General features: G+C 65.3%; 44 protein-coding genes (1 of these 44 only partly in view). 14 read left to right on the forward strand and 30 right to left on the reverse strand.

Features of this window, described 5'->3' with window-relative positions:
- The 4 genes from XF30_RS27215 to XF30_RS27230 all read left to right on the forward strand — a co-directional run.
- Positions 1–1,301, forward strand: the 3' portion of a protein-coding gene (locus XF30_RS27215) for a transglycosylase domain-containing protein (RefSeq protein ID WP_036005842.1). 988 nt of this gene lie to the left of the window's left edge; only the last 1,301 of its 2,289 coding nucleotides appear in the window; its start codon lies beyond the left edge, outside the window; it ends in the stop codon at positions 1,299–1,301.
- Positions 1,302–1,311: 10 nt separating this feature from the next.
- Entirely contained in the window at positions 1,312–1,890 is a 579-nt protein-coding gene (locus XF30_RS27220; RefSeq protein ID WP_109144374.1) for a DUF1214 domain-containing protein, read from the forward strand.
- A complete protein-coding gene (locus tag XF30_RS27225) occupies positions 1,887–2,471 on the forward strand; it encodes a DUF1254 domain-containing protein (RefSeq protein WP_036005846.1) in 585 nt (194 codons plus the stop codon). Before XF30_RS27220 ends, XF30_RS27225 begins: the two co-directional genes overlap by 4 nt.
- Positions 2,472–2,691: 220 nt before the next feature.
- The gene (locus XF30_RS27230; protein WP_109144375.1) at positions 2,692–3,474 is read left to right on the forward strand and encodes a sulfite exporter TauE/SafE family protein; all 783 of its coding nucleotides are present in this window, start codon (positions 2,692–2,694) and stop codon (positions 3,472–3,474) included.
- 168 nt (positions 3,475–3,642) lie between these two features.
- On the opposite strand, the gene XF30_RS27235 is transcribed toward XF30_RS27230, so the two are convergent.
- Genes XF30_RS27235 through XF30_RS27255 form a run of 5 tightly spaced genes read right to left on the reverse strand, consistent with a single transcriptional unit; the run spans position 3,643 to position 8,051 of the window.
- Positions 3,643–4,401: an amino acid ABC transporter ATP-binding protein gene (locus tag XF30_RS27235; RefSeq protein WP_109144376.1), complete on the reverse strand. Its 759-nt coding sequence runs from the start codon at positions 4,399–4,401 to the stop codon at positions 3,643–3,645.
- Positions 4,402–4,438: 37 nt separating this feature from the next.
- Positions 4,439–5,134, reverse strand: a complete 696-nt coding sequence (locus XF30_RS27240) for an amino acid ABC transporter permease (protein WP_109144377.1) — start codon at positions 5,132–5,134, stop codon at positions 4,439–4,441.
- On the reverse strand, positions 5,131–5,925 hold the full coding sequence (locus XF30_RS27245) for an amino acid ABC transporter permease (protein ID WP_109144378.1): 795 nt from the start codon (positions 5,923–5,925) through the stop codon (positions 5,131–5,133). Before XF30_RS27245 ends, XF30_RS27240 begins: the two co-directional genes overlap by 4 nt.
- Positions 5,926–5,974: 49 nt before the next feature.
- Entirely contained in the window at positions 5,975–6,868 is an 894-nt protein-coding gene (locus tag XF30_RS27250) for an amino acid ABC transporter substrate-binding protein (protein ID WP_109144379.1), read from the reverse strand.
- A gap of 22 nt (positions 6,869–6,890) precedes the next feature.
- The gene (locus XF30_RS27255) at positions 6,891–8,051 is read right to left on the reverse strand and encodes an aminotransferase class V-fold PLP-dependent enzyme (protein ID WP_109145870.1); all 1,161 of its coding nucleotides are present in this window, start codon (positions 8,049–8,051) and stop codon (positions 6,891–6,893) included.
- A gap of 169 nt (positions 8,052–8,220) precedes the next feature.
- Between XF30_RS27255 and XF30_RS27260 the strand changes: the two genes are divergently transcribed.
- On the forward strand, positions 8,221–9,021 hold the full coding sequence (locus XF30_RS27260; protein ID WP_036005860.1) for an IclR family transcriptional regulator: 801 nt from the start codon (positions 8,221–8,223) through the stop codon (positions 9,019–9,021).
- 66 nt (positions 9,022–9,087) lie between these two features.
- Here XF30_RS27260 and XF30_RS27265 read toward each other — a convergent pair whose 3' ends face one another.
- Positions 9,088–9,282: a hypothetical protein gene (locus XF30_RS27265; RefSeq protein ID WP_225111727.1), complete on the reverse strand. Its 195-nt coding sequence runs from the start codon at positions 9,280–9,282 to the stop codon at positions 9,088–9,090.
- Between the two features lie 164 nt (positions 9,283–9,446).
- Entirely contained in the window at positions 9,447–10,331 is an 885-nt protein-coding gene (locus XF30_RS27270) for a DUF1259 domain-containing protein (RefSeq protein ID WP_036023215.1), read from the reverse strand.
- Between the two features lie 447 nt (positions 10,332–10,778).
- Between XF30_RS27270 and XF30_RS27280 the strand changes: the two genes are divergently transcribed.
- Positions 10,779–11,858 carry a Cj0069 family protein gene (locus tag XF30_RS27280; RefSeq protein ID WP_109144381.1) on the forward strand — a complete coding sequence of 360 codons (1,080 nt, stop codon included), beginning with the start codon at positions 10,779–10,781 and terminating at the stop codon, positions 11,856–11,858.
- 87 nt (positions 11,859–11,945) lie between these two features.
- Here XF30_RS27280 and XF30_RS27285 read toward each other — a convergent pair whose 3' ends face one another.
- From XF30_RS27285 to XF30_RS27295, 3 genes are read right to left on the reverse strand one after another with little or no spacing between them, the layout of a single operon-like run.
- Positions 11,946–12,956 carry a transketolase family protein gene (locus XF30_RS27285; RefSeq protein WP_192893268.1) on the reverse strand — a complete coding sequence of 337 codons (1,011 nt, stop codon included), beginning with the start codon at positions 12,954–12,956 and terminating at the stop codon, positions 11,946–11,948.
- Positions 12,953–13,798: a transketolase gene (locus XF30_RS27290; RefSeq protein WP_109144383.1), complete on the reverse strand. Its 846-nt coding sequence runs from the start codon at positions 13,796–13,798 to the stop codon at positions 12,953–12,955. Before XF30_RS27290 ends, XF30_RS27285 begins: the two co-directional genes overlap by 4 nt.
- Before the next feature lie 17 nt (positions 13,799–13,815).
- The gene (locus XF30_RS27295; protein ID WP_109144384.1) at positions 13,816–14,577 is read right to left on the reverse strand and encodes an SDR family NAD(P)-dependent oxidoreductase; all 762 of its coding nucleotides are present in this window, start codon (positions 14,575–14,577) and stop codon (positions 13,816–13,818) included.
- Between the two features lie 131 nt (positions 14,578–14,708).
- On the opposite strand from XF30_RS27295, the gene XF30_RS27300 reads away from it, so the two are divergent.
- The gene (locus XF30_RS27300) at positions 14,709–15,596 is read left to right on the forward strand and encodes a LysR substrate-binding domain-containing protein (RefSeq protein WP_109145871.1); all 888 of its coding nucleotides are present in this window, start codon (positions 14,709–14,711) and stop codon (positions 15,594–15,596) included.
- A 152-nt stretch (positions 15,597–15,748) separates the two neighbouring features.
- Complete coding sequence (locus tag XF30_RS27305) at positions 15,749–16,156, forward strand: GFA family protein (RefSeq protein WP_109144385.1); 408 nt, start codon at positions 15,749–15,751, stop codon at positions 16,154–16,156.
- A 309-nt stretch (positions 16,157–16,465) separates the two neighbouring features.
- Here XF30_RS27305 and XF30_RS27310 read toward each other — a convergent pair whose 3' ends face one another.
- From XF30_RS27310 to XF30_RS27350, 9 genes are all read right to left on the reverse strand, one after another.
- Complete coding sequence (locus tag XF30_RS27310; protein WP_109144386.1) at positions 16,466–16,945, reverse strand: DUF411 domain-containing protein; 480 nt, start codon at positions 16,943–16,945, stop codon at positions 16,466–16,468.
- 61 nt (positions 16,946–17,006) lie between these two features.
- Positions 17,007–20,198 carry an efflux RND transporter permease subunit gene (locus XF30_RS27315; RefSeq protein ID WP_109144387.1) on the reverse strand — a complete coding sequence of 1,064 codons (3,192 nt, stop codon included), beginning with the start codon at positions 20,196–20,198 and terminating at the stop codon, positions 17,007–17,009.
- Positions 20,195–21,616 (reverse strand): efflux RND transporter periplasmic adaptor subunit, encoded by a 1,422-nt coding sequence (locus XF30_RS27320; RefSeq protein ID WP_109144388.1) that lies wholly within the window; start codon positions 21,614–21,616, stop codon positions 20,195–20,197. Before XF30_RS27320 ends, XF30_RS27315 begins: the two co-directional genes overlap by 4 nt.
- A gap of 80 nt (positions 21,617–21,696) precedes the next feature.
- Complete coding sequence (locus tag XF30_RS27325) at positions 21,697–22,089, reverse strand: FixH family protein (protein WP_109144389.1); 393 nt, start codon at positions 22,087–22,089, stop codon at positions 21,697–21,699.
- Between the two features lie 93 nt (positions 22,090–22,182).
- A complete protein-coding gene (locus tag XF30_RS27330) occupies positions 22,183–22,644 on the reverse strand; it encodes a hypothetical protein (RefSeq protein ID WP_306469147.1) in 462 nt (153 codons plus the stop codon).
- Between the two features lie 53 nt (positions 22,645–22,697).
- Positions 22,698–23,885, reverse strand: coding sequence for an MFS transporter (locus tag XF30_RS27335; RefSeq protein ID WP_109144390.1), 1,188 nt, complete (start codon positions 23,883–23,885; stop codon positions 22,698–22,700).
- Between the two features lie 60 nt (positions 23,886–23,945).
- Positions 23,946–25,118 (reverse strand): MFS transporter, encoded by a 1,173-nt coding sequence (locus XF30_RS27340; RefSeq protein ID WP_192893269.1) that lies wholly within the window; start codon positions 25,116–25,118, stop codon positions 23,946–23,948.
- Positions 25,115–26,476, reverse strand: a complete 1,362-nt coding sequence (locus XF30_RS27345) for an NAD(P)-binding domain-containing protein (RefSeq protein ID WP_109144392.1) — start codon at positions 26,474–26,476, stop codon at positions 25,115–25,117. Before XF30_RS27345 ends, XF30_RS27340 begins: the two co-directional genes overlap by 4 nt.
- Positions 26,477–26,524: 48 nt before the next feature.
- Complete coding sequence (locus XF30_RS27350; protein ID WP_109145872.1) at positions 26,525–26,842, reverse strand: ArsR/SmtB family transcription factor; 318 nt, start codon at positions 26,840–26,842, stop codon at positions 26,525–26,527.
- Positions 26,843–26,972: 130 nt separating this feature from the next.
- On the opposite strand from XF30_RS27350, the gene XF30_RS27355 reads away from it, so the two are divergent.
- The 3 genes from XF30_RS27355 to arsC are packed head-to-tail and all read left to right on the forward strand — an operon-like array spanning position 26,973 to position 28,431.
- The gene (locus tag XF30_RS27355) at positions 26,973–27,332 is read left to right on the forward strand and encodes an ArsR/SmtB family transcription factor (protein ID WP_036005887.1); all 360 of its coding nucleotides are present in this window, start codon (positions 26,973–26,975) and stop codon (positions 27,330–27,332) included.
- On the forward strand, positions 27,332–28,033 hold the full coding sequence (locus XF30_RS27360; protein WP_036005890.1) for an aquaporin: 702 nt from the start codon (positions 27,332–27,334) through the stop codon (positions 28,031–28,033). Before XF30_RS27355 ends, XF30_RS27360 begins: the two co-directional genes overlap by 1 nt.
- Positions 28,030–28,431, forward strand: a complete 402-nt coding sequence (gene arsC, locus XF30_RS27365) for an arsenate reductase (glutaredoxin) (RefSeq protein WP_036005892.1) — start codon at positions 28,030–28,032, stop codon at positions 28,429–28,431. The genes XF30_RS27360 and arsC overlap by 4 nt, the downstream gene beginning before the upstream one ends.
- Before the next feature lie 35 nt (positions 28,432–28,466).
- Here the strand turns inward: arsC and XF30_RS27370 are convergent, their stop codons facing one another.
- From XF30_RS27370 to XF30_RS27395, 6 genes are all read right to left on the reverse strand, one after another.
- The gene (locus XF30_RS27370) at positions 28,467–29,231 is read right to left on the reverse strand and encodes a hypothetical protein (protein ID WP_109144393.1); all 765 of its coding nucleotides are present in this window, start codon (positions 29,229–29,231) and stop codon (positions 28,467–28,469) included.
- Between the two features lie 2 nt (positions 29,232–29,233).
- Entirely contained in the window at positions 29,234–29,443 is a 210-nt protein-coding gene (locus tag XF30_RS27375; RefSeq protein ID WP_036005954.1) for a hypothetical protein, read from the reverse strand.
- An 8-nt stretch (positions 29,444–29,451) separates the two neighbouring features.
- On the reverse strand, positions 29,452–29,895 hold the full coding sequence (locus tag XF30_RS27380) for a hypothetical protein (RefSeq protein ID WP_057027189.1): 444 nt from the start codon (positions 29,893–29,895) through the stop codon (positions 29,452–29,454).
- A 24-nt stretch (positions 29,896–29,919) separates the two neighbouring features.
- Positions 29,920–33,336: a CHAT domain-containing protein gene (locus tag XF30_RS27385; protein WP_109144394.1), complete on the reverse strand. Its 3,417-nt coding sequence runs from the start codon at positions 33,334–33,336 to the stop codon at positions 29,920–29,922.
- Between the two features lie 213 nt (positions 33,337–33,549).
- Entirely contained in the window at positions 33,550–34,311 is a 762-nt protein-coding gene (locus XF30_RS27390; RefSeq protein ID WP_036023191.1) for a hypothetical protein, read from the reverse strand.
- Between the two features lie 16 nt (positions 34,312–34,327).
- Entirely contained in the window at positions 34,328–34,516 is a 189-nt protein-coding gene (locus tag XF30_RS27395; protein ID WP_036005903.1) for a hypothetical protein, read from the reverse strand.
- Positions 34,517–34,771: 255 nt separating this feature from the next.
- On the opposite strand from XF30_RS27395, the gene XF30_RS27400 reads away from it, so the two are divergent.
- Positions 34,772–35,746, forward strand: coding sequence for a DUF2336 domain-containing protein (locus tag XF30_RS27400; RefSeq protein ID WP_036005905.1), 975 nt, complete (start codon positions 34,772–34,774; stop codon positions 35,744–35,746).
- Between the two features lie 84 nt (positions 35,747–35,830).
- On the opposite strand, the gene XF30_RS27405 is transcribed toward XF30_RS27400, so the two are convergent.
- The 4 genes from XF30_RS27405 to XF30_RS27420 form a co-directional block, all read right to left on the reverse strand.
- Complete coding sequence (locus XF30_RS27405; RefSeq protein WP_036005907.1) at positions 35,831–36,175, reverse strand: DUF1491 family protein; 345 nt, start codon at positions 36,173–36,175, stop codon at positions 35,831–35,833.
- Between the two features lie 46 nt (positions 36,176–36,221).
- Positions 36,222–36,434, reverse strand: a complete 213-nt coding sequence (locus tag XF30_RS27410) for a hypothetical protein (protein WP_024339804.1) — start codon at positions 36,432–36,434, stop codon at positions 36,222–36,224.
- Positions 36,435–36,581: 147 nt separating this feature from the next.
- A complete protein-coding gene (locus tag XF30_RS27415; protein ID WP_036005910.1) occupies positions 36,582–37,286 on the reverse strand; it encodes a peptidoglycan-binding domain-containing protein in 705 nt (234 codons plus the stop codon).
- The gene (locus XF30_RS27420; RefSeq protein ID WP_057027184.1) at positions 37,279–39,144 is read right to left on the reverse strand and encodes a sensor histidine kinase; all 1,866 of its coding nucleotides are present in this window, start codon (positions 39,142–39,144) and stop codon (positions 37,279–37,281) included. The genes XF30_RS27415 and XF30_RS27420 overlap by 8 nt, the downstream gene beginning before the upstream one ends.
- 412 nt (positions 39,145–39,556) lie before the next feature.
- On the opposite strand from XF30_RS27420, the gene XF30_RS27425 reads away from it, so the two are divergent.
- Together XF30_RS27425 and XF30_RS27430 are read left to right on the forward strand one after the other, a co-directional pair.
- Positions 39,557–40,015 carry a DUF5330 domain-containing protein gene (locus XF30_RS27425; RefSeq protein WP_109144396.1) on the forward strand — a complete coding sequence of 153 codons (459 nt, stop codon included), beginning with the start codon at positions 39,557–39,559 and terminating at the stop codon, positions 40,013–40,015.
- Between the two features lie 69 nt (positions 40,016–40,084).
- Complete coding sequence (locus XF30_RS27430) at positions 40,085–40,513, forward strand: SufE family protein (protein ID WP_057027182.1); 429 nt, start codon at positions 40,085–40,087, stop codon at positions 40,511–40,513.
- Positions 40,514–40,618: 105 nt separating this feature from the next.
- Here the strand turns inward: XF30_RS27430 and XF30_RS27435 are convergent, their stop codons facing one another.
- Positions 40,619–41,035 (reverse strand): Ros/MucR family transcriptional regulator, encoded by a 417-nt coding sequence (locus XF30_RS27435; RefSeq protein WP_036005917.1) that lies wholly within the window; start codon positions 41,033–41,035, stop codon positions 40,619–40,621.
- Positions 41,036–41,251: the final 216 nt, after the last annotated feature.

Genomic DNA, 41,251 nt, shown 5'->3' on the forward strand with positions numbered 1-41,251 from the left:
TCCCGAAGTCCTACACCGAGCGCGTCTTCGTGGTGCGCACCGCGATCGATGCCAACGTGCAGAAGGCGGCCGAAGACGCTGTCGAGAACCAGCTGCGCCAGTTCGGCCGCGACTATCACGCGACGCAGGCCGCGACCGTCGTCGCCGATCTCGACGGCGGCATCCGCGCGATGGTCGGCGGCCGCGACTACGGCGCCAGCCAGTTCAACCGCGCCACCGACGCCTATCGCCAGCCCGGCTCCTCGTTCAAGCCCTACGTCTACACCACCGCGCTGCTGAACGGCTACACGCCCAACTCGATCGTGGTCGACGGCCCGGTCTGCATCGGCAATTGGTGCCCGCAGAATTATGGCCATTCCTATTCCGGCTCGGTGACGCTGACGCAGGCGATCACCCGTTCGATCAACGTCGTGCCGGTGAAGCTGTCGATCGAGATCGGCCGGAAGAACGAGCCCAAGACGCAGAACCCCGCCAAGGTCGGCCGCGCCAAGATCGTCGAGGTCGCGCGCCGCTTCGGCATCAAGGCGCCGCTGCCCGACACGCCGTCGCTGCCGATCGGCTCGGACGAGGTCAACGTGCTCGAGCACGCTGTCGCATACGCGACCTTCCCCAATCGCGGCAAGGCGGTGACGCCGCATGCGGTGCTGGAAGTGCGCACCGGCGCGGGCGACCTGGTCTGGCGCTGGGACCGCGACGGCCCGAAGCCGCGGCAGGCGATCCCGGCTTCCGTCGCCGCCGACATGTCCGGCATGATGAGCCACGTCGTCAGCGAAGGCACCGCACGGCGCGCCGCGCTGGACGGCATTCCGACCGCGGGCAAGACCGGCACGACCAATGCCTATCGCGACGCCTGGTTCGTCGGCTTCACCGGCAATTTCACTTGCGCGGTGTGGTACGGCAACGACGATTACTCGCCGACCAACCGCATGACCGGCGGCTCGCTGCCGGCGCAGACCTGGCACGACATCATGCTCGTGGCGCATCAGGGCGTGGAGGTCCGGGAGATTCCCGGCATCGGCATGGGCCAGAAGCTGCCGCCGCAGCATGTGAGCAACGCGCAGGCCAACGCAGCGCCGAAGGTGCTGGAGACCAAGCCCGGTCCGCCGCCGGTGCTGACCAAGCGCGGCGCGGACATCCTGGTGCGGGTCGAGAAGCTGCTGGATGATGCGGCAAAGGCCGCGAACAAATCGACGGCGAATGACAGCAAGCCGGCCAGGCCGTCCTCGTCGACGAGCGCGCTCGCCTTCCCGCAGAACTATGCGGAAGACAACGCCAACACCTCTGCCCCGCGCAAGAACTGATCGAAAGCAAGTGCGGCTGATCCTGACCACATTGACGGCGCTTCTTCTCGCGACGGTCGTCGGCGTCGGCGCGACGTGGATGACCACGACGCGCGGCACCGAGATCGGCGCGCTGACCATCGGCCCCTGGACCGCACGGCCGCGCACCGGCACCGCCGACGTCGATCCCTATTCGCGCGCCACCATCGTCCGCAACGGTGAGCTGCCGATCGGCACCGGCGACGGTGTCGCCTTCACCGCCACCACCGACGACAGGAAGAAGGCGCTCGACGGCCGCTGCGACGTGGTCGTCTCCGGCGTGACGCCGCCGGCGCGGTTCTGGACGCTGACGCTCTACGACCGCAAGGGCTATCTCGTCGCCAATTCGCTGCAGCGCTACGGCTTCACCAGCCAGGAGATCGTGCGCTCCTCCGACGGCTCGTTCGAGATCCGGATCGCCTCGCGCTCGCGCGCCGGCAATTGGCTGCCGACCGGCGGCATCGAGCGCTACGCCTTGATGCTGCGTCTCTACGACACGCCGGTCGGCGTTGGAACGCGCACCCAGCGCGATGCGCCGATGCCGAGCATCACCACGGTGGGCTGCTCATGATCCGGCTCGTCTTCACCGTCGTCGCCGGCGTGGTGCTGGGCCTCGTGGTCCATCTCGTCAGCGTGCTGGCGCTGCCGCGGATTGCCACACAGGATGCCTATTCGCGGCTGACGCCGATGACCAGGGTGAACGCCGTCACCCAGCTTCCCCTCGCCGATCCCAACAATTCGCCGATGCCGTTCATGGATCCGGCCTTCGCGCTGGCGATCTGTCGTTATGATCTGTCTGGCGGGCCGATCAAGCTCACCGTGCCGGTGAGCCAGGCCTACACCTCGGTGTCGTTCTACACCCGCAACGAGATCGCCTATTACGCCATCAACGACCGCTCCGCGGGGCGCAAGGTGATCGAGCTCGACCTGATGACGGAAGCGCAGCATAGCGAGCTGCCGGAGGACGAAGAGGTCACCGCGGCCGACCGACTGATCATCGATTCCCCGACCACGACCGGCCTGATCCTGATGAAGGCGCTCGCGCCCGAGCCCGGCTTGATGCAGCAGGCGCAAGGCTCGCTCCAGGCTGCGACCTGCGCCCCGCAGACCGAGCCACCGGCCAAGGCCGAGGCACCGCGCAGCCGGCGGTGAGCGCGGCCGCCAACAAAAAGTGCGAAAACAACCCCATGCACAGTAGCTGGGCGTTGAAATCATTACGCTCTTCCGCCGACCGCAACGATACCGCCGGGGACGCCTGCGTACCTTTGACTCGTCGGGCAAAACAGGGGCATACTGGCATCATCGAGAGTTGATCACACCCGCACGGAGCCGTCCGTCGCGGGTGTTGTCTTTGGCGCATCTTTCCGTGTCCATGCGAAACAATCCTGCCGCGTTCGGCTCGGGCACAATCATCGGCACTCTGGGCGGCTTGATCGGTCTCGGCGGTGCAGAATTTCGGCTGCCCCTGCTCATCAGCCTGTTCGGATTTCGCGGCCTCGAGGCCGTGATTCTGAACAAGGCGACGAGCCTGATCGTGGTGGCGAGCGCACTGCCGTTTCGCGCACGCGCCGTTCCGTTCGCGGAGATACATGCCCATTGGCCGATCATCCTGAACCTGCTGGCGGGCAGCCTCGTCGGCGCCTATGCGGGGGCATCCTGGGCGACGCGTCTGGAGTCCGGGACGCTCTACAGGATCATTGCCGTCCTGCTGCTCCTGATCGCCGGCATGCTTCTGTTCGCATATGGCAACGAGGCGGCAACCCCACCGGCGCTGACAGGCGTGAGCCTGATCGTCGCGGGCATAGCAGCGGGCTTTGCGATCGGGATCGTGGCATCGTTGCTCGGCGTTGCCGGAGGGGAATTCCTGATCCCCACCCTGATCTTGTTGTTCGGCGCGGACGTGAAGCTGGCGGGCAGCCTCTCGCTCGCGGTGAGCCTGCCGACCATGCTGGTGGGATTTGCGCGCTATAGTCGCGACCAGAGCTTTTCGGTGCTCCGCGCGAATTGGCAGTTCATGCTTGCAATGGCCATCGGGTCGGTCGTCGGGACATTCATAGGCGGCCTGCTTCTCGGCGTCGTCCCGAATTCGATTCTTCTGCCGGGATTGGCCGTGATCCTGGTCATTTCGGCGGTGAGAATCTGGCGGCATGAGTAGGCTGGTTCGAAACAATGCCGCAACCGGCGATGCGCCCTCGATCGGTTCGCAGATCGAGACGGATCGCTAGAGCATGATCCGGAAAAGTGTGAAGCGGTTTTCCGAAAAGATCATGCTTCAAACAATAACCTAAAGCGCGATGACGATTCATCCTAATCGCATCGCGCTTTAATGGATGATCTGGCCGAGGAAATCCCTCGCCCGCTCCGTCCTCGGCGCGCGGAAGAAGGTTTCGGGATCGGCTTCCTCGACGATCGAGCCGCGATCCATGAACACCACCCGGTCCGCGATCTCGCGGGCAAAGCCCATCTCGTGCGTGACGCAGACCATGGTCATGCCGTCTTTCGCGAGCTCCACCATGGTGTCGAGCACCTCCTTGACCATCTCCGGGTCGAGCGCCGAGGTCGGCTCGTCGAACAGCATGATCTTCGGCTGCATGCACAGCGCCCGCGCGATGGCGACGCGCTGTTGCTGGCCGCCGGAGAGCTGCCCCGGATATTTGTTCGCCTGGTCGTGAATGCGCACCTTGCGGAGCAGACTGATCGCGCGCTCATGCGCATCAGTGCGGGACAGGCCCCGCACCTTCATCGGCGCCAGCATGCAGTTCTCGACGACGGAGAGGTGCGGAAACAGGTTGAAGCTTTGGAACACCATGCCGACCTCGCGACGTATGCCGTTGACGTCGGTCATCCGGTCCGACAGCTCGATGCCGTCGACGACGATGCGCCCCGCATCGTGCTTTTCGATGTGGTTGATGCAGCGGATCAAGGTCGACTTGCCCGAGCCGGAGGGCCCGCACAGCACGATCTTCTCGCCGACCGCGACCGTGAGATTGACGTCGTTCAGGGCCGTGAAATGGCCGAACCGCTTCACCAAATTTTCAACGGTGACGATGGACGCCCGATTCCCCTCAGCGAACTCAAGCATTTTTCCTCTCCAAAGACTGGGATGACCGTGCGCAGCGCTAGCGGCGTAGTCCCGCGATCGCATATCGCTTGCGCAAGGACGCCACGCATTGCGATGCCGCCGAACTGATCGCGAGGTAGACCACCGCAATGACCAGATACATCTCGACCAGACGGCCATTGAGCTGCGCCAGCTTCGAGGCTGCGCCAAGCAGATCGGTGAGCGAGAGCACGTAGACCAGCGAGGTATCCTGGAACAGGATGATGGTCTGGCTCAGGACGATCGGGCTGGCGACGCGGAGCACCTGCGGCAGGATCACGGAGCGATAGGTGTCGAAGGTGGAGAGTGCGAGCGCCTGACAGGCCTCGAACTGTCCCCGGTTCACGGCGCGCAATCCGACGCGGATGATCTCCGAATAATAGGCGGCCTCGAACAGACCGAAGGTGATGAAGGCGGTCCAGGTGGCGCCGATCGGGACCGGTCGCCCGCTTCCGCCGAAATGACCGAGCACGATCGGCACCAGGAAGAAGAACCAGAACAGGACCAGGATCAGCGGGATCGAGCGCATCAGGGCGACATAGCCGCGCACGAGCTTGCCGAGCACGGGCACTTCGAAGTGCTGCACGAGGGCCAGGCAGGTGCCGAGGACCAGGCCGACCACGAAAGCAACGGCGGTCAGCGCCAGCGAAAACAGCAGGCCCGACCAGAGGTAAGGCCACGCCTGAAGCACAACGGAGAAATCGAGGCTGGTCACTTCACGACCTCCATCGCGTCAGGCAGGGCATCAATCGGTTGGATGGCGTGCGTCGCGCCCGGCTTGACAGCATCGTCCGCAGGGCTCGTGCCCGGAATGCGCACGGCCCTGTCGATCAGCGCCATCCCCTGATAGGCGATGAGCGCCAGCGCGAGGTAGACAAGCGTCGCGGCGCCGAAAGCGGTGAAGGTCTGGAACGTCGCTTCGCTGATCTGGCGGGCCTGCGCCGTCAGCTCCATCAGCCCGATGGTGAGCGCGACCGAGGTGTTCTTGTAGATGCCCATCACCTCGCTGGTCAGGCTCGGGATGATCAGGCGCAGCGCCTGCGGAACGATGACATGGCGATAGGTCGGATAGCCACCGAGCCCGAGCGCGCTTGCCGCTTCGACCTGACCTTTCGGCAGGGCCTCGATCCCGGCACGCACCTGTTCGGCGATCCGGGCGGCGGTGTAGAGACCGAGGCACACCAGCGCCGGAAAGAACGATCCCCAGGGCGGCGGAATCTGCTTGATGGCGTTCCCGAGCGAGGCGGGAAGAATCTCCGGCAGGACGAAGTACCAGAGAAACATCTGCACCAGCACGGGGATGTTGCGGAATATCTCCACATAGAGGCGGGCAAGCGCCGCGACGGCCCGGTTCTGCACGGTGCGGCCGATGCCGACGACTACTCCGACCGCGAAGGCGATCCACCAGCCGAAGAACGCCAGCGCCAAGGTCCAGCCGAGGCCCGACACGAGCCAGTCGATATAGCGCTGGCCGTCCGCTGTCTGTTCAAGAAGCACTGCAAACATGGCGAACCTCGGGGCTCGGTTTGCGGGACACTCTCCGCCGACCTCGCAATTAGTCCACCGCGTCGCTGGGACGCGCGATCCGTTCCGTGAGCTCGACCGTCAGCGGAAACGCCAGGTTCTCATTCTTGGGCGGAATTGGCCTAGTGAACCATTTGGCGTAGGTCTTTTCGAACTGGCCCGACGCCATCTGCTTCGACAGAACGCCGTCGACCAGCGCCTTGAAGCCGGTATCGCCCTTCGTGAACATCAGGCCATAATAGATCTTGGCGTAACCCTCGGGGAGAAATATCAGCGCATCCGGCTTCGGAGCTGCGGCCTTGAGGCCGGCGAGCAGAATGTCGTCCTCCATGAACGCGGCCGCGCGGCCGGTGTTCAGCATCAGGAAGGATTCGGCATGGTCCTTTGCCTGGACGATGTTGAAGCCGAGCTGCTCCTTCGCATTCACGCCTTGCGCGAAGCCGACGGCATTCGAGCCCTGGGTGACGACGATGGTTTTGCCCTTGAGATCGCCGGCCGTCTTCAGGCCGCTGTCCGCTTTGACCAGCCAGCGCGGCTGACTGACGAAGGTGGCGACGGAAAACGAGACCTGCTCCTGCCGCTTCCTGTCGTTGGCCGTGCCGCCGCACTCGATGTCGACGGTGCCGCTCTGGATCAGCGGGATGCGATTGGACGAGTTCACCGGAACGTAATTGACTTTGAGATTGGGTAAGGCGGTCTCCGCCTTGACGCGCTCGACGATGGCCGCGCAGAGGTCGAGCGAGAACCCGATCGGCTTCTGGTCGGGACCGAGATAGGAGAACGGGATCGAGGCCTCGCGATGACCGATGGTGATGGCGCCGTTCGACTTGATCCTGGCCAGCGTGGGGCTGTCGGCGGCAGAAGCGGCGCTGCCGAGGCCGCCAATGACCGACAGAATGCTCAAGACACATGCAAACTTCGTCATGTACGTCTCCTTGCTGGACAGCCTATGCGGCTCTCGATGATGGCTTCACGCCGCGCCGCTGGATGACCTCGATCAGGCGGTCGACGTCGGCAATCGTGTTGAACATCCCGAACGACACGCGAATGCCGTCCCGCTCCGGCGACACGCGGACGTTATTCTCCTCGAAATGGCCGAGCCATTCGGCCGCGGGCAGCGCAATGACGTAGATGTGCGGCGCGCGATGCTGCCGCGCGCGAGGGCCGACCAGGCGAACGCCCAGCACATCGAGCCGGGCGATGAGATGATCGCCGAGATCGAAACAATGGTTCTGGATGTTCTCGACGCCCAGCGCTTCGATCATGTCGAGCGAGGCATCGAGGGCATGGATCGCCGGAAGATTGAAATTGCCGAGCTCGAAGCGGCGCGCGCTCGGGGCCGGATCGAGCCTGTCAGGCCGGGCGATCAGATCGGCCGGGACTTCAGCGAGGCTCGCGGCCGCAAGATAGGTCGGCTCGAGCTCAGCCCTCGACTTGTCCCAATAGAGCAGGCCCAGTCCTTGCGGCACGAGCAGCCCCTTATGGCTGCCCGAACCGATGAAGGTCGCGCGCATGGCTTTCGCATCGATTGGCACAACACCGATCGCCTGCATCACGTCGACGACGAAATGGAGCCCCTTCTCCGCGCAGAGGGCGCCGATGCTTTCGATGTCGAAACGATGGCCGGCATGGAATGTCACCTGCGAGATCGAGATCGCCCTCGTGCTCGCATCGATGTAGGGACGAAGACTGTCGGCGTTCACGATCTCCGTCATCGGCACGAATGCGACGGTCACACCCTTGCGCCGCAGATTGAGGAACGCGTAGGCGTTGTTCGGATGATCGCCGTGGATCATCAGGACCTTGTCACCGGCGCGCAGCGGCAGCGCATTCGCGGCGATGTTCATGCTTTCCGAGGTGTTCTTGGTGAAGGCGATCCCGTCGCCCGATACGCCGAGAAACCGCGCCAGCTTTTCGCGCGTCTGCTCGACGCGATCGAGCCAGACGCTCTTCGGGCCGGCGGTCTCGAGACCTTCGCTCAGAAAACGATCGATCGCCGCTTTGACGGGGCGCGCAAGCGGCGTCTGGAAGCCGGAATCGAGATAGGTGATCCGCTCGGCAGCCGGAAACTCCCTCCGCACGGCATCGACGTCGTAATGGCCTGACATCCCGATCTCCTGAAGCACTTCCCCGGTGGCTCGCACTGCACAAATCCTGTTCACCACCGAGCAGCGCCAACGATATGGGCACGACACAAAAGTGCCTATACAAATTTTCATATTCCAGTATATTTCATTCCGAAAAATGATAATTGTACTTCGGGTGGAGACTGGCGAAATGCAGCAGCCGAGTACCGACGGGCCATTGGACCGCGCCTTCGCGATCATTGGCTATGTCGCCAGCCAGACCAGAGCAGCCTCGGTCGCGGACATCGCCGCTGCGCTGTCCCTGCCGCTGCCGACTGCGCATCGGCTCATCGGAAATCTGGAGCAGCGCGGGCTGCTTCAGAAAGCCGTGGGAACGAAGCGGTACGTGGTCGGCAATCAAATGGTCACGCTGTCGGCCCGCGTCATCGGCGCAGCTTTCCGTACCGCCCGCCGGCACGCGGTGCTCCGCGCCGTCGCCGCCGAAATCGGCGAGCAATGCGAGATCGGCGTCGTGCGGGACAACGTCGTTGCTTACGTCGACAGCGTCCGCGTATCGCAACCTCAAGGCCTGCAATTCAATCCCGGCGAAGCGGCCCCGCTCCACTGCACGTCGACCGGCAAGATCTACATGAGCCGGCTGCCGGAACGCGCGCGCGAGAAGCTGTGCCACGCGCTCACGCTGACGCGATACACCGAAACCACGATCGTGGACGTCGAGCACCTGATGAAGGTGCTCGATGAGACCCGCAAGCGCGGCTGGGCCAAGACCAATGAAGAATATGTGCGAGGCGTGGTCGGCTGTGCCGTTCCCATCCTCTCACCGGATCGCGAGCTGATCGCGTGCCTGGGTGTGTCTGTTCCCGTGGCACGGGTGAGCTTCACCGAGCTGGATCGGTTCATAGCTCCCCTGCAGAAGGCCGCTGCGCTGCTATCGGAGACGATCCTCGCGGACAATGAGGACGGCGTAAGCGAAGCCGTGTCGGCAAGCTGATGCTGCTCGAACGTCGTCCACAGTCACCGAGATTGTCCTCGCCCTGCAAGCCGGATCAGGCCTTGGTCAATATCTCGGGCGGTGCGACTTCGCCCACTCGCGGGCATGTGCGATGGGCTCTTGCGGCGGCAGGATGGCGCGCAGCTTCTGTATCGCCGGCTGGCTCTCCATGGGTCCCGCCATCGACAGAAGGCCGGAAATTTCGGACCCTGCCGGCGCTGTTCCTGCAGGAGCGTCGTCAAAATTCAGGCTCTCGGCCATGGCGTTTCCTCCCATCAGCACAGCCAGCATAGGCGGCCAGGACGAGACCGGCCCGTGCCGACGCCCGCGACGCAAAGGCCAAAGCGGCGCGCATCGTCGGCTGCCCCAACACGTCAGACATTCAATCATTGAAACGCCTCACGGTGCATTTTCTGTGCCTTGGATCAGCTCTTGGTGCTGGCGGTCTTGTCGATCGCCGCGCGCAAGCCTTCAGCAAGCTTGATCGCGTCGTCATTGGCCCAGAAGTGCATGAAGAAGAGTCGCGGCTGTTCGTTCAGCATATGGCTGTGCAGCGCCGTCACCTCGATGCCATGCGTCCGCAGCGCCGCGATGACTGGATTCACCTCGTCGCTGGTCAGCACGAAATCGCCGGTGATGGCGGCCTTGCCGCCGCCGGTCGGCTGGAAATTGATGGCGGTCGCGACGCCCATTGGACCGACGGGGGTTAGCAGCATGCCGTTCTCCGTGATCGGGTCGCGCCGTTTCACATTGAACTGGTAGACGCCGCCATTGCCCTGCCCCTTGACGCCGATGATCTGATCGAGCTTTGCGGTGTCGAGATCGATAGAGGGCGGATTCCCGGCTGCGGCGACCGTCAGGGGCGTCTTGCTTTCGGCGAGCGCATCACGGATTGCCGACGCCAGCTTGATAGGGTCGCCGTGTCCGGCGACGTGCATGTAGAATGTCGCCGGGCTTGCGCGCAGCAGATGGTTGTGCACGGCGGTAATCTCGAGACCGCTCGCCATCATCTTAGCCATCACTGGATTGATCTCGGTCTCAAGCAGCACGAGGTCACCCATGACCATGGTTCCGCCATGCGCAGGCTTGAACGCCAGCCAGCCGCCAAGCGCCAGCGCCGGCTTGATCGTGACGCCATCCAACGTCACGGTGAGATCGGTGCGCGGGAAGCCGTAGCGATGGACATCGTCCGCAACGGTTGGCTTGCGGCCCAGTGCCTCATCGACCTTTTGCCAGTCGATGCCCTGCGCGTGAGCGTTCGTGATGAAGCAGGCAGCGACGCCGATCAGTGCCGAAACCGTCTTATGCATGGATCAGCTCCCTTGAGCTCTGGGTGTGTCCCTGCCCCAATCGGATAAGCGAGGCCGCTCCGGCCGTTCCGCCACACACAGCGGACTCGCCGCGGAGGCGCATGCCATGGCGGTTCGGATGCCGGCAAGCCGAGAGGGTCGTGGAATGGAGTTGCGGTGTGTGAACATGCTGCGCCCTTGGTGATCAGGACGCGATGCTTGGGCATGTCGCCTCGCGGGGAGATCGCACATCCCCGTCGCGCTGACTAAAAACCCGCAGGGCAGAACTGTCAACCGGCGCACGGCCGCGTCACGTCACGAAGAGTTCACCCTTTGAAGGAACCCGCCAGCCGCCATCTTGAAACTACGAGGCGGTTTCACATACATTGTCGGCGTGGGGACGATGCAGACTCCCCGTGAGACCCAGGTCCAAGCTCTGCGCAGCACGCAAATCCGTGGAGCTTGCGCATGGACACCGAACGTCACCCCTCTCCCCGCCAGACTATAGCCATCCTCTCGCGCGGCGACGCGGCCGCGCGGCGCGAGGCGATGGCGCAGAACAGCCGCTTCGTCCGCGTCTTCGAAGCGCTCGCCGCCGCGGGCATCGACGCCTTCCCAGTGATCTATGACGAGAGCTTTGCCGGCGCGGTCCGCGACCAATTGCTTGCAGCCGACGGCGTGCTGGTCTGGGTCGATCCGATCCACCAGGGCAAGACCCGCGCCGAGCTCGACGCCCTGCTGCGCGACGTCGCGGCGCAAGGGCCATGGGTGAGCGCGCATCCGGACATCATTCTGAAGATGGGCGTCAAGGAGGTGCTCTACCGGACACGGCATCTGGGCTGGGGCGCCGACACGCACCGCTATGACACCGCCATAAGCTTCCGCAGCCAGTTTCCGGCGCGCCTTCGTGCCAGCGGCCCGCGCGTGCTGAAGCAGAACCGCGGCAATGGCGGCCAGGGGGTCTGGAAGGTTGAGGCCCTGCCCGATACCGAAGGCATGGTTCGCGTGCTGCATGCGCAGCGCGGCAGCACGCCGGAGGACATGCCGATCGATGCGCTGCTCGCACGGTGCGAGCCCTATTTCGGTTGGGGCGGCTGCATCATCGACCAGGCGTTTCAACCGCGCCTGCCCGACGGCATGATCCGCTGCTACATGAGCGGCGCCAAAGTCGCAGGCTTCGGACACCAGAAGATCAAGGCGCTGATCCCGCCGCCGCCGGAGGGACCGGAGGCGCCTGAGGCGCAGCCCGGGCCGCGGATCATGCACGGGCCTGATGCTCCGCCATTCCAGGCGCTGCGAGGAGCGATGGAGGACGAATGGACGCCGCAGATGATGGCAACGCTCGGCGTCGATGAGTCGTCATTGCCGGTGATCTGGGATGCGGACTTCCTGTACGGGCCGAAAGATGCGGCCGGCGCAGACACCTACGTGCTCTGCGAGATCAACGCGAGCTCGTGCTTTGCGATCCCCGAGGAGGCGCCGGCTGCGCTCGCCCGGACGGTGAAGCAACGGCTGATGCGGACCGAACGTACAGAGGCCCGAACATAGCCTCGCCGGGCGTTTGGACAGCAGCCCTCGTTCTCCGCAGCAATGCTGCGAAGCATGTCGGTCGCTTCGATTGTAAAGAGGTGGCTGCTAGCGCAGCCAGGCCTTGATCTGTCGCTTCACTTCCGCGGTCGAGATGCCGTAGCGGTCGTGCAGCGTCGGCAGCGCGCCGGCGGCGAGAAACTCGTCCGGCAGCCCGATCTGCCGGAATGGGAGATGGACGCCGGAGCGCATCAACAGCGTCGCCACCGCTTCGCCGAGGCCGCCGATCACGGTGTGGTTCTCGGCGACGACGACGAGGCGGCCGGGCTTGCCCGCTTCGCGCAGGATCGCCGCGGTATCGAGCGGCTTGATCGTGGGCACGTGCAGGACGGCAGCGCTGACGCGGTCGTCAGACAAGGCTTGGGCCGCCTCCAGCGCGCGCATAGTCATGATGCCCGAGGAAATGATCAGGACATCGGTGCCGTCGCGCAGCAGCGCAGCCTTGCCGAGCTCGAAGCGGTAATTGTACTCGTCGAGCACCAGCGGCACTTGTCCGCGCAGCAGCCGCATATAGACCGGTCCGCGATGCGCGGCGATGACCGGCACGATCTGCTCGATCTCATGCGCGTCGCAGGGATCGATCACCGTCATGTTGGGCATCGCGCGGAACAGCGCGAGGTCCTCGACCGCCTGATGGCTCGGGCCGTAGCCGGAGGTCAGGCCGGGCAACGCACAGACGATCTTCACGTTGCGGTCTTCCTCGGCGATGGTCTGATGGATGAAGTCGTAGGCCCGGCGCGAGGCGAACACCGCGTAGGTCGTTGCGAAGGGCATAAAGCCTTCGGCCGCGAGCCCCGAGGCTGCGGCGAACAGCAGCTGCTCGGCCATGCCCATCTGGTAATAACGATCGGGGAAGGCCTGCGCGAAGATGTGCAGGTCGGTGTATTTGCCGAGATCGGCGGTCATGCCGACGACGTCCTCGCGTCCGCGGGCGAGCTCGACGAGCGCGTGCCCGAACGGAGCCGGCCGGGTGCGCTGGCCTTCCGCCGCGATCGAGGCGATCATGGCCGAGGTCGTCAGGCGCGGCTTGGCCCATGGGGTCGATCCGGCGGACTTCATGGCTGCTCTCCCGCGTTCAGGGCTGAGAGCGCGAGCTGCCATTCATGCGGCTCGACGCGGATGAAATGGTTCTTCTCGCGCTGCTCCAGAAAGGGAACGCCCTTGCCCATCAGGGTGTCGGCGACGATCATGCGCGGCTTCGGCTCGCCATGTGTCATCGCGGCATCGAAGGCGGCGACGACCGCGTCGAGATCGTTGCCGTCGACGCGCTGCACGAACCAGCCGAACGCCTCGAGCTTGTCCACCAGCGGCTCGAAGCCGAGCATCTGCTTGGAGGGACCGTCCGCCTGCTGATTGTTGACGTCGACGATCGCGATGAGGTTGTCGAGCTTGTGATGGGATGCCGACATGATGGCTTCCCATTTGGAGCCTTCGTCGAGCTCGCCGTCGGAGAACAGCGTGAAGATGCGCGCGGCCGATTTTCTCCGCTTCAGCCCGAGCGCCATGCCGACGGCGATGCCGAGGCCAAGACCGAGCGAGCCGCCGGACATCTCCATGCCCGGGGTATAGGAGGCCATGCCCGACATCGGCAGGCGGCTCTCATCGAAGCCGTAGGTTTCGAGCTCCGCCTCGGGAATGATCCCGGCCTCGATCAGCGCCGCATAGAGCGCGATCGCATAATGTCCGTTCGACAGCAGGAAGCGGTCGCGGCCTTCCCAGGCGGGATCTTCGGCGCGAAAACGCATCGCGTGGAAATAGGCCACCGCCAGCACGTCGGCGATGTCGAGCGCCTGGGCGATATAGCCCTGGCCCTGGACCTCGCCCATCAACAGGGCGTTGCGGCGGATGTTGCGGGCGCGCTGCGCCAGCGTCGGCGCGTTTTCGAGTGTCGGTGTCGCCATGTGTCTCCCCTTCCCGCTCAGTGGATCAGCATGCCGCCGTTGACGTCGATGACGGCGCCGGTGACGTAGGCCGACAGGTCCGAGGCGAGGAAGGTGTAGATGCCGGCGACATCGGCGGCTTCGCCGAGCCGGCCGAGCGGGATGCCCTCGAGGATCTTCGCCCGCATCTCGTCGGTGAGCTTGCCCGCCGTGATGTCGGTGCCGATCAGGCCCGGCGTCACACAATTGACGCGGATGCCGTCGGGTCCGAATTCGCGGGCCATCGCCTTGGCCAGCCCGAGTACGCCGGCCTTGGCCGCCGAATAATGCGGGCCACCGAAGATGCCGCCGCCGCGCTGGGCGGAGACCGACGACATGCAGGCGATCGATCCGCTCTTGCGCTTTCGCATGTAGGGGATCACGGCCTGCGACAGGAACAGGATGCCCTTAAGGTTGACGTCCTGGATGCGGTCCCAATCTTCCGGCGTGATGTCGAGAAGCTTCACGGGCTGGGTCACGCCGGCATTGTTGATGAGGATGTCGATCTGGCCGAATGCCGCGGCGACCGCTTCGGCGGCCTTGATGCAGGCCTGCTTGTCGGTGACGTCCAGGGCCAGCCCGAGATGCGGCTCGCCGGTGACCGGCTCGAGGCCGCGGGCGGCAGCTTCCGCCGCCGGGCCGTCGATATCGAGAATGGCGACCCGGGCGCCTTCGGCTGCAAAGCGGCGCGCGGTCGCAAGGCCGATCCCCCGCGGCGAGGCCGCGCCGGTGATGATGGCAGTCTTGCCGCGTAGCAGCATTGGCTCCTCCCTGGCTCGCTCTTGCCGGGCGCCGCAGGGCCCGGTCTTGATCCCGTTGATTAAGCCGCTGCTGCTTCCCTCGCAAACGCGCTGTTGTCTTGCATAGGTGAATTTGGTTCACTCATCGGATGCTGCTGTCGAGTATCCCGATATCCTCCATCCGCGCCTTCGAGGCGGCCGCGCGCACCGGCTCGTTCCGGGATGCCGCGAACGAGCTTCACCTCACCCCGAGCGCGGTCAGCCACGCCATTCGCAAGCTCGAAAGCGCGATGGGCACGATCCTGTTCGAACGCAGCGCCCGGGCGATCCGCCTGACGCCGGCGGGCGCCAACCTGATGCGTCATACTGGCGCCGCCTTCGACAATCTGCGCCGCGGCATCGAGGAGGTCGCAGGCCGCGGCCCGCAATTGCTACGGGTGCATTGCGCACCGAGCTTTGCCGCGCAGTGGCTCGCCCCGCGCCTTGCCCGCTTCATGGCCGCCGAACCCAAACTCGAGGTCCGCCTGGCGGCCAATACCGAATATGCAAGGTTCAGCAACGACGATTTCGACATCGACATCGTCTATGGCAAGCCGAGGGCCGAAGGGGTCGAGATCATTCCGCTGGGCGAGGAGACGGTGACGCCGCTCTGCACGCCCGAGCTCGCGAAGAAGATCCGCAAGCCGAAGGACCTATTCGATCAGGTGCTGATCCGCTCTGAAGTCAAGCAGGTGCAGTGGCATCAATGGTTCAGCGCAAACGGCCTCGAAGCGCCGGCCATTCACGGCATGCGCTTCGATCGCAGCTTCCTGGCGATCGCGATGGCCTCGAGCGGCCTCGGCGTGACGCTGGAATCAACCCTGCTGGCCGAACGCGAGATCGCGACCAGGCGGCTGGTCGCGCCGCTCGCCCGACGTTCGGTCGATATCCGCTATGTCGGCCACCATCTCGTGTTTCCGCGCGCAGGCCAGCAGCGCCGTCCCATCCGCGTGTTCGCCGAGTGGATCACGCGCGAGCTTGCGGCCGGCCGCTCGGCTTGAATCACCGCGGTTTCCGGGAACGGCAGCCGACGAACTGCGCAATGGCAGCAGCTGTCAGGCGACAGTAGGACGCAATCTCGAATTGGTTGCGTTGTTGAAGCCAAAAGGCTCGAGAGCTATCGATCTGAAGTCATCTTCGATCGGAGGAACGCATGAGCAAAATCACGGGCGGCTGTCACTGTGGCGCAATCCGTTACGAGGTCGAAGGCGAGCCGATCGTCCACGCGCTTTGCCACTGCCGCGATTGCCGGCTACACGCCGGCGCTCCTGTCGTCGGCTGGACGATGTACCCGGAGGGCGCGGTCAAGGTGACGAAGGGCGAGCCGAAGGTTTACCGCTCCTCGGAACACGGGCGGCGGCACTTTTGCAGCGCGTGCGGAACCGGACTGTTCTACGTCAATGCCAGCATCCTGCCGGGGGTCATCGACATCCAGAGCGCGACCTACGACGACCCCGAGGTCGTGCCTGCCACGATGCAGATCCAGGTCGCCGAGCGCCTGCGCTGGATGAAGCATGCGCACGAACTGCCGGCCTTCGAGCGCTATCCGCCGCAGCCGTAGTGATGGCCAGACATCGCGCAGCACAGTCGGATGGTCCCTCGCACAGCCCGGAGGCTATCACATACGACTCTGTAGCGCGGCCGGTGCGCACGCCTCGTCCTTCGAGACGGCGCTTACGCGCCTCCTCAGGATGAGGCTGATCGGCATCAGTGCTCGTTGAATCTGCTGCCGCGCACTCCGCCCTCATCCTGAGGAGCCCGCCACAAGCGGGCGTCTCGAAGGATGGTCGCAGGGAAGAGCTCTCAAATGCGATAGCCCCCGCACTGCCCGGTGCATCATTGATGCCGGAATATGTCCAGCGCTCCTTCATCAATCAATCGCCTCCGAGCCGATGAAGCGCATGAACGGCTTCTGACCGTCGGCACCGAACAGCACGACCTCGTAACGCTGCGGCTTGCCGCCTTCCATGCCCGGCGATCCGACCGGCATGCCCGGCACGGCTATTCCCTTCGCGTTTGGACGCTCCGCGAGGAGGCGTCGCACGGCCGCGGCCGGCACGTGCCCCTCGACGACATAACCGGCGACCTCTGCCGTGTGACACGCGACCAGGTTCGAGGGGACGCCGAGACGCGCCCGGATCGGCTCGAGGTCGGGAGTCTCCTCCACCTGGGCGGTAAATCCTGCGTCCCGCAGATGCTGCACCCAGCCGGCGCAGCAGCCGCAGCTCGGATCCCGGTGCACCGTGAGCGCGGCTGCGTCGGATGCTGCCGCGGCGGGCCTTGCAAAAGCTGCCGCGGCCATCAGCCCGACAAGGGACCGGCGGGTCATCAGGTATGCGCGTTGCTTCATCTTCGGCTTCCTCTTCTGTCACTCCGTCGCCCTGACATATGATCGTGCGTCACGGCTCGCCTCATCCGGCCGGCTCCACGACGCGCAATCTGGCGCCGATCGGCTTGGGCATCTCAGCCGGTTGTTCTCTGTCCTCGCGCGTGGGCGGCAGGCGGACACCCTTCACCAACCCGAAGATCGCCGGGATCACGATCAGCGTCAGCAGCGTCGACGATATCATGCCGCCAATCATCGGCACCGCGATTCGTTGCATGATCTCCGACCCGGTTCCGGTGCTCCACATGATCGGCAGCAGGCCCGCCATGATGGCGACGACCGTCATCATCTTGGGACGGACGCGCTCGACCGCGCCCACCATGATGGCCTCGTGGAGATCCTGCCGGGTGAGGCCCCTGCCCTCGGCGCTGCACGCCGCTTTGATCTCGGCCAGGGCATGCTCGAGATAGATCAGCATCACGACGCCGGTCTCGGCGGCGACGCCGGCAAGCGCGATGAAGCCGACGGCGACGGCGACCGACATGTTGAAGCCGAGCCACCACATCATCCAGATGCCGCCGACCAGCGCGAAGGGCAGCGACAGCATCACGATCAGGGTTTCGGTCATGGCCCTGAAATTCAGGTACAGCAGCAGGAAAATGATCGTCAGCGTCACCGGCACCACGATCTTCAGGCGCGCCGCGGCGCGCTGGAGATATTCGTACTGACCGCTCCAGACCACGTAATATCCTGATGGGAACTGGATGCTGTCAGTCACGGCGCGTTGCGCATCGGCGACGTAGCTGCCGATGTCGCGATCGCGGATGTCGACGTAGACGTAGGTCGCGAGCTGGCCGTTCTCGGTCCGGATCGAGGTCGGCCCCCGCGCCGGCTCGACCTTCGCGACCTCGCCGAGCGGCACCGCGCCGCCTGCGGGCATCGGCACCAGGATATCGCTGGCGATCGCCTTGGGATTGTCGCGCAGGTCGCGCGGATAGCGCATGTTCACCGTGAACCGCTGCCGCCCCTCCACCGTCGTCGTGACGGTCTGGCCGCCGAGCGCCGCCGCGATGGTGTCCTGAACATCCTGGATCAGGATGCCATAGCGGGCGAGCGCCTCGCGATCCGGGACGATCTCGAGATAGTAGCCGCCGATGCCGCGCTCGGCATAGGCCGAGGAGGTGCCCGGCACCGTCTTGATCACCCGTTCGACCTGCTTCGCCAGCCGGTCGATCTCGACGAGGTCGGTGCCCATCACCTTGACGCCAACGGGGGTGCGGATGCCGGTGGACAGCATGTCGATGCGCGCCTTGATCGGCATGGTCCAGGCGTTGGAGACGCCCGGAAACTGCAGCGCCTTGTCCATTTCCGCGATCAGGCTGTCGATGGTGACGCCTTCCCGCCAAAGCTCCTTCGGCTTCAGACTGACCACCGTCTCGAACATCTCGGTCGGCGCCGGATCGGTCGCGGTCGCCGCCCGCCCCGCCTTGCCGTAGACCGATTCGACCTCCGGGAACGACTTGATGATGCGGTCCTGCGTCTGCATCAGCTCGGCCGCCTTGGTCACGGAGATACCGGGCAGCGTCGTCGGCATGTAGAGCAGCGTGCCCTCGTTCAGCGTCGGCATGAACTCGGTGCCGAGCTGCCGCGCCGGCCAGATCGTAACGGCGAGCACGACCAGCGAAGCCAGGATCACCGGCGTCTTGGCGCGCAGCACGCCCTTGATGACCGGGCGGTAGATAAAGATCAGGAAGCGGTTGATGACGTTTTTCCTCTCCGGCACGATCCTGCCGCGGACGAAGATCACCATCAGCGCCGGCACCAGCGTGACGGACAACAGGGCCGCGGCCGCCATCGCGAAGGTCTTCGTGAACGCCAGCGGGCTGAACAGCCGCCCCTCCTGCGATTCCAGCGTGAAGATCGGCATGAACGAGACAGTGATGATGAGCAGGCTGAAGAACAGTGCCGGCCCGACCTCGGATGCCGCGTCGATCAGGATCTGGACGCGCGACTGACCGGGCTCGGCGCGCTCAAGGTGCTTGTGCGCGTTCTCGATCATGACGATCGCGGCATCCACCATGGCGCCGATCGCGATCGCGATGCCGCCGAGGCTCATGATGTTGGATCCCAGGCCCAGCAGCTTCATGGCGCCGAACGCCATCAGCACGCCGACCGGCAGCATCAGGATCGCGACCAGCGCGCTGCGGACATGGAGCAGGAACACGATGCAGACGAGCGCGACGACGATACTCTCCTCGAACAGCGTGTGCTTGAGCGTGTCGATCGCCGAATAGATCAGGCCCGAGCGGTCGTAGACCGGGACGATCTCGACCGATTTCGGCAGGCTGCTCGCAATCTCCTTGAAACGCTTCCTGACGTTTTCGATGACGTCGAGCGCGTTGACGCCGAAGCGCTGCAGCACGATGCCGCTTGCGACCTCGCCCTCGCCGTTCAGCTCCGCAATGCCGCGCCGCTCGTCGGGTCCGAGCTCGACATTGGCGACGTCCCGCAGCAGCACCGGCGTGCCGTTGCTGGTCTTCAGGACGATGTTGCCGAGATCGTTGATGCTCTTGATGTAGCCCTTGCCGCGAATGACGTATTCGAACTCCGACAGCTCGACCGTGCGGCCGCCGACGTCGGCATTGCTGGCACGGATCGCCTCCCGGATCTTCTGCATGCTGATGCCGCGGTCGCGCATGCGCTGCGGGTCGAGCACCACGTTGTACTGCTTGACGAAGCCGCCGATGCTGGCGACCTCGGCCACGCCTTCGGCCTTGGCGAGCGCGAATTTCAGATTCCAGTCCTGGATCGTGCGCGTGTCGGCGAGGTTCAATTCTTTCGACATCACGGCGTATTGATAGACCCAGCCGACGCCGGTCGCATCGGGCCCGATGGTCGGGGTGACGCCGACGGGAAGTCGAGACGTGGCGCCGTTCAGGAACTCCATCACGCGCGAGCGCGCCCAATAGATGTCGGTGCCGTCCTCGAAGATCACGTAGACGAACGACACGCCGAAGAAGGAGAAGCCGCGCACCACCTTCGATTTCGGCACGGTCAGCATCGCCGTCGTCAAGGGATAGGTGACCTGGTCCTCGATCACCTGCGGCGCCTGGCCGGGATATTCGGTGTAGACGATGACCTGGGTGTCCGAGAGGTCGGGGATCGCATCCAGCGGGAGATGAAGCAGCGCGTAGAAGCCGGCGGCCGCCGCAAAGCCGGTGCCGAACAGCACCAGCAGCAGGTTGCGCGCCGACCAGGCGATGATGCGGGCGATCATTTGTGCTCTCCCGTCGCATGGCCGGCGTCGGAGGCTTGAGGCGCAGCCTCGGCAAAGCCTTTGAGCGCGGCCTTCAGATTGCTTTCCGCATCGATCAGGAAGTTGGCGGATGTGACCACCGCTTCGCCTTCGGCAAGGCCGTCGCGCACCTCGATAAAGCCGCCGCCGCGCCGGCCGAGCTTCACTTCCCGCGGCTCGAAGCGCCCGTCCCCCTTGTCGACGAGGACGGCCTGCCGCGTGCCGGTATCGAGCACCGCGCTGTCCTGGATCGCCAGGACAAGCGCGCTATCGGCCGTGTCGACGTCGGCATCGACATACATGTCCGGCAGCAGCAACGCTTCGGGATTGGCGAGCTCGATGCGGACGCGAACCGTCCGGGTTTCGCGGTTCACCTGCGGATAGATCACCGCGATCTTGCCGGTGAAGCTTCGGCCGGGGAAGCTGCGCGCGCGCACCGCGACGGACTGCCCGACCGCGATGTTGCCGAGATCGCGCTCGGCGACGTCGACCAGCGCCCAGACCAGCGAGGTGTCGGCGATGCGGAACAGCACGTCGCCGGGATTGGCGCGCATGCCTTCGATCGCGTTGCGCTCGAGCACGATCCCGTCGCGCGGCGCCGACCAATGGATGGTGACGGGCGCGACACGCGTTCTCTCCATCTCGGCGATCACCCGCTCGGGGACGTCGAGATTGATCAGCCGTTGCCGCGAGCCGCGGCCGTAGATCTCGACCCCGCCGACGGTCTTGGAGGTGATGGTCGCAAGATAGTCGGCCGCCGCGGAGGCGACCGCCGAGCTGTAGATCTCCATCAGCGGCTGGCCCGCCTTGACGCGGGAGCCGGTGGTGACGTCCGCGATCTTCTGCACGAAGCTCTCGGCCCGCATCGCGATCACCGAGACGCGGCGCTCGTCTAGTTGGATCGTACCGGGCGCCTTAACCAGGACCTGGACCGATCGCCGCGCCACCGGCTCGGACTTCACGCCGCTGCGCTGGATCTTGCCGGGCGACAGTTTCACCGTGCCGTCATCGGCGTCGTCGCCTTCGTAGACGGGGATATAGTTCATCCCCATCGGGTCCTTCTTCGGCACCGGCGAGGTGTCGGGCAACCCCATCGGATTGCGGTAGTAGAGGATTTTTCGCGATGAAGCCGCCTGCGGTGGCTTCGGCTCTGCCTGGGCGGCCTTGTCGTCATCGTAGACCGGCAGATAGTCCCGCCCGCGGTCGTCCTTCTTTGGCCCGGCGGACCAAAGCGGCGCGCCGCTCGGATCGCGATAGTAGAGCGGAGTCCGGTCCGCTGGCGCCGCAGCCGGGGTCACCTCGGCATGGACCGACCAGCGCCCCTCGTTCGAGAACCAGTACGCGCCAAAGGCGAGGCCACTGCCGAGAGCGAGAGTCGTCAAGAGACGCAACGTCTTCATGGTTGTTTCGCGCGCTCGGAGCGCGCGTCCATGTGAATGGGAAAGAGAAGTTCGGGCACCGTCCGACGGCGCCCGAAAGCTCACTTGATCGCCTTGACGATGACCTTGCCGGTGACCGTCTCAGGCTCGCCCTGCACCTTCGCCGAGAGCGTGACCTGATAGCGGCCGGCCATCGGCAGGTCCGTCCTGAAGGCGTAGACGCCCGGCTCTTTGGAGGGCAGTGGCGCGACCGCCGATTCCATCTCGGCCATGCCGTCCGGAGCCATGTCGACGCGCGTCTTGAAGATGACGGCATCAAGCACCGGCTTGCCGGTCTGCTTGTTGGTCAGGCGAACGGCGAGCGTGACGTCGTCGCCCTTCTTCATCTCGGGATTGACCGGCTCGAAAGCGTAATCGCCGGCACCCGCCAAGGCGACTGAAGCGGCGAGCGAAAGGGTGGCGGCAACAGCCGCGGTGCTGAACTTGGAAAGCATTGTCCTGTCCTCATGAATTGATCTCGACCGCGACGCTTGAATGCGCACATCAGTCATCGCCGCGCGGGGCGTGCCCGCGCGCGTCTTGAGAGATCAGATTCGAGGAGGCCGGAAGGGAGGACTGCCGCCGCGCGAGTCGACGACCTGATCGGCAGGAATAGCGGTTTCCGCTGCCGCGACGGCAAGGAATTCGAACGCCAGGGGACGAATGTCTGCCAGTGCGACGGTGCCGCCGACACAGCAGAAGCCCATCCCGCATTGGTAGCCGGTGTCGGAGCCCGTTCCCTTCATGTCGGGACAACAATCGTGCACCGACATATCGTCGTCGCCGCCGACCTGCATGGCCGCCTTCATGTCACCCGACGACATCGCGACGCCGGAAGCGGACGCGCCAGCCGGCAGCATCGCCAGGGAGATGGCGATGGCGAATGCCAGGATGGTCCGAACGATCCGCATGAAACGTGCTTTTAACCTTTTGGATACCTTTGGGAACCGCAACGTTGCCTGAGTACCATAGTCTGCGGCCGAATGCATTCTTTGATCAAAGTCAAGCATTCGTGACCGAGGCTCCGAGGCCTGTCAGGCCGACCGCCCGCATCCTGCCTCGCCTATTGCGACTTCGGTACCAGCTCGCCGGACCGCGCCGTCCGCGACCATAGCAAGGCGAGCGGGCCGAGCGCGATCCCGGCCGCGAGCACGATGAAGGCCAGCAACCAGCCCTCTGCACTCTGGGGGCCGCCAGCGGCATCGAGGGCAACCCCGGTTCCCCAGGCTCCGATCGCCGATAGGCCGAACCCGACGGTCGAATGCAGGGCGAGAGTCGCCCCGCGATGCTCCGAGACAGCCGCGGCCGACATCCCGGCTGTCAATGCACCGGAATCCGCTGGCACTGTCAGGCCATAGATCATCAGCAGCAGCGCCAGCACCCATGCTGGAGCCGTCGCATTCAGGCCGATGACGAGGGCAACGCAAGCCGAGGCGATCATCACCACCGTGATCGCCCGATGTCGCCCGAATTTCAGTGCGGCCTCGTTGCCGAGGATGCTGGCCGGCATGGAGATCACTGCAAAACAGAAGCTCATCAGGACCGGGCTCAGCCACGAGGGCGCGCCCTGATGCGCCACGACGAAGGTCCAGAAGCCGACCAGCCAGGTGCGAATGCCGTAGAGCTCGAAGCAATGCGCGCCGTAGCCGAATATGTAACCGAGTGCCTCGCGGTTGGCGAAAACGGGCGCAAAGTTCAAAAGGCGTCCCGCTCTTGGAGCGGGACTGCGGCTCTCGATCAAAAGACACGCGACCACCATGGCGATGGGACCGATGCCGGTCACGTAAAACGCGGTCCGCCATCCCCAGCCGTCCGCGATGACTTGCGCGATCAGGAACGACAGGCCGACGCCCACCGAGAAGCTCGACGTGTAGAGCGTGACCGCCCGCGAGGTGTCGCCGACGGGCAGCCGGTCGGTCAGCGCCTTGAGCCCGGGCATGTAGGCACCGGCAAAACCAAGGCCGGCGAGCGACCAGATGATGGTCCCCGACCAGAACCCTTCCGCGAAGATGCCGAACGCGACGGTCGCAAGTCCGCTGACGACAGAGCCGCAGAGGAGCACGAGCCGTGCGTCGATGCGATCGGTCAGCGTCGTCAGCACGGGCACCGCCAGCATGTAGCCAAACGCGTAGCCGCTCGCCATCATGCCGCCCTCGGCGGCGGACAACCCCCACGCCGGCATCAGATGCTGGGCCAGATTCGCGGACAACGTCACGTGCGGCAGCAGATTGCCGAGCTGGCCGATACACATCACCGCAATCAACGGCCGGCCGCGCAAGCTACGAATGTTCTCCTCCCATCGGGCAGGAACTCATGCCGTCTGATCCCCACGAAGCAGCAGAAGCGCGAAGAACGCGGAGACCGAGGCCAGCGCGCCGATCCAGAGCGCGCTGCTGCCGAGATGCTCCACCATCAATCCCAGCGCAAGCGGCGCGAAAGCCCCCGTTGCCCTCGAAGGCAGCGAAATCATCCCGACCCGCCTGCCGAACCCGACCGGCCCGAACAGCGCCAACGGCAGCGTACCGCGGGCAATGGTAATGATGCCGTTACCGGCGCCGTACAGCACCGTGAAGACGGGTGCGAGCCAAGGGCCGCCCGCGACCAGAGCAAGCACCCCGATCGGATTCATGAGCATGGCGAGCCTCGCCGACAGCAGCGGATGAAACCGGCCAAGCCATCCTGCTTCCAGAAGGCGGGCGCCGACTTGTGCCGGTCCGACCAATGCTCCTGCCAGCAACGCCTGTGCCGGCGTGGCGCCGAACGCAACCAGCATGGTGGGCAGAATGGCCGAGACTCCGGAGCTGACAAAACTCGCGGCCGCAAACATGTACGCCAGCAATATCATTGCGAAGGTTTCGCTCTGACCGCCGGATTGCTGGCTTGCGCCTGTGGTCGATCCGGCCTCCTGCAATGGCGCGGCCCGGGGCAGCGCAAGGTTGAGCGGCAAGGCAAGACCGATGTGGATCACCGCCCAAAGCTGACAGGCCGCGCGCCAGCCGTACTCCGTGGCGAGCCACATCGTGAGCGGCCAGCCGAGTGTGCTGGCGAAACCGGCGATCAGGGTAATGCCGGTGATCGTTCGTCGCGCATTGGCGCCGTAAATGCGCGCAAGCGTCGCGAACGCCGCTTCATAGAGGCCCATGCCCATGCCGATCCCGAGCAGGACCCAGGCTGCGATCAGCACCGCGACGCCATAGGCCGCGGACAGCAGCAGCAAGCCAGCGGCGAAAACGAGGTTTGAGACGGCAAGCATGCTGCGCCCACCGAACGTATCGATTGCGTGCCCAACGCGCGGACCAAGCAGGCCGGAGATGACGAGCGCTCCCGATAGCGCGCCGAACACGTAAGTCGGCGCAAGTCCGAGATCGTCCGCGATCGGCGCGGCCAGGATCGCAGGAAGATAGTAGCTCGACGCCCACGCGATGGTCTGCGCGCTGCCGAGCGCGATGACGACGGTGAGCGGGCCCGCAGTGCCTCGGCTCATGAGCAACCGCACCCCGCACCGCCCGCCTTCTTCGCGGATTCATCGGCGGCACAGCAGGCCGAAGGTTCGGCCTTGGCCGGGCCGCCGCAACATCCCGCTGCGGCGGCGGACTCCACGCCGGCGCGTGTGCAGACGCCGGTCTCCGGGAGCACGAGCTCGACCCGTGCCGCGGCCTTCTTGTCGCCGGCGATGTCGGCGACGATCGATCGGACCTGCTCGTATCCAGTCATCATCAGGAAGGTCGGCGCACGTCCGTAGGATTTCATGCCGGCGAGATAAAAGCCCGGCTCATCATGCGCCAGCTCGCGCGCGCCGTGAGGCCGCACCGTTCCGCAGCTATGCTCGTTGGGGTCGATGAGCGGCGCGAGCGCGAGGGGCGCCTCGATCGCCGGATCGAGCCGCAGCCGCAGCTCGGACAGAAACGAGAGATCAGGCCGGAAGCCGGTCGACACCACCAGCTCATCCGCAATCACACTCCGCGCAGCCGAGCCGGCGCCTGCCGAAATCCTGAGGCGGCCTTCGATCTCCGAAATGTGAGTGACAGCGAAGCCGGTCTCGACCGCGATCTTTCCGGCAGTCACGAGCGCGGCGAAGGCTGAGCCCAGCTCGCCGCGCGCGGCAAGCTTGTCGTTGCGGCCGCCGCCAAAGGCCTTTGCCGGATCGTCCCCGCGCAACAGCCAAACGGGCCTGGTGCCGGGCGCCCACTCGGCGAGCTGCGCGAGATCAATCAGCGTGCCCAGCGCGGAATGGCCCGCACCGAGCACGGCGACGGTCTTACCGGCGTATCTGCTGCGAGCGGAGCCGCGCACAGCCGGCATGCCATAGGCGATGCGGCCGGCGCATTCGCGTTCGCCGAGCGCCGGCAGACCGTTGCTGCCGGCGGGATTGGGCGAGAACCACGTGCCGGAGACGTCGATGACGGCATCGGCGCGCAGCACTTCGTCGCCTTTGCCGTTCTGGTAGCGGATTTCGAACGGCGCCTGGTCCCGCCCCTTCGTCTTCGCCTTGTCGAAGCCGGCGCGGCTGATCGCCGTGACGCGGCTCGAGGTCCGGATCGTCTCGCGCAGCGGCGTTCGCGTTGCCAGCGGCGCGAGATAGCGCTCGATCAGTTCGCCGCCGGTCGGATAGGAGCTTGGATCCGGCGAATTCCATCCCGTCGGCGCAAGCAGGCGCGCCGCGGCCTTGTCGACGTTATATTCCCACGGCGAGAAGAGCTGGACGTGCTGCCATTGCCGTACCGCATGCCCGGCCTCGGGTCCGGCTTCGAGCACGACAGGGGACATGCCGCGTTCGAGCACATGAGCGGCGGCCGCGAGGCCGACCGGCCCCGCCCCGATGATGGCTACTGTCTTGTCCATTCCGAACTCTCCATCCTTCTAGAATTATGGAATAACTGATCAAATGAGTCAGGCTGCGGTCTGCGCAGCCTTGCATCCCGCTTCTTCCGCACAGCACTCCGCGGCCAGGAAATCGACCAGCCCGCGCATGGCGTCGAAATTGGCGCGGCAGATCAGGGTGGTCGATTCCCTGATCTGACTGACCAATCCGACCGAGACCAGCGTCTTGATGTGGTGCGACAACGTCGAGGCCGGGACCTTCAGCTTGTCCTGCAAGCGGCCGACCGGCATGCCCGCGTGCCCGGCCCGGACCAGCGCGCGATAAATCTGCAGGCGGGTCCGATTCCCCAGGGCTTCCAGGCGTGCTGCTGCGTCGTCGATCTTCATGCGCGACATGATGCGCCCGTGCGCATCAATCGTCAAACCATATTTCTAGAATATTGGAAATTACCGCTCACTCCATGGACCGGAGGTTTCCAGATTGACTTGCCCCCTATAATTCCATAAATCTGGATATATGGAAACAGAGCAAGCCGTCCTGGCGCTCGCCGCGCTGTCTCAACCGACCCGTCTGGAGGCGTTCCGGACGCTGGTCAGGCACGAGCCTGACGGTCTTGCGGCCGGCGATCTCGCCCGCCTGTTGGAAGTCCCGCAAAACACGCTGTCGGCGCATCTGTCGATTCTGAGCCGCGCCCGCCTCGTGTCCTCCGAGCGGCACAGTCGCTCGATCGTCTACCGCGCCAATCTCGGCGAATTCCGCGACGTCGCGCTCTTCCTGCTGCGCGATTGCTGCGGCGGACGGCCGGAGGTTTGCGAGCCCGTCGTCGAGACCTTGCAATCGTGCTGCTCGCCAAAACGAAAGGAGCGAGCCGGCTGATGGACAGTTTCGATCTCCCGCGGCGCCTCGCGGCTGAAGCGCTCGGCACGGGTATTCTCGTCGCCACCGTGGTCGGCTCCGGCATCATGGCGGAAACGCTGACCAAGGACGTCGCCCTTGCGCTGCTCTGCAACACCTTGCCGACCGGGGCCATCCTGGTTGTCCTGATCACGGTGCTCGGTCCGATCTCCGGCGCACATTTCAATCCCGCAGTGACGCTCGTCTTCACCGGCAAGCGCGAGCTGCCGGTCAACGAGGCCGCGCTTTACGTGATCGCGCAGATCGCTGGCGGCATCGCGGGAACGCTGGCGGCGCATCTGATGTTCGGCCTGCCGCTGCTCGACCTCTCGACGAAGGTCCGAACCGGAGGGCCGCAATGGTTCGCCGAAGCGGTCGCTGCGTTCGGGCTGGTCGCGACGATCCTGGCCGGCATCCGGTTTCAGCGGACGGCCATCCCCTGGCTGGTCGGCCTTTACATCACGGCCGCCTATTGGTTCACGGCTTCCACGTCGTTTGCCAACCCTGCGGTGGCCATCGCAAGGTCGCTGACGAACACGTTCGCCGGCATTCGCCCCGCTGACCTGCCCGGATTCATCCTCGCGGAACTCTGCGGCGCCTTCGCGGGCATGCTGCTGATGAACTGGTTGCTCGGCCGCTCACGCGCGTCCGCCTCGGTCGCAATCACGGAGACAGTTCGATGACCGTCACGATCTATCACAATCCCGCCTGTGGCACCTCGCGCAACACGCTGGCGATGATCCGGCAGAGCGGCGTCGAGCCTGATGTCATCGAATATCTGAAGACTCCACCCTCGCGGGACAAGCTCAAGGAACTGATCGCGAGCATGGGCATTCCGGTCCGCGCGCTGCTGCGCGAGAAGGGAACGCCTTACAAGGAGCTCGGCCTGGACGACCCCAAATGGAGCGATGAGCAGCTCCTCGATGTCATGATCGCCCACCCTATCCTCATCAACCGGCCGATCGTGGTGACGCCAAAGGGCACGCGCTTGTGCCGGCCGTCGGAAGCCGTGGTCGATCTCCTGGACAATCCGGTTGGCCGGTTCGTGAAAGAGGACGGCGAGGTGGTGGAAGCGCGCTAGGCCTGAAGGCGCGCCGTGAGACAGATGCAGTCGAGCTAGCCCAGCAAGCCCTTCAATCCCGCATAGATCGAGCCGACGCCGGTCGCGGCAACGCCGGCGAGCGGCCCCGCGGTCTGCATGAGGTCCTGTATCAAGCGGGCACGACGGCGCAGCTGTTCCTCGCCGACATGCTGCCCGAGCAGCCGCGCCACCCTGAATGCGAAAGCGTTCGGCTTGCCTCCCTGCGTCAGCACACGCGGCAGGATCTGGAAGATCACGACGCTGAGAATGTTGCCGGAGACGAAGGCGAGCAGGATGCTCGCGCCATATTCGAACACTTCACGCCATTCGATCCAGATCGTCGGAAGGATCGGAACATGGTCATGGATCCCCGTAACCGTCAGCATTGACAGGACGCTGACGGCCGCTGCCAGGAACGCCAGCACGAACGCCGTCAGGGCGGACACCCGGTGCAACGGATAGGCCACGAAGCCGAACAGCAGCGGTATGGCGATCGATGCAATCCGGAGCGGGATGGGGGACACGTTGAAGGTGATGGTCACGAGCACATGCGCGATCACCAGCAGCAGGGCTGGAATGACCACATAAAGCACCGCATGCGTTCCGTAATAGCGCAACGGATTGTTGTAGCGCTCCAGACGGACGTTGACGCGATCGAGATCCCGCCTGAGCTTGTCCAGCTCGGCAACGATCTCGTCGATCTCGAGGAGCGTCGGTCGCACGACGCGCAAGTCGCGCGAACAATGCTTGCACGCGATGGCTTCGTCCTTGATCGTCTCGGCGCAGAACGGACATTCCATCGCTAGCGCGACTTCCCTCGCCTCATAATGGCTTCGATCTCGCCTCTGGCCCGCTTCAGTTCATCGCGCAGATCCTCGCGCTTGCGCAAGAGATCGTCGCGCTCGGCAAGCAACGTGGCGGGAACGGCGATGTCGCGCCCGCACGAGGCGCAGACCAGCGCACCCTCGGCATTTTCCGACCGGCAGTAGAGGCACGCCACTTGCGAGTTCACCTGCGAGCTCACTTGGGCGCAACCTTCAGGGTGAAGACGGTCGTGCCCGGCCGGCCATCGCTGTCCTTGATGTCGACACGCATCGTGTACTCGCCCGGCGGCAACTCCGCATCCTGCATGTTGATGCCATCTGGCTGCACGAAGGGCCTGACCCGAGGCGTCAGGTCGACGTTCGGCGTTCGGAGGAAGATCACCTTGACCGATTCCGGATCGATCTTGGCCCCGCCATAGGACTGGAATTTCAACACCAGCCGCAGAGGAGAATTCGCGGGAGCGCCCGGCGAGACGAACTCGATCTTCGGGCCGCGCATGATGCCGCGCTGATCGACGGCGACCGCGCCCTTGGGAGGCGGCAGCTTGGCCTCCTCTTCCGTGATCAATGGCGCGGCGCGCGAGGATCCCGCGGCCAACAGACCTGCAACCACCAGAGCCAGTAGAGCATTCCGCTTCATTTTCCTTGCCCCCTTTCCCATTCGTCAACGCAAGCCGCCATCGCCGATGATCGTGTAAGGCGCCCAGAACAGCGGATGCGCATAGGCAAACTCGGTCTTGCCCTCGCTGTTGAGATAGCCGGGACCATCGACAAGAGCCATCGTCGCCTGGCGCAGCGCTTCGCTGCGCGACAGCTTGGGATCGTCGGCCTGTCGCTTGAACAGGTCCGTCACCAATTGCCGCGCCGACTGGGAGTGCACCGACCAGTTCGTCACCAGCAGGGCGCGCGTGCCGGCGTAGAAGAACGCGCGGCCCAGCCCGGAGGCCGCCTCGGCCCCTGCGCCTGCGCCGGCGCCGGTATTGCAGGCCGACAGGACGACCCAGTCCGCATCGAGCTTGAGACCGAGAATCTCTTCCATCGTCAGCAGTCCGTCGCCGCCCTCGCCCGTCACCACCGGCGACGACAGAGCGAGCGCCGGCTGCGTCAGCCCGTTGAGTTCGCCCGGGACCAGACCGTGGGTCGCAAAGGCCAGGATCCTGAAGCCGGAGAGATTCATCGTCTTCACCGCGCTCTCGGTCGCGCTCTTGCCGAGGAACAGCACCTTCGAGGGATCCGCCTGCAAGGCCAGCGCGATCGACTTCAACTCATCGGCGGTATCGGGAAGCCGAGGCAGCAGACCGAGTTCGGCGCTATCGACGCCGTCGAGCTTGGGACTGTTGCGCCGCTTCAGCGGCCCGCCGCGCGTGATGTTGCCGCCGGCATCCGCAAGCTGAATCTTCTCACCCGTGCCTTCCGCCTCGGCGTGCTGATCGCTGTTGAAATAGGGATCGCCGAACGCTACGAGGTCGCCGCGGCCGGGCTTGCCGGGCGGCAACTGCCGCAGCGTGCGCAGCGCCGCCGCCGACGGCACCGTCGACACGGCATGGGTTCGCGCCAGCCACGGCACGTTGCGATAACCGACGAAGAGCGGGTCTTCGTCGGCGGCCACCTCCGCCGGTGCCGTCGGCAACAAGGCGAGCGGCAGCAGGCCCAGCGCACCGTTGGTGACAACGATCAGGTTCTTGGCCGGCTTCCAGCCGCTCTCGACCGGCTTGAGCAGCAGCTCGTACAACTCATGGCCGAGCTTGAGATCGAACGGTGGAATGTCCGAGATCATCGCCGCCTGCGGCTCGAGCGCCTCGCGCAGCTTGCGGATCTTGCTCTCGATGTCGCCGATCCTGGCCTGGACGGCGGCGAATGCCACCGGCCCCGACTTCGGCACGGCCCAGACGAAGCTGCCGTTCTGGCCGAAATAGAACGACAGCATGGCCTCGCCGTCGGTCAGCGTCGCGCGGATCTCGGCGACGCTCGGCGGCCTGGGCGAGACGAGATCGGCATAGATCGGGAATTTCTGCTTGATCTCCTGGCGCGCCTTGTCGCGCTGGCCGCGCAACGCCGCGATCGAGGCCTGTATCTGCTGCACGCCTTTCTCGTCGCGTTCCGCTGCGGGAAGCGCGAGCACGTTGTTAAGCGTACCGAGCTGGGCGTTGACCTGCTTGCTCAGATCCTGCTCCTTGCGCACGAGCTCGGCGAGCGCGGGATCCTTTGCCGCCGCACGCGCACTCGAGGCAGCCAGCGCCTGCTGCACCGAGCGGCCGCGGACGGCATCGGCCAGGCTGAATGTCTCTTCGCCGACATTGGTGCCGCCTCCTTCCACCCTGCCGAGCAGCAGCAGATAGCTCTCGACGATGGTCTGCAGCCGCTGGCTGCGCGCGGCCACCACGGTCGTGTTCTCGTCGTCGGCGTTATCGTTGGCGCTCGCCATCATCACCGGAATGGCGGCCTTGAACTCCCTGATCGCGTCGGCATCGCGGCGGGCGCGCATCAATCCGACCGCCAGCGTGCCGCGTGCCGAGGCGGCGTCGAAATGATTCTCCCCCACCCGCGCGATCTGCCTCTTCACGAGCTGCTCCGCGGCGGCAATGCCGGCGTCCAGCTGCCCGGAATCATAGAGGGACAGGATGCGAGAGGGATTGAGCTCGAACACCTGGCGGCGCTGCGGGTCCCAGCCGGCGACGGCCTTTTCTATCCTCGCAAACATTTCGCCCGCTTCGGCGTTCTGGCGGCGAAGCGTCAGGATGCCCGCAAGCTGCGACAGCAACTGCACCGTCGCCTGCGAATCCTCGAGCACACCCACCGTCTTGTTGATGTCGAGGGCGACACGGCCGAGCTTCTCGGCCTCTTCGTAGCGGCCCTGGTCGACCAAAATGCCCGCCAGCCCCATGACGAAGCGCGGCGTGACCGGATTGTACTTGCCGGTATCCTTCAGGCGCGACAGCAGCGCGCGGCGCGCATCCACCTCGGCCTCGGCCAGCTTGCCCTGCTTCGCCTTCATGCGCGCCTGGCTCAACACGGTGCCATCGATCGCCTGCAGCAGAAGGGTCTCGGCCGGCGCACTGTCCGACGCCATGATGGCCTTCGTGCTTGCGCGCTTGCGCAGCTCGGCGGTGCGATAGGCGGCCTCGGCATCGGCGAACTGTCCGCGTGCCTCGAAGATCGCGGCGCGAGTGAGCTCCAGCTCGCCTTCCCAGCTCTGGCCGAACTTCGCATAGGCCGCACGCCAATTGGGATGGCCGCTGGTGCGGGCCTCCTGGATCGCGGTCTGGGTGCGGCGGAGATAGGCTTCGGCCTGTGCGAGGTCGCCCATCTGGATGAGAACGACCGCGATCCCGCGGTTCGTCACGAACTGAAATCCCTTGGCGCCGGGCATGCTGGCCGATTCGCGCAAAAGTCTTTGCATGATCTCGAGCGCGCGCTTCGGATCGCCCGCGAGCGAGTGTTGCAGGGACTGGAGCTGCAACATGCGCCCCAGCAAATTCGGGCCGACGGCGCCGCGCCCGACCTCCACGGCCTTGTCGGCGTCAGCCATCGCTTCGGCGAGCCGGCCGAGCTGCGCGCGGGCATTGGCGCGATCGAAATAGAGCTGCGCGAGGTCCTGGCGGGACTCCTTGCCCGTGGGCACGGCGTCGGCCTCCGACTTCAATTCCGCGATCATCTTCTCGTTGGGCTTGTCGCCGTCGAGGATCGCCGTGATGTCGGAGATGCTGCGCGGCGGGGCGACGAAATCCTTCGGCAGTGCCGTGCCTGCCTCGAGCTTGGGCGCCGTTTCCTTGGGAAGCTCGACGGCGACATTGGCGCGGCCATTGGCGGCATTGAGCGCCGCCATGACACAGGCCCTGACCTGCGGCGTTGCTTTTGCCCGGCAGGCTTCGAGATTTGCGCCTCCGGCAGGTCCGCCGCCGGCGCGCATGCAGGCCTGCACGATCGGCTTGCCGACCCTCATCCGGCAATTCTCGAGCGCTGCTTCCTTGGTCAGCGCGGCCGCGGAGCCAGTCGATCCGAGCAGAATGGCAACTGCCAACAGGCGGCCCGAGGAAATGTCCAGACGGCTCTTGCGCGGATGCGCGGCGTTTAAGCTCATCTCGAAGGACCTTTGGATAAAATGAATTCGAAGAAACGATGCGATCCTATCCGGCCGGCGCGGAAGGACAAGGGCCATCAATGCGGTTCCCGGAGAACCTCAACCAGGTGGGCGGCGGCAGGCGGCGCACTCCCGTGGAACCGGTCAGGCGGCCCGGGGAATCGGGCCGATCGGCCGCGGGGCGGCCGCGCTCAAAGGGCTGAGGACCCGTGCTTAGCCCTTCGAGACCACCGCGCGACCATAGGGCGGTTGCCCCTGGACCGGCGGATTGGCGGTCTGGGCGGCGAGCTCGCCGATCAGGCGGTCGGCATCGGCGGCCATGCCGTCGGGGGCCTGGATCACCAGGCGCTCCAGCGCCCAGCGATAGGACGAGATGCGCTGCTCCAGGCATTGCTGCACCCACTGGATGATCAGCGAGTTCTCCTGCATGCGCGCGACCGCGTCGTCCCTCTCCCTCGGGGACAGCGCGGAGACCCGCGCCATGCTGGCATCGCGCTTCCTGTCGAGATCGATGACGCGGATCGCGGATGCGAAGAACGGCTCGAAGCGGGTGATGTCGTTGCGCACGTCCTCGATCAGCTGCGCATAGCGCGAGGAATGCGAGCGGTGCGGCTCGTCGATCAGGGTGCGCCCGTACATGGTGCGGTCGAACACGACCTTCTGCCGCCACGGCGAGGGCAGCGCCTTGTAGTCGCCGAACACGCTCTTCCATGCGGGGCGCGACAGCGGCGGCTCGATCATGGGATAGGCGAGATCGCGAAGCTGGCGCTCTTCGTCGGTGAGCTGGAATTGCGATGGTCTCAGGCCGACGCTGGAGGTGACCTCCGCACCGAGCCAGCGATGCATGTCGTCGCTGCGCATGCTCTCGCGGGTGCGGCCGAAGTCGCCGCCGCTACACGCCGCGAGCAACGCGCCTAGCAGCGTGAGCAGGACGGCCGATAGGACAGGCCGGATCTGGCGGATGACGTCCGGCATTGCATGAAGCCGGATGTCAGCGGCGGCGACGACGGCGCCCCGGCGCTGTGCCCTGCTCCGGTCCGCGATCGCCGCTGGTTTCGTCCGCCTCGCGCTCGATTCGAATCACGGGAAGGATCAGAACCGTTCCCATGTCTGCGCGCGGAGCGACATCCCCGGACGAGCCCACCCGGCGACCGGCCGGAAATTCGATGATGGTCCCCATGTCAGCTCTCTTCAATTGCCGCGCGACCGAACGCGCCCCAGCAACATGCATTCATTAAGATCAGCTCATGGTTAACGGGGTGTAAACGGGCCGCTTCAACCGTAGCCGCACGGACCGCGCCGCGCCGTCCCGTTGCGGCACGACAACGCCTCAAATTGCAGGGCCGGCTTCACGCCTCGTTTTCCTTAACGAGGCTTTAAACGAAGCTGCGCTAGGCTCGCCCCCAAGTATCTTTCCCGAGTTGCGTACGCCTCCATGACCAAGTCGCTGTTTCCCGGATTCGACGGGCTGATGACCCTGTCCCGTCGCGAAGGTGTCGATGTCCGTCCGACGCTGCTGCGCGTGCTGACCGACCTCTATGTCCAGACGAGCACCCACAGCGACGACGAGCAGCGGCAATTCGTCGAGCTCGCCACGCGGCTGATCGACCAGGTCGACGATGCGACGCGCGCAGCCGTCAAGGCCCGCCTCGCGGTCTATCCGCAGACGCCCGTCCCGATCCTGCAGAAGCTCGGCCTGGTCGCCACCCAGGAAGGCCGCAGGGTTCCACTGGCCCGGGAGATCCCCGCCCCGCCGCGCGCGTCTGCTCCGGCGCGCGTGCCGACCGAGGCCGAGCAACGCATGGCCGCCAACTTGGCGATGCAGCCGAAAGAGGCGGCCGAGATCCACGACATGTTCTTCCGCGCCGGCGCCTCCGAGCGCGCGCTGATCCTGCACAATCTGGCGCAGACCCCGCTGAAAGCCGCCCCCCGTATTCCGACCGTGCGCGCCAAGCGCGCGATCCAGATCCTGGAGATGGCGGCGATCGCGGGCGATATCGAAAGCTTCACCTTCGAGCTCGGCGACAGCCTGATCCTGCCCTCGCGCGTCGCAGCCCAGATCGTCGACGATGCCGGCGGCGAGGCGCTTGCCGTTGCCGCACGCGCGCTCGACATGCCGAGCCCGGTGTTCCAGCGCATTCTCTTGTTCTTCAAGCCGGAGATCGGAACGTCCGTGAACGCCGTGTACCGCCTGTCGCGGCTCTATGACCGTCTCGCCGAGCGATCGGCGCTGGTGATGCTGGCGGCCTGGCGCGGCTCGACGCTCGCGGTCACCCGCGCGAAGTATCAGTCCTCGCTGCATGACGGGGAGCGCCAGCGCGCACGCGCCGGCGCGAGCCAGACGCGGCCGGGCGTGCAGCCCGGCTCGAGCCCGGCGGTGCGGACGGGGACTAATCCGTCGGATCGCTGATTTGCTTACGCCGCCTCAGCGAGCGGCAGCGGTGAGGCACGCAACGAACTCCAACCCCGTCATTGCGAGCAATGACGGTTGAGGCTACGCCTTGGCCAATTCCAGAAAATGCCGGCCCGCGCGATCCTCGGTCTCGACGATCCAGGCATCCGGATCGAAGCGGATTTCCTTGGTCAGCCGCTCCTCGATCGTGTGATCCGGCAGAGGCTGCGGCGCGACAGGGACGAAAAAGCGGTCGACCGGCCGGCCGTCGTCATAGACGGTCTGCGGCGCCGGCGCATACAGCATGGCATGGCCGTCGAGCAGCGACACCTTGACGAACACCGCGCCTGCCTCCTCGGCACCGCGACGCCGCACGGCGCCGAACACGCCCTCGGTCTGGCACCGGCGCAAGTAAGCCGCCACCCAAATATTGGATTTCAAACGCATGAATTCGACGATAGGCCAGTGCGAGGCCTCACGCCAGCTTTACGTCTCACGCCTTGCGCGTGCCGTCCTGACCACCGCGAATCTGCGTTGCGATGAAGTATGACAGCGGCATAGCGAGTGCAAATCCTACCGCCACGGCATAGGGAATGTTCCTGATGGCGTCGGCGGCGAAGCTCGGGACCATCAGCACCACGATGAGGCTGATGCCCGCCAGCGTCGTGCCGAGCATGATCCAGACGAGAATCGAGACCTTGAACATGACGACTTCTCTTCCTTGATGAGATGAGCCATCTTGTTCCTGCGGCCGCCGGCCGTCATTGATCCCACTCAAATCGCAATCGTATCGGATCCGGTCCATCGTGCCGGCGCCGGCAATTGACCTGCGTCAACGACACTCGACGTGCGGCTATTCGACCGGGCGGCCGATCGCAGCGGCGAGCTCGCGCAGCAGCCGGTCCGAGACCTGGCCGGTGACCTGCATCTTGTGCTCGCGCTCGAACTTCTGGATCGCGGCCTGGGTCTCGCCGCTCATGGTGCCCGTGATCTTCAGATTGCCGTAGCCGTATTCGGACAGCGCGCGCTGCACGCCGGCAATGCGGCGTGCGGCCGGGCTTTGCGCCGGGATCGGCGCCGGCGGACGCAGGGCCGCGGGCGGCGTCGAGGTGGTCGCCTTGACCAGATTGGTCATCGGATCATTCGAGCGCGTCGAGGCGGTCGCCTCGACCGGCTTTTCGGCAGCACGCTCGGCGGGCTTGGGCTCGGCAGGCTTAGGCTCGACACGGAACTCGGTCGCGCGCGGCTCGAGCGGCGAGGTATCGGCGCCGACGGGGCGCGGACGCGGCATGGGATTCGACAGCGGCACGGACGACGGCGCGGGAAGATTGATCACCGTGCCGAACATCGGCGCGGGATGCCGGCCGGTCTGGAGGAACAGCGCATTGGCAACGATCGCGGCGATCGCGGCGACGGCGACGAGGCCGGCCAGCGTGTCCTTGGGGCTGTGCAGCAGCACGCGCATCACGAGGTTGCGCTCGGTCTCGACGTCGACAACCGCAGCTTTGGCGCCACGGCGGCGCGGAGCGGCTTCGTCCTTGGCAGACTTCTTAGGCACTTTTCTTCACCAGAGCGGGTTGGTCCTGAGACTGGTCGTGAGCTTGGTCTTGAAGATCCTGACCTTGAAGTTCTTGGCGCAGCACAGGCGTCAGCGTCGCAATCTTGCGCTCGGCCGGCTTGGCTTGCGGCGGCGTGTAGACGAGCGGCAGCTTGACGGTGACCGCCGTGCCCTCGCCCAACCTGCTTTGTACCGTCAATTCGCCGAGATGCAACGCCACGAGACTCTTCACGATCGAAAGTCCAAGGCCGGTGCCCTCGTGACGGCGCTGATAGGTCGTGCCGGCCTGGAAGAACGGCGCGCCGATGCGCTTGAGATCGTCGGGCGCGATGCCGACGCCGGTGTCGCTGATGCGCAGCGTCAGCTGCGAGCCGGACACCGCGGCCGATACGCAGACCTGACCGCCGCGCTCGGTGAACTTGATGGCGTTGGCGACGAGGTTGAGCACGATCTGCTTGAAGGCCCTGGGATCGCCAGTCATGACGGGCAGGTCCTGCGGCGCGTCGGTGATCAGGTCGATGCCGTTCTCCCGCGCCTTCAGCGCCAGCAGATTGCAGCAATGCAATAGCGAAGCGCGCGGCGCGAACGGCTCGGACGCGATCTCGAAATTGCCCGATTCCATCTTCGACATGTCCAGGATGCCGTTGACGACCGACAGCAGGTGCTGGCCGGAATCGTTGATCAGCTGGGCGTATTCCTTGCGCTGCGCAGCACCCAGCATCAAGGCCTGCTCCTGCGCGATCATCTCGGAGAAGCCGATGATGGCGTTGAGCGGCGTGCGCAGCTCGTGGCTCATGGTGGCGAGGAAGCGCGTCTTGGCGGCATCGGCCGCCTCGGCGGCGCTGCGCGCCTGGTCCAGCGCCTGCTCGAAAAGCTTGCGGTCGGTGACGTCGCGCATCACCGCGACGACTTCGGCTTCGCACGTGACGTCACGCGCGCTGTCCTGATCGAGCGGACGGCAGCGCATCTCGACCCAGATGAAATCGACCTGGCCGCGCTCGGCGGCGGGCTCGCGCCGCAGCCTGAACTCGACGCTGCGCACCTCGCCGCGCGCCGCGTCGGACAGTGCCGTGAGATAGGCCGGCCGATCGGCGACATGGACACGGTCGAACAGGCCGTGGCCGAGCAGTTGCGCCACCTGCGCTCCGAGCATGGCCTCCACCGCCGGCGAGATGAATTGCACCGCACCGTTGCGCTGATGCCGCGAGATGACATCGCTCATGTTGCGCGCCAGCAGGCGGTAACGCTCCTCCTCGCGCGACAACAGCGCGACGCTGGTGCGCGCGAGCGATTCCGCGCCGAAGGCGAGGCCGGCGGCATAAAGAGTGGCAGACGTGACCCCGAAAGCCATCAGCACGCCGCGCTCGGCGGCACTCGGCTCAACCACCGGCAGCCAGCCGAGCTGGCTGACCAGAATCAGCATTCCGGCGCAGGACAGCGCAAGCAGCGAGGCAAACGCCGCGACGCGGCGCGAGGCCGACAGCGCAGCTTCGAGCGGAACCACGATCAGCCAGACCGCGGCGAAGGATTCGATGCCGCCTGTCGTGATCGCGACAGCCATGATCAGGCCGGCGAGCGCCAGCGACGACAGCACGTGTGCGCCCTCGTAACGGCCGGTGCGCGACAGGAACCAGGACAACATGATCGGCGCGATCAGCCAGGCAAAGGCCGCGACCTCGATCGCGCTCGGCGCGCCGCGCATGGCGAGATAGACCGGAAATGCAGCGAAGGCGGCAAGGCTGCCGAGCAGCCGCGGTGCCATGAAGGCGCGATGGCGCGCGCGCATCAGCGCATCGTAGCGCGCGGAGGGATGCAGCAGTGCATCGAGACAATCGCGGATGATACTCAAAACTGTCACGGGTCTCGCGCTTCGGCTCAATCGTCTCTTGGAAGACGCGCCGGAACGCCTCCTTGTCGTTGAGCCACCGTGTCAGAGCGACCTTAAACGAGTGCTAAGGCGGCACAGCGTGTGGCCGGACACCGCGTTATCGCGGAGCTTTTTAGACGATTTGGCGACGTCTTCGCTGCGAATGGTGAACGCGGGGTTTCACCCTGCTCCGCATGGTTTCGAATTGGTGGATGCGGGCGGCCGGCAGAACCATGGGTACGGGCGTCAATCGAAAATTTACCGGAACGTCGCTCCCGAAGAATCTTGCGTCAATTTTCCGCGAATTAAGCTCAAGGCAATCACTTGCGATTTATCGAGGATCGCTAGGTCCGACATCCGCGGGAGATCGCCGCGGGCGGAGTCTAACGGACAGGTCGATAAGATGCGCTTTCTGCTCCGCATCACATTCTGGCTCGGGCTGGTGCTGGTGCTCCTGCCGCGGGACAAGACGCCCGAATCGGACAAGCTGCCGCAGATCGGCGCCGCCGATGCGGTGCAGGCCGCGACCGCGGCCGTTTCCGACGTGACCCAGTTCTGCAAGCGCCAGCCGGCGGCCTGCGAGGTCGGCGGCCAGGCCGCGACCATCATCGGCCAGCGCGCCCAGGACGGCGCGAAGAAGCTCTATCAGATCATCAACCACAAGAAGGAGCAGATCACCAACGACAAGATCGACGGCGGCAGGAACGACGGCAGCAAGACCGATAGCAAGAAGGCGCCCGACCATACCGGCTCGATCGCGCTGGCCGGCGAAGGCGATCTTGCAGCGAGCGAGACGCCGCGCGATACCCTGACCCAGGACGACCTTGCGCTCGAATGGCGCGGACCGGCGCCGGCGAATTAGCGTCCAGGCCCTATCGATTTCAGGGCTTCGCGTCTCTATATTGGCGGTAAGCGGGAACTGCGGGCCGATATGACGACGATCGACGACATCAGGGATAATTTCGAGCTTCTGGACGAGTGGGACGACCGCTACCGGTACGTCATCGAGCTCGGCCGCACTCTGGAACCGATGCCGGAGGCGGAACACTCGGCCGAGAACAAGGTGCAGGGCTGCGTCAGCCAGGTCTGGCTGCAGAAGACGGTCGATCGCAGCAATGGCGAGCCGGTCCTGAAATATCGCGGCGACAGTGACGCCCATATCGTGCGCGGGCTGGTCGCGATCGTGCTCGCGCTGTATTCGGGCCGCACGCCGCGGGAGATCCTCAATACCGACGCGATCGCCGTGTTCAACGAGTTCGGCTTTCGCGATCATCTGACGCCGCAGCGCTCCAACGGCCTGCGCTCGATGGTCGAGCGCATCAAGACCGATGCGAGAGAGGCGCTCGCGGAAGCGTCGTAAGATGCTCTCGTAGGGTGGGCCAAGCGGAGCGTGCCCACCTCCTGTGTATAATGAAAACTCGTGGGCACGGCGCTTTGCGCCTTTGCCCGCCCTACAAGACCCCGACTACTTCCGCTTCCGCTGCTGCTGCCCGAGCCCCATCTGCTTGGCCAGTTGCGAGCGCGCCACCGCATAGTTCGGGGCGACCATGGGATAGTCGGCCGGCAAGCCCCACTTCTCGCGGTACTGCTCCGGCGTCATGTTGTACTGCGTGCGCAGATGGCGCTTCAGCGACTTGAAGCGCTTGCCGTCTTCGAGGCACACGAGATAATCGGGCGCGATCGACTTCTTGAGCGAGACGGCGGGCTTGGCCGGCTCCAGCGGCGCGGTCTCGGTGCGGCCTGACGAGACCCGCACCAAGGCGCCATGCACCTGACTGATCAGGTTCGGAATCTCGGCCGCCGGCGTCGGATTGTTGCTCAGATAGGCCGACACGATGCTCGCGGTCAGCTCGATGAAATTCTTCGCCCCCGCATCCGACATGCGCCCTCCCTTGTCCGCTTGTGGCTTACAGGATTGACGACACCGAAGTATTCCCTGTCAAGAATACATTCGGCTGAAACACGATGACTGACGGCGAGGCACTGATTACTGGTGAAAAGCGCCCGTCTACTTGAGCGCGCGGTCGCTTCAACCGCGCTGGTCGAGATGGGCACGGAGCTCGTCGATCGAGGCAAAGCGCATCATGCCCTCCGGCAT

This window comes from Bradyrhizobium sp. SUTN9-2 (genome assembly GCF_003122645.1).
In the GTDB taxonomy this organism is placed as follows: domain Bacteria; phylum Pseudomonadota; class Alphaproteobacteria; order Rhizobiales; family Xanthobacteraceae; genus Bradyrhizobium; species Bradyrhizobium yuanmingense.

Coding starts and splice junctions, on each gene's coding strand:
- arsC (WP_036005892.1), top strand. CDS start 28,030: ATGACCGTCACGATCTATCACAATCCCGCCTGTGGCACCTCGCGCAAC.
- XF30_RS27370 (WP_109144393.1), bottom strand. CDS start 29,231: ATGGAATGTCCGTTCTGCGCCGAGACGATCAAGGACGAAGCCATCGCG.
- XF30_RS27350 (WP_109145872.1), bottom strand. CDS start 26,842: ATGAAGATCGACGACGCAGCAGCACGCCTGGAAGCCCTGGGGAATCGG.
- XF30_RS27435 (WP_036005917.1), bottom strand. CDS start 41,035: ATGTCGGATGCGGGGGCGAAGAATTTCATCGAGCTGACCGCGAGCATC.
- XF30_RS27225 (WP_036005846.1), top strand. CDS start 1,887: ATGATCCGGCTCGTCTTCACCGTCGTCGCCGGCGTGGTGCTGGGCCTC.
- XF30_RS27425 (WP_109144396.1), top strand. CDS start 39,557: ATGCGCTTTCTGCTCCGCATCACATTCTGGCTCGGGCTGGTGCTGGTG.
- XF30_RS27330 (WP_306469147.1), bottom strand. CDS start 22,644: ATGCTTGACTTTGATCAAAGAATGCATTCGGCCGCAGACTATGGTACT.
- XF30_RS27285 (WP_192893268.1), bottom strand. CDS start 12,956: ATGAAGTCCGCCGGATCGACCCCATGGGCCAAGCCGCGCCTGACGACC.
- XF30_RS27395 (WP_036005903.1), bottom strand. CDS start 34,516: ATGGGGACCATCATCGAATTTCCGGCCGGTCGCCGGGTGGGCTCGTCC.
- XF30_RS27355 (WP_036005887.1), top strand. CDS start 26,973: ATGGAAACAGAGCAAGCCGTCCTGGCGCTCGCCGCGCTGTCTCAACCG.
- XF30_RS27345 (WP_109144392.1), bottom strand. CDS start 26,476: ATGGACAAGACAGTAGCCATCATCGGGGCGGGGCCGGTCGGCCTCGCG.
- XF30_RS27320 (WP_109144388.1), bottom strand. CDS start 21,616: ATGAAGACGTTGCGTCTCTTGACGACTCTCGCTCTCGGCAGTGGCCTC.
- XF30_RS27390 (WP_036023191.1), bottom strand. CDS start 34,311: ATGCCGGACGTCATCCGCCAGATCCGGCCTGTCCTATCGGCCGTCCTG.
- XF30_RS27255 (WP_109145870.1), bottom strand. CDS start 8,051: ATGTCAGGCCATTACGACGTCGATGCCGTGCGGAGGGAGTTTCCGGCT.
- XF30_RS27235 (WP_109144376.1), bottom strand. CDS start 4,401: ATGCTTGAGTTCGCTGAGGGGAATCGGGCGTCCATCGTCACCGTTGAA.
- XF30_RS27360 (WP_036005890.1), top strand. CDS start 27,332: ATGGACAGTTTCGATCTCCCGCGGCGCCTCGCGGCTGAAGCGCTCGGC.
- XF30_RS27325 (WP_109144389.1), bottom strand. CDS start 22,089: ATGCTTTCCAAGTTCAGCACCGCGGCTGTTGCCGCCACCCTTTCGCTC.
- XF30_RS27230 (WP_109144375.1), top strand. CDS start 2,692: ATGCGAAACAATCCTGCCGCGTTCGGCTCGGGCACAATCATCGGCACT.
- XF30_RS27305 (WP_109144385.1), top strand. CDS start 15,749: ATGAGCAAAATCACGGGCGGCTGTCACTGTGGCGCAATCCGTTACGAG.
- XF30_RS27430 (WP_057027182.1), top strand. CDS start 40,085: ATGACGACGATCGACGACATCAGGGATAATTTCGAGCTTCTGGACGAG.
- XF30_RS27260 (WP_036005860.1), top strand. CDS start 8,221: ATGCAGCAGCCGAGTACCGACGGGCCATTGGACCGCGCCTTCGCGATC.
- XF30_RS27270 (WP_036023215.1), bottom strand. CDS start 10,331: ATGCATAAGACGGTTTCGGCACTGATCGGCGTCGCTGCCTGCTTCATC.
- XF30_RS27405 (WP_036005907.1), bottom strand. CDS start 36,175: ATGCGTTTGAAATCCAATATTTGGGTGGCGGCTTACTTGCGCCGGTGC.
- XF30_RS27340 (WP_192893269.1), bottom strand. CDS start 25,118: ATGAGCCGAGGCACTGCGGGCCCGCTCACCGTCGTCATCGCGCTCGGC.
- XF30_RS27280 (WP_109144381.1), top strand. CDS start 10,779: ATGGACACCGAACGTCACCCCTCTCCCCGCCAGACTATAGCCATCCTC.
- XF30_RS27290 (WP_109144383.1), bottom strand. CDS start 13,798: ATGGCGACACCGACACTCGAAAACGCGCCGACGCTGGCGCAGCGCGCC.
- XF30_RS27310 (WP_109144386.1), bottom strand. CDS start 16,945: ATGAAGCAACGCGCATACCTGATGACCCGCCGGTCCCTTGTCGGGCTG.
- XF30_RS27265 (WP_225111727.1), bottom strand. CDS start 9,282: ATGGCCGAGAGCCTGAATTTTGACGACGCTCCTGCAGGAACAGCGCCG.
- XF30_RS27400 (WP_036005905.1), top strand. CDS start 34,772: ATGACCAAGTCGCTGTTTCCCGGATTCGACGGGCTGATGACCCTGTCC.
- XF30_RS27315 (WP_109144387.1), bottom strand. CDS start 20,198: ATGATCGCCCGCATCATCGCCTGGTCGGCGCGCAACCTGCTGCTGGTG.
- XF30_RS27335 (WP_109144390.1), bottom strand. CDS start 23,885: ATGTGTATCGGCCAGCTCGGCAATCTGCTGCCGCACGTGACGTTGTCC.
- XF30_RS27295 (WP_109144384.1), bottom strand. CDS start 14,577: ATGCTGCTACGCGGCAAGACTGCCATCATCACCGGCGCGGCCTCGCCG.
- XF30_RS27245 (WP_109144378.1), bottom strand. CDS start 5,925: ATGTTTGCAGTGCTTCTTGAACAGACAGCGGACGGCCAGCGCTATATC.
- XF30_RS27385 (WP_109144394.1), bottom strand. CDS start 33,336: ATGAGCTTAAACGCCGCGCATCCGCGCAAGAGCCGTCTGGACATTTCC.
- XF30_RS27410 (WP_024339804.1), bottom strand. CDS start 36,434: ATGTTCAAGGTCTCGATTCTCGTCTGGATCATGCTCGGCACGACGCTG.
- XF30_RS27380 (WP_057027189.1), bottom strand. CDS start 29,895: ATGAAGCGGAATGCTCTACTGGCTCTGGTGGTTGCAGGTCTGTTGGCC.
- XF30_RS27250 (WP_109144379.1), bottom strand. CDS start 6,868: ATGACGAAGTTTGCATGTGTCTTGAGCATTCTGTCGGTCATTGGCGGC.